Here is a 56,913-nt window from a genome sequence, read left to right as displayed (position 1 = left end):
TGGATCAAGCTGTTCAGTTTCCTGGGTCTGGCCAAAGTCCAGCGGGTCGCGCCCATCGCCCATCGGGTCGAAGGCAAGGGCCACATGGACATGGACACTGCCATGGCGATCCTCAACAACCGTTTCCAGATCATGGCGCAGTATCGCAAGCTGGTAATTGCGCCGCTGGTTACCCAGGAACTGGCCAAGGCCGACGAATCGGTGCGTCATCAGTTCAGTCGTGCCAAACGGCTGCTGTCACGTGAGACCAGTCTGCTCGATGACAAGCACCACTTGCGCATCCAGACCATGCTGGAACACAGCCATGCGTTGAAAGTGATCTACGAAAAGCGTCTGGCGTTGCAGCAGATCTGGGTCAAGACCAGCAGCAATGGCCATGACATGCTTTCAGCCATCAAAGAGTGGATTCACGAGGCCGAAGCCAGTGGTATTCACTCGCTGCGCGAGTTCGCCGACCAGCTGAAAACCTACTCGCTACGCCCCGCCCACGCCTGATACCGTTGATCGGCGCGCCTCCCGCAGGTGCGCCGGTCCCGGAACTTATCCCCTGCCAATCTATCTCATCAACTTTCCCGCCAAACGGGATAGGGCACGGCACTGGCCGTAACGCTTGAGATGGATCTTATGGAAAAGCAGCCTCCTACCTCCCTACCCGGCACGCCGATCACTGATATGCCCGCAGCCGCAGAAACCCTGTTAGCCCTGATGCACGCCCAGGCAGAAGTTGCCCGCCTGAGCGAGCGCGAACAACTGTTCAGCTCATTGTTGGTGAGCGTGAATGCTGTTCTGTGGGCGTTTGACTGGGAAACCCAGCACATGATTTACGTCAGCCCGGCGTACGAGCGTATCTTCGGCCGCTCGGCGGGCTTGCTGCTGGCCGATTACAGCGAGTGGCGCGACAGTATCTACCCGGATGACCTGAACTACGCCGAGCGCAGCCTCAACGAGGTGATCGAGAAAGGCTCGATCGAGGATCGCGAGTACCGAATCATCCGTGCCGACGGTGAAGTACGCTGGCTCAGCGACAAATGCTTCGTCAGCCATCGCGCCGACGCCAGCCAGCGTCTGATCGTGGTGGGCATCGCCGAAGACATCACCGACAAGAAACACCTCGAGGATGAGCTGCAACGCCTGGCAACCACCGACGTGCTGACCCAGAGCAGCAACCGTCGGCACTTTTTCGAATGCGCCCAGCGCGAGTTCGAACTGGCTCGCCTCAACGGCACGCCGCTGGCCTTTCTGCTGCTGGATATCGATGACTTCAAGCTGGTCAACGATACCTACGGCCATCAGGAAGGCGATACCGTGCTGCAACGCATTGCTGAAAGCGGCCGCTCGGCATTGAGACGTGGTGATTTGTTCGGGCGTATCGGTGGCGAAGAGTTCGCCGCGGTATTCCCAGGCTGCGCGCCGGATATGGCCATGCAGATCGCCGAGCGCCTGCAACGCGAGATCCAGCGCCAGAACTTCCAGTCAGGCGGCACCACCTTCAGCATCACCGCCAGCCAGGGCCTGACTAATCTGGGCCCGGAAGACCCAAGCCTGGAAACCCTCTACGGCCGTGCCGACGCTGCCATGTATCAAGCCAAGCGCCAGGGCAAGAATCAGATCGTACTGGTCTGAAATGCCTTTTCGACTGTAGAAAGCACGACTGGCCCCTTCGCGGGCAAAGCGGATCGCCGCCCCGGTCGCTCCCACAGGAGTTTGCGGTGCTTTGTGGGAGCGAGCTTGCTCGCGAAGAGGGCGGGGCTGTCGCTGGATTTTCTGCGTCAGGAATATAGCCTTCGCGAGCAAGCTCGCTCCCACGAGTGTGCACACGGCATGACGCCCTGAGGGAACGACTGGGCGGCGGTCCGCCTGGCTCGCGAAGGCCTCAGTCAGGTTCTACTTTTCGAGCGGGCCCTGAACGGCGCTGGCCGGGTCCTCGATTACAGCAGGCTCTTCGGCAGGTGGCTCAGGTGTCAGGTCCAGCAAATCAGGCTCGTCTTCCCCCTCAACCGTCTCGGCAGCCACTTCAGGTTCGGTCGGCAAGGGTTTCAACAGGCTAGGGTCAGTCACGCCGGTCAGTTTCTTGCGCAAACGCTGCAAGTCACCGACGCTCAGCTTCAACAACTTGGCCGACTTGGTCTTGATCAGCGTGTTAACACTCTCTTCCTCGCCCAGACGTGCCATCTGCCCCGCCAGGTTCATTGCCAGCACTTCGCGAGTGAAGATGCCGGTGTTGTACTGATACACCGCAGCGATCAGCTCACGCAGTTCCAGCGGCAAACGCCAGCGGGTGCGCAGAGCGGAACCGAAGGCAGCGGAATATTGCTCCAGCGATTGCTTGATCACGTCTTCATTCAGCTCGCCACCGGCCAGCAGCCACTCCTGCAAACAACCCAGCACAGCAAGATCGCCCAGCGACTGCAGCAGACCGGCGCAGAAGCAACGCTCTACATCCAGCTCCAGCATGCCGCCCAGAATGCGCGCGTAATCAGCCGTGCGCTGCGACATCGTCCAAAGCTCACTGGCCTGGGCCAGCAACGCGTCGCTGGTCAGCACGGCCATACGTTTCTTGGCCAGGCCTGATGCGATATTTGCGCCCTGCACCGGCCCGAGAATGGCCAGCGCCCCGCCCATGGTCTGCACCGGCTTGCCCAAATGTTGCGCGGCACTGTTGGCGGCGGCGATCAACACGGCGGTGATGTGCGGATCGTTGCGCAGCTCCTGCTCCAGCAAGGCAGCGTCGATGCCATTGGCGGTCTGGCTGAGTTTTATCGCCGTCGCGACATCGACGAACAGCGGCGCGCCGTCAGCCACGTCACGGCGCTTGTCGAGAAACTTGGTCAGCGTCAAACCCGGCGTCAGCGCGGGCACTGCGCCCGCAACCGGGGCCTGACGTTCCAGCAGCAGACTTTCCAGACGCTGGCGTAGCCCTTCGGTATTCAGGGGTTTGGTCAGATAGGCAGTCGGTGCCAGTGGCAAGACCTCACGCACGCTGGCGCTGTCGTTGCGATTGCTGATCAGGATGAACGGGATGGCGGGCTGACGACGCAGATTGCGTACGCCACGCAACAGGCTCAACCCGTCGATCCCCGGCAGCTCGCGTGCGGCGATGATCAGATCAGGCAGTTGTTTCTTCATCCACTCGACGGCCTGCTTGCCATCGGTACACATTTCCAGGTCGACGTCCGCTCGCACACCCAGTACCAGATCGCTGAGTGTTTCGCGAACCCACGGATCAGACTCAGCAATCAATACGCGAGGTACCGCGGGCAAATCTACAGCAGTCATCATGACTCTCCGACATCGATGCGTTCACCTTAGCCAAAGCCTTCGTCCGGATATAGCAAAAAGAGCGAAATACCCTGCTCCAGACCAAAAAAAACCCGTCGAAACGGGCTTTTTTTGTCTGTTTGGTCATAAATTAATCAATTTACGACTTCACACTTTTTACGCGATTTCAGCGAAGCATTCTTCCAGAATGGCCAGCCCACGGGTCAGCAATTCGTCTTCGGCGGTCAACGGTACCAGTACGCGCAACACGTTGCCGTAAGTACCGCACGACAGCAGGATCAGACCCTTGTCACGCGCCTTGGCAACCACCTGCGCCACTGCCGCAGCGTTAGGCTTGTGCGAATCGCCGTCTTCGAACAGCTCGACGGCAATCATCGCGCCCAGCGCACGCACTTCGCCGATGACCGGGTACTTGGCCTGAATGCCCTTGAGCGCAGTCACCAGACGCTCGCCGACTGCCTTGCAACGGTCCAGCAGGTGCTCTTCTTCGAAGATATCCAGAACCGCCAGCGCCGCAGCGCAAGCAACCGGGCTACCGGCATAAGTGCCGCCCAGACCGCCCGGTGCGATGGCATCCATGTATTCAGCCTTGCCGCACACGCCCGCCAGCGGGAAGCCACCGGCGATGGACTTGGCGAAGGTGGTCAGGTCAGCCGCAACGCCCATCTGCTCCATCGCGAAGAACGTGCCGGTACGGCCAGCGCCAGTCTGCACTTCGTCTGCGATCAGCAGAATGCCGTGCTTGTCGCACAGCTCGCGCAGACGCAGCATGAACGCTTTCGGTGCCACGTAGAAACCACCTTCGCCCTGAACCGGCTCGATGATGATCGCAGCGATGTCCTTGGGCTCGGCGTCGTTCTTGAAGATGCGCTCGATGCTGGCGATGGAGTCGTCAACGCTCACGCCATGCAACTCGCAAGGGTACAACGCGCGGAAGATACCGCCCGGCATCAGGCCCATGCCCGCCGAGTAAGGCACAACCTTGCCGGTCAGGCCCAGGGTCATCATGGTGCGCCCGTGGTAAGCGCCGGTGAAGGCAATCACGCCCGCACGGCCAGTGGCAGCACGCGCGATCTTCACGGCGTTTTCAACCGCTTCGGAACCGGTGGTGACCAGCAGGGTTTTCTTCTCGAAATCACCCGGCACTTTGGCGTTGATTTTCTCGCACAGCTCGACGTAAGGCTCGTAGGCCAGCACCTGGAAGCAGGTATGGCTCAGCTTGGTCAGTTGCTCTTGCACCGCAGCAATAATCTTCGGGTGCAGGTGACCGGTATTCAGAACGGCAATGCCGCCCGCGAAGTCGATGAATTCACGACCTTCCACGTCGGTAACGGTCGCGTTCTTCGCCGAAGCTGCGAAGATCGGGTGGATCTGACCAACGCCACGCGGGACGGCTGCATGGCGGCGTTGCATCAGGGATTCGTTAGTCTTGCTCATGTATTCCTCATTCGCCGCTCATCGGTCGGCGTGGGTCAAGGATCAAGCGGACCGGATCAACTGCGGCAGCATACGATGATCGACTGCTGCAGCCTTCAGGCCACCAGGAAACTACGGTGCAACAAAAGCCGATGACACGTCGCTCTCGCGCATCATCGGCTGCAATACCTCAACGTCAGTCAGACCGACAGGCAGAGGTATTTGATTTCCAGATAATCTTCGATGCCGTACTTGGAGCCTTCACGGCCCAGGCCGGACGACTTGATACCACCAAACGGTGCCAATTCGTTGGAGATCAGGCCGGTGTTGATACCTACCATGCCATATTCCAGCGCTTCGGCAACACGGAACACGCGGCTCATGTTCTGAGCATAGAAGTACGACGCCAGACCGAACTCGGTGTCGTTGGCCATCGCGATCACTTCGGCCTCGTCCTTGAAGCGGAACAGCGGGGCCAGCGGACCAAAGGTTTCTTCCCTGGCCACGGCGGCATCTTTCGACACGTTGACCAGAATAGTCGGTTCGAAGAACGAGCCTTCCAGGCTGTTGCCGCCAGTCAGGACGGTTGCGCCTTTGCTGACCGCGTCAGCGATGTGTTCCTTGACCTTGGCCACGGCCTTGTCGTCGATCAACGGGCCGGTAGTAACGCCGTCTTCCAGACCGTTACCGATCTTCAGCTTGCCGACCGCCACCTTGAGCTTCTCGGCGAACGCGTCGTACACCGCGTCCTGCACATAGATACGGTTGGCGCAGACGCAGGTCTGACCGTTGTTGCGGTACTTGGAGATCATCGCGCCTTCGACCGCCTTGTCGAGGTCGGCATCGTCGAACACGATGAAAGGCGCGTTGCCGCCCAGCTCCAGGGAAACCTTCTTGATGTCCTTGGCGCACTCGGCCATCAGCTGGCGACCAATGTCGGTCGAGCCGGTGAAGGACAGTTTGCGCACGATCGGGTTGCCGGTCAGCTCGGCACCGATATCGCCTGCGCTGCCGGTCACCACGCTGAACACACCAGCCGGGATACCCGCACGCTCGGCCAGTTCAGCCAGGGCCAGTGCCGAGAACGGCGTTTGCGACGCAGGCTTGAGCACCATGGTGCAGCCCGCCGCCAGTGCCGGACCGGCCTTGCGGGTGATCATTGCCGCCGGGAAGTTCCACGGGGTAATCGCCGCCGTCACACCAATCGGCTGCTTGAGCACGATCAGGCGCTTGTCCGGCTGGTGACCAGGGATCACATCGCCATAGACGCGCTTGGCTTCTTCTGCGAACCACTCGATGAACGACGCGGCGTAGGTGATCTCGCCCTTGGCTTCAGCCAGTGGCTTGCCCTGCTCCAGCGTCATCAGCAGACCCAGATCGTCCTGGTTCTCGACCATCAGCTCGAACCAGCGGCGCAGCTTGTTGCCGCGCTCTTTGGCGGTCAGTGCACGCCAGGCCGGCAGCGCCTTGTCAGCCGCCTCAATCGCCCGACGCGTCTCGGCTGCGCCCATTTTTGGCACAGTGCCGAGGATCTCGTTGTTGGCAGGGTTGTTGACCTTGATCGACTGACCACCGTCCGCGTCCAGCCACTGGCCATTGATGTAGGCTTGCTGGCGGAACAGTGTGGAATCTTTGAGCTGCATGTCGGCCTCCTAAACAGCATCGCCCGAGAGGCGACGCGAACAATTGATATCGATGCACCCCATTTGGAAGCCATCGTCAGGAAAACATTCCATCGGGTTCCAGCGCTGCGCAACGCATGAAGGCAGGAAGACCGAACAAGAGCGTTTGAAATCTCAAACGAATCCTAGGCATTGCGGGGGCAAAGGACAATAGCCCGTTCGAAAAAAAGAACGGGCGTAGGGAGGTGTGTGGTTTTCTGATCAGCGCCGAACCTGAACGTAAGGCAGCCGCAGTGTGATCAGGCGGCGCATAAAAGCCGTGAGCGACCACGGAGCAACCGGCGAAGGTCACGATCAACCTCAAGGCATTGCCGAACGACCCGATCATCGTCCTGGCCGGGCCGTGGCTGATCGAGTTCGACAGCGCCATGACCACCGCAGGGCCCGGCGCAGCTTTTAACGCACGCCTGTAGCGCTATCGATATTCCGGAAGCGTGAAGGACTGCACCGCCGGGGTCAGCGCCTTGGCAGCACGCTTGCTGATGAAGGGTGTTGCGACCAATCGCTGCACGGCGCGAAGGATCTTCACCCCCGTGTGACTGCGAGGATGAACCAGACGCGGCACAAGCTTCGGCACATTCTGCGACTTTTTCACCACAGGGCGCAGCACATATTCGTACGCAGCAAGGGCCCCAGCAATCGTGTCGGTTCTGGTGAGTTCGCCCGCCAGCACATACGCACCAATCAGCGCCAGCGAAGCTCCTACCCCACCCAACGGCGTGACACACCAGGCCGCATCGCCCAGCAACACCACAGGGCCATTCGACCAGCGATCCATCTTCACCTGGCGCAGATCATCAAACCAAAAGTCCTCCGCCGCCTCCATCCCCTCCAGCAGACGAGGCACCTCCCATCCCGCGCCTGCAAACGACGCCCGGAGAAACGCCTTCTGCTCGGCAACACTGTTGCCTACCGTCAGGTGGCTTCGGCCATGTACATTAAAGAACGCACGCGTCGTACCGCGATTGTCCGGACGGACACCCGCACTGCGCCCGCCCACCGCGTTATACCAGCGTGCGGTCTGGCTATCAGTCGGCGCGGAGGGCACAGTGAAGAACGCGCTGGCCAAATCCATCCGGCGCGGGTGATTCTCGCCGGGGAACACCAGCTCCCGCGTACGCGAGCCGACACCTTCAGCAATGATCAACAGATCAAAACGCTCCTCGCCACCGCCCTCGAACGTGACCGACACGCCCTCATCATCATGCTCGACCGAGACAATACGGTCTCCAAAGCGATAGAACGCATCAGCAGATGACGCCTCATACAGCAGACGCGCAAGATCCCCGCGCAACACCTCAAGCTCAGCCGTCGGACCATCGCCCTCCAGACCGGACAGATCAATTTGCGCCGCCGTGCGGTTGTCCTCATCGACCCACGCAAGCCCGGTCTCACCGGTATTGAGGTCCTTCACCGCCTGCTCAAGCCCCATCAGACGCAAGACTTGCCGAGCCGCGCCCCGCACATCCACATTCTGCCCGCCATCACGAAAGGCAGACGCCTGCTCGACCACCGTGACATCACAGTCACGCTGCGTCAGCCACCAGGCCGCGGCACACCCCGCGATACTGGCCCCGGTAATAAGAACGCGGCACGGGCTGCGCTCGATGCTTTTGAACTGATTGATAAGATGCCCTCGGTGAGAACGATCTGGCTGAGTGATTGCGATGCATCATGCACCAGCTGGCGGTTGTGCCGGTAGCGGTGGGCTGTTCCTTTGTGGGTGGAGGTGGGTATGGGGTGATGGAAGGCTTGCTGGCGTCCGTCTGCCGGGTGCGCGGGATGATTTGCGTTGCAGGCCGCCCGCAACTGGACGCCCCGTACCCATGTGAGTATCATGGCGCCCGCGTCGCACCAGTAGCTCAGCTGGATAGAGTACTGCCCTCCGAAGGCAGGGGTCGTGGGTTCGAATCCCGCCTGGTGCACCACCTTCTATCCCTTGTATTACAAGGGGTTAGCTCTACTACCAGAAACCTGTCCTAGTCCTGAAAGTCGTTTTTGCCACAAATTTGCCACACTCAAGTGTGGCGGGAATGGTCGAAATGGCAACAATCAGGAATCGCGGCGAGTATCAGTGGGAAGCGCAAATTCGCCGTAAGGGCTATCCAGCCCAGCGAAAAACCTTCGAAACCAAATCCGATGCCCAAGTCTGGGCACGCATGATCGAAAGCGAAATCGACCGAGGCATCTTTGTCTCTCGCGTCGAGGCTGAACGCACCGCCTTTCATCAACTCATCGATCGCTATATCTCCGAGATCGCTCCGAAGCACAAAGGCGCTTATTCGGAAATCAAACGCTTGGAAGCACTCAAGCGTCATCCGCTCGCGACGCGCATCGTTGCCACCCTGACCTCTTCAGATTTTGCACGCTACCGTGACGAGCGCCTGAAAATCCGCAAGGGCAATACGGTGAAGCGTGAGCTGGCTTTGTTTCAGTGCGTGATCGAAGTCGCTCGCCGCGAATGGGGTATTCATCTTGCTGAAAACCCAGTCAGGATGGTCAGCCGCCCTAGCTATAACGATGAGCGCTCGCGACGGCTCGATCCAATTGAAGAGCAATACATGCTCGGCGCGTTAGAGCTTCGTGAGCGACGTGCTGACGGCACCTACGCCGATGCATCACACAATCCCTGGATACGGCCCATCGTCCAACTGGCGATTGAGACAGCGATGCGCCGAGGCGAGATTTTTGAGCTGCGCTGGAAGCATGTGAACCTGGAACGTAGAACCGCGCACCTACCAGCGACGAAGAACGGACTGCCCAGAACCGTCCCGCTTTCACCGAAGGCTATTCAGTTGCTTAAGGATTTGCCGCGCTCGCTGTGCGGGCGAGTCTTCCCCACCACTGCAGATGCCCTCAAGAAGGCATTTGTGAGAGGTCTGGAGCGTGCGAGGCTGAAATACTTGGGAGATTGCGGAGCGGCGCAGGTGACGCCCCAGGAAGACTTTCTGATCAATCTGCGCTTTCACGACCTGCGGCATGAAGCGACTTGTAGGCTTGCGACCAAGCTGCCGAATTTGATTGAGCTTGCGAGCGTGACGGGGCATCGAGAGGTGAATATGCTTAAGCGGTACTACAACATTACTGCGGAGGAGCTGGCAGCAAAGCTCGAATAGCTGGAAATCAATCACCTAGGAGGTGCCTAGCCTCCTAGTGATTGACCACCTCGAGTAAAACTCACTCTCACGCTACCGTATTAGAAAAGTAGCATGCTGACCTTCAACGCAGGGTGCATTAAAAGCTGTGCGTTTATTCACAAAAAATTTCTGCTTCTCGCCGACTTACCATTTCATACCCACCGTAAAAACTATTAATGCTTATGCGAGATAACGCTGCTGTATCAAAAACTCATCGGCAGCGCTGATAAAGTCTTCTAGCACAAGATTGACTGCTTTAGATATCTCTCGTAAATCATTATTTTTTATACCCTTGCCTGCATCAGAAAGAGAGAGTTCTCCATGAGCAATCTTATTCCTTTTATGTTTCACAACCAATACGTGATCAGTTCTTCCTCGAAACCGGGGAACCGTCATACCATACTCATCAGCAATCTCGCCTAATCGCCTCGCATCAAGATTTCCGGAGAATATAGTTTTCCGTTTGAGGAAATCATTAATTGACGGAAAACGAATATCTTCAGCAAGAATCTTCTGCCTTACAGCCTGCACTTTAGATCCATCATTTAAGTCACCAGACCTCCCTTTCCCAAAGCTATACTCCAACATGCGACTCTGAAGCTTTCCCGTAAGCTCACTGTACTTACGCTGCCCTAGCCGGTAGTGCACCTGCTCAAGCGTGGCATATGCCGTAGCTTCTATATTATTATATAAAGCAATAAAGAAACTTGCTTTCAGTACAACTACCACCTCAATTTTTCCTCGCTGCTCGGAAACCTCCTCAATATGGTTGAATAATCGATTGATAGAGGCATTGCGCTCAAGAAGGTCTGACTTTGTACCATTCATGAGCTTAGGCCTTAACTGAAAGGCTGAGAATGCGATCCCTGACGTAGCTAATGCGCTTATTAAGGTTTTCGGACGAGTGCGTACGGTATTGACCTGTCACAGACTTGTTAAACTCTCGATCCGAGAGAAAGAATCGCACATCAACTTTTTTGGGCAGCTTGAGATCAGGCACTTCCTCAAGCGCAAGATGACAGCCAACGGAAACGGCTTCAAAAAATATCCGGGACACCTCTTTTCCAGCACTTTTCGAAAACCCAAACTCAAAATTCTCCGTCACAAAATCAATCATTCGATTAAAGACAAATAGCTTATGCAGCTCTTCCTCTTTAGTGAACGACTCGCGCTTACCATCCATGTAGTTATCTAGAGCCTTGCTCACACTCCTTGAAAACTCATTATACTTAGGACGCATATCAATCAGCGCAAAAAACCTTAAGACCAGCTCCTCATGCTCCTGGCGATTAGTTACAGTCCTAGAAAGCACGATAGATGTACGAAACTTCTGATTAGTCGCACATTTATCATAAATAAAGTCCGTAAAGGCTCCGCGATAGATACCCTTGCGCGTTTCCATATTTCGAAGAATGTCGCTACCTTTGTTTATACGCTCAAACAGGTCGTTCTTAACTTCTTCAGTTGCATTCTCAGAAAGAACTATAACTGTAATGGTCATATTGTTGAATTTGCGCTTTCTGGAAACGTCAAAGTCAGAGTAGGACATTCCGTTAAGCTTAGTAACCTTTTCCAAACTTTCAAGCGTCAGTTCGCTTCTAAGAAAGGCGCTTAGAGTCCTAACTCGCTGCGAACCGTCTACAATTTCAAGGCGACCATCTTTATTCTCAGCTACAAAGATAGGTGGAATTGGTAAGCCCAAGACAATAGATTCAATAAGCCTAGATTGGCGCGAAGTGTCCCAAACAAAGTCTCTTTGATAATCGGGCACAAAGACTTCGTTTTCATTCTCATCAATTTTGTCTAGATATTTGCTAACAAGAAGCTCGATAGTGAAGTCTTTGCTATCGTATGCCACAGCTTTTTTGAGCTCGATTATCTGGTCTTCAACGTCGTTCATCACGCATCCTTGGCTTTAGAGAGTCGGACATACCAGAACGAACGATATCAAATAGCCATCCATCCGTCGAGCATACCAACGCCGGTGGTTCCCTGCCGGAAGGGTTTATACGCAAGACCTGTATAACGTTGTTAGCTCGGGCATTGGTCCGCACCGAGTCTAACAACATCCAAATTCTCCCAGACCTAGCAGCGCCGGGTCTCTTGGCAAACAATGCCTACAGCCTCTCTTACTCCCGAATCAGTTCGCAATCGAGTAGCCGCAGCCTGATCGCGCTCCTGCTGCCTAAGCTGAAAGACCTCATAGAAGCACACGACAACCTGCTCCTTGGTCAAATCAGGGAGCGTCGTCCGACGCTTCAGGGTGTTCACTATTTTCCGTGCGCAAAGCTGAGCAGCTTCTCGCTCATACGACCGGAAAGCCAAATCGCGGAAAACCCAGGTGCTGATCCAGCCGCTTGATAACGCCCACAGCATCAAACGCTGGTAGTTCGACCACGCCATACGTGTATGGCCGCTCAAATACCGCCGCAGAATCCGACCATCTTCTTCTTTGAATCCGTAAACCCCCAACTTCGTCAGCTGCAGCTCAAGCGAAACCCGCGACATCCCAGACTTGCGCAGAATTGCTGAGAAGAGGTGCTCAAGCAGATCCACAGGAGCGCGAATAACAAAGTTTCTCCGGCCCGTTTCCTCATGACGTTTCAGTTCACGAAAAACAAGCTGGAAGGCTTCATCCGGGTCGACATCTACATCAGGAATGTGTGGCTGCATGGGACTATTCTTTGGCTTATTCGCGCATATGTCAAAAAGGTGTCCTAGTAAATCCGTAGTCGCATGGAGAAAGCTGGAGGCATTCCATAGCAGCCGAGCGACAGTCACGATGAGCATCGATTACGAAACCATTCAAAAGATTCAGAAGCTAGCAGATGACGTACTGATTGGCGTTGCCGAGGTCGCTGCATTGACAGGCTTCAGCGCTCTGACCGTGCGTCAGCGCAAATTGCCGGGGCTTGAGCCCGTACCCGGCCTGTCACGCTTGCGATGGCGGCTAGGTGATCTCAGACAGTGGATGCGTACCGGGGCAATCACATCGGCTTCTCTCCTCAAGCAAGCCTCGACCGAAGGACCACATAAAGTCGGGCGCCCTACCAAGAAGGCTCAGGTGGAGGCTCGGAAATGAGTGAGCTGGAATTATCGGTTGATGCCGCCACCGGTCAGGAACCACAGGATCAACTGAAATCCAACACCTATTGGTTTCACATTTTCCAGGCCATGGTGGATCACGAACTCGCAAAGCTAGGACCGTATGCATTCGCGGTTTACTGCCTGATCAAATCCCACTGCGATCTCAGAACGGGACTGTCGATTCCTTCAATCCCAACCATTGCTCGCAAAGCTGGGATCAGTCCACGCCAGGCTATGCGCGAGATCAAAACGCTTGAAACCCGAGGCTACATCAGCAGGACGCGATCCCGTAAACATAACGAATATAAGCTCACGGAAAAAATAGCGATCAGCGACTCGCAAGGCAGACCCAGAGGCCAAGCACAGTGGGAGTACCGCCCAGCCCAGATCAAAAGCACGGTTGAGGAGCTGAAACGTATGCTCTTCAACAGGGAGGCAGTCGGCCAAGGTATTCACATCGAAAACCTACAGATCATCGAGAACCAGACCAACATTGGCTTCCAGATTAGCCAAGCTGACTTGGACCATTTGGCCGAGAGCAATCCGGACATCTACACCAAGCTGCTGTCTATCCGGAACTCGATCCGGGAGCGCAAGGCGACCAAAACATGAGTTATACACAGGACCGCCAGTCACGTGACAGGGTGGCATGCATGCGCTCACTTCAGGTGACTGTGTGACATGTGTAACCTGATTTGAGGTGACACAGAGTCACTCATACAAGAAGAGAGAAAACCATATCAGTTGGAACGCCATTACCGCTCGCGACCCGACAAGATCTAGGAACGCTGCAAGCCATGATAACGATCAGCAGGAGGTCTCAACGATGATCCAACAATCAGATGCTCATAGACTGGAAATCGCCCAGGACCTCTTGGGTTGTTTGATAGCGCTCCGTTCCGAGTCGATTTTCTACGAGCGGAAGAAAGCCCAACCGAATGTTGAAATCATCGGCCAGTGGAAAGCAGAGCGGAACACCCTCTTCGACCTGACCCGCAGTTTGAACTGTAACGACCGGGATACCATCGAGAATGTCATCGCGACCTATGGCCCCACTGCCAGAGCTCTGTTTGATCAGGAAGGTAGTCTCAGCAGCTAGCCCTGCGCACCGGCGACCCAAAGTGCTTATCAGCCAAGGCGTTTCACTTTTACTGACATGCGTTCAGCCGCCCTGAGATGCTGGACTCAATCTGAATCGAGCGGCGTGGAGCGTTTGGCAGGTTTTGAATCGGGAATGAGCTCAGGTATGAGCTTGAGCTCTCCCGTATAGACCATGAGGGTTCCGCACCTGGTAAACGGCTTACCAGCATTCATCGCGTCTACAGATTTCCGTCGCAGTGCAAGCGACCACATTTTCTTCAGCCAGCTTTCACTCATAGCGTTTACTCCAGTTGTGGATGACGTGCCCAAATTTGCCTACCGCATGCCTCCCTCAGCATCACCAGATCTACCTTTCTCTGTGCTGCCAGATGTTTTTCTCTTCTTATCCGAGCGATGCACGCACAGTCACCAACGGCAAACGCGCGCACTTCAAAATACTGACACCATCACAGAAAACGCCCTGCTTCGTACGGCGTCGTGTTGCGGTGCTTTTTGAAAGTTACCGTACTCGCTTCGCAAAATATTTCGATGATCAATTTTGTTTAGCTGATGGCGTCTGAGTCTCGTGTTGATCGAGTCACTGGACGATTCCCCTGCCCCATCCCCAACGATGCTTTTATTCATCAAGGAACAAGAAATCCAGCACCTACGTACGGACAACTTTTCTAACCAAAATCGTTCACAACGGCTGCAACCATTGGGTGGATAAGAACTGGGACAGGGTAGGGTTTGTACTCCCGCCATGAATGGCGTACGTACAACCGGCAACGCGGCATTCGTTTCACTCTCTTGCTTTGCCTACCGTCCCTGCTCAGGGCAAGCCCCGAGACCCCACTGCGGCCAATGGCCGGAGAGTTTTGGTGGAGCCCGGTGCCGCCGATGGCTCACAACTCGGTAGAGATGCCTGACAGCGCAAGAACCTCATGCTCTGCAAGCCCTTGCCTCCGCTGCGCCAATCCGAGGGGCGAAATAAGCGCCTCATGCTCGACGACTTGCTGTTCTAGCAACCGCCCTAAAAGCAGCAGCTCTCCCTGCGCTTCGAGTGCGCGAAGCTGCTCGGGAGAATTAAAAGCCCAGCGGTCAAGAATCTGCCAGCCGCAGGCATGATACGAAGTCGATCGGCGGACAGAGTCGATGGTAGTAGCCGCCAGGACGCCGGACGCGATTCTTAATGGCGTGTGGTTAATCAGCATGGGCAGATTCCATTTGTTTTAGGCAATTGATCATTCGTGTGTTCTGCGCAATGGAAGAGGTTCTGAAGCCGCCTTTGCGCCTTAGCTCTCGGATGTGAGCGAGCGAAAAACCGAGAGCGGATAGGACGGCAACATCGTCAGAGGCCAGCGCTTGATTGGCCAAACGCATAGTGGCGTTGGCTTGCTTCAGTTGAGCGATATCTACCTGCCAAACACTTCCTGCGGTTACGTCGGTCATCGGGCCACTCCGAATAGCTAAGTGAAGGGTCCATCATCCAGCTAAGTGCTGAAGATTGAATGCAGCCGTGCCTCAGTATTGGTCACGTCCGCCGTTTTAAGCGCGAGGCTGAACGTCGGAATAACCAAATCGCTGGTCAACAGCTCCAATCGATGGTTGCTCTTGCCGACTGGAAGGATGCGCCAGGACCGTATCTCATCCAAACGGAAGAGGTGGCCGTCCTGACCTACGGGGTACGCCAGCAACCTTTTCGATTGCAGGTCGACACCAATGTAAGCGTCATTGATCTTAGCGAACACCTCTACCTGCGGGTGGAACCCTTCAGCCTGATAGCCGACGACCATTCTTCTCAGCTTTTCGCCATAGCTCTGGTTGATTCTCGAAAACAGCCATCCACCTCCCACCATGTAGAGGATCAAGACCCAGAACAGCCACCGAATCGCCGGGTCTTCACTATTGGTCAAACCCAGAAAAAATGTCAGGTTGAAGCCAGAAAGAACCACCACAACTAGCAAAAGCGCACCGACCGGCAAACACCCGACGGCCCATACCACCCGAAATAACTCCCAGATCAGCCTCATGCATCCTCCTAAAGCAAACGAGCACAGATAAAATAACTGAAAATCAGATATCCCAAAAGCAGATATAGCGTGATCGGCCGAACCTTGCCCGGACACGGCTATGACAAAGGCTATTTATCGACGCGAACACGTGATCTTTCTGCAGGAGCTAAAGCGCATGCGTGTTGAGTCAGGGATGACCCAGGCCCAGTGCTCTACCGCGCTGGGGAGACCGCAATCGTTCATGAGCGATGTGGAGCGGGGGGTAAGGCGGCTGGATACTGTGCAATTGCGGGATTTGTGTGAGGTCTTGGGTCGTGACCTCATCAGCTTTACCAAATCCTTCGAGCAAGCTCTCAGCGATGAGAATGGGAAGACCATTCGTACGGCGGAGAAGGAGCGCCATTGATCGACGATCATTATCAGGCACTGATACAATTCGCGATTAGTCGTCACTAGGAACTATATGCCATGGAGAGCTGTATCGTCGGAATCCGACGCTCCGAGGGTTCGCTACCAAAGCTAAAAGAGACACCGAGCATCTGGTTCCCTTCTCTAGCCTCATTGGCCGCCGTACTGTCGGACGACAACCGGCGCTTGCTGCGACTGATCCATGAAAAGCAACCCAAATCTCTCACTGAACTAGCTGAGCTCAGCGGTCGAAAGGTGCCGAATCTGTCGCGCACCCTTCGCTTAATGGCGGATTACGGTTTGGTTTCGTTGCAGCGCAACGTCCGGGATGTCCAGCCGACAGCCTTGGCGACCGAGTTTTTGGTCGTGCTGGATTGAAGATCGCGGATGAGGGAAGTCTACTTATGAGCCAAAATGGGCAAATGCAAAATAAGAAACTGCAGCACTCCGGGCTGTGCAAAACGGCCGAGTGGGGCGGACTGGTCAAGAGTTCCGTAACACTCGAAAGACTGCGCCAAGCAAATGAACAAAATTTAGCCGCAAGCATTACAGGTCAGAAGTCCTTTTACCTCTCATGTGGATGGTAGGCATGTCGAAATCCGAAGCACAGACACGGGCCGACATGATCGACCAGCAGCTCGCCCAGTCGGGATGGAACGTCAAGGATCTCACGCAGGTGCTCGAAGAGTTCGACATTTTGACCGCCTTACCTGAAGGCATGACCAAACCGCGCACCCCATACGAAGGCCACCAATTCAGTGACTACGTCCTACTGGGTAAAAACCGCAAACCCTTAGCTGTGATTGAAGCAAAAAAAACTAGTAAGGAAGCGGCCATAGGCCGCGAACAAGCCAAACAATATTGCTACCACATCCAGCAACAGTTGGGTTGTGAGCTGCCGTTCTGCTTCTATACCAATGGCTACGAAACCTACTTCTGGGACCTAGGGAACGCGCCGCCGCGTAAGGTCGTTGGTTATCCCACTCGGGACGATCTTGAGCGATTCGCTTATATCCGCCGCAACCGTAAACAATTGACACATGAGTTCATCAACACCTCGATTGCCGGCCGTGATTATCAGATCCGTGCAATTCGCGCGGTACTCGAAGGCATCGAACAGAAAAAACGCGACTTCCTACTGGTGATGGCCACCGGCACTGGCAAAACCCGAACCTGCATTGCCATGGTCGATGCGCTGATGCGCGCAGGCCATGCCGAGAGGGTTTTATTTCTAGTCGATCGCATCGCACTGCGCGAGCAAGCATTAGCTGCCTTCAAAGAGCACCTTCCCAACGAGCCACGTTGGCCCAACGTGGGCGAAAAGCTCATCGCTAAAGACCGTCGTATCTATGTGGCCACCTATCCGACAATGCTCAACATTATTCGGGATAGCGCACAGCACCTGTCACCGCACTTCTTCGACTTCATTGTCGTCGATGAGAGCCACCGCTCGATCTACAACACCTACGGCGAGGTGCTCGACTACTTCAAAACCATCACGCTGGGTTTGACGGCAACACCGACTAACGTCATTGACCACAATACCTTCCAGCTATTCCATTGTGAAGACGGCATGCCGACCTTTGCCTACACCTTCGAGGAGGCCGTTAACAACGTGCCACCTTATCTATGCAACTTCCAAGTCATGAAGATTCAGACCAAGTTTCAGATGGAAGGCATCAGCAAGCGTACCATTTCGCTGGAGGACCAAAAAAAGCTGATCCTTCAAGGCAAAGAGATTGAAGAAATTAACTTTGAAGGCTCGCAGCTCGAAAAGCAGGTGATCAATAAGGGCACCAATACCCTGATCGTCCGAGAGTTTATGGAAGAGGCCATCAAGGATGCCAACGGCGTTCTCCCGGGCAAGACCATTTTCTTCTGCGCCACAAAGGCCCATGCCCGGCGCCTGGAGGAAATTTTCGACAGGCTCTATCCACAATACCGCGGTGAACTGGCCAAGGTGCTTGTATCGGACGATCCCCGCGTCTATGGCAAAGGCGGCTTGCTCGACCAATTCACCAACAACGATATGCCGCGTATTGCTATCAGCGTCGACATGCTCGATACCGGCATCGACGTGCGCGAAGTCGTAAACCTCGTCTTCGCAAAACCGGTATATTCCTATACCAAGTTCTGGCAAATGGTCGGCCGCGGAACGAGGCTATTGGAAACCAGAAAACCCAAGCCTTGGTGCACCGAGAAAGAAGCGTTCCTAATTCTCGATTGCTGGGACAACTTCGAATACTTCAAGCTCAACCCCAAGGGCAAAGAACTCAATCCCCAGTTGCCACTCCCTATACGGCTAGTTGGTCTGCGGCTCGACAAGATAGAGAAAGCCACCAACTGTGATTATATCGATATCGCTGCGCGAGAAATCACCAAGCTTCGTCTGCAGATTGCAGAGTTACCCATGGAGTCCGTCGTCATCAAAGAAGCTGCAGCTGCGTTGGCGCAGCTGAAAGAAGAAACATTTTGGATCAGCCTCAATCACAACCAGCTGGAATTCCTACGCGCCGAAATAAAACCGCTGTTCCGTACGGTCTCTGAGGCTGACTTCAAGGCCATGCGCTTCGAGCGCGACCTTTTGGAGTACTCGCTAGCCGTGCTCAATGAGAACAAGGAGCAAGCCGAAACCGTCAAAGAAAAAATCATCGAACAGATTAGCGAACTGCCGCTCTCGGTTAGCTTTGTGAAGCAGGAAGAAGCGCTGATCCGTGCCGCTCAAACCAGCCACTACTGGGTAAAGGCCGACGAAGATGCCTTCGATGGCATGGTGACCAAACTCGGGTCACTGATGAAATTCCGCGAGCAAAAACGCGGCGGGGAGCAAACGCATCTTGATTTGATTGACGAGCTACACAAGAAAGAATGGGTGGAGTTCGGCCCCCAGCACGAGGCCGTCAGCATCACCCGCTACCGGGAGATGGTTGAGGCCTGTGTTGCCGAGCTGACAGAGCACAACCAAGCGCTGCAGAAAATCAGAGACGGTGAATCAGTCAGCATAGATGAAGCCAACGAACTCGCTCAGCTTCTCCACGAAGAATACCCACATATCACCGAAGACCTGCTACGCCAAGTCTACAAGAACCGAAAGGCCCGCCTCATCCAGTTCATCCGCCACATTCTCGGCATTGAGATACTTCAGAGCTTCTCAGACGAAGTCAGCGCCGCGTTTGACCAGTTCATGCGTGCCCACACAACCCTCAGCAGCCGCCAATTAGAGTTCCTCAATCTACTGGAGAGCTTCATCGTCGAGCGCGAACGAGTGGAGAAGAAAGACCTGATCAACGCCCCCTTCACAGTCATTCACCCACAAGGTATTCGCGGCGTGTTCAGCCCGGTTGAAATCAACGAAATCCTGCAGCTGACCGAACGGTTGGCCGCCTAAAGCACAGGCAATCTCATGCTGCAAAACAACCCCGGACTCAAAAGCAAGATCGACCAGCTCTGGAACAAATTCTGGAGCGGCGGCATCAGCAATCCGCTCACTGCTATTGAACAGATCACCTATCTTCTATTCATGAAACGGTTGGATGAACAGGATCTCAAACGCCAGTCGGACGCTGAGTTCACCGGCGAAAAATACAACTCGAAGTTTGAAGGAAGCTGGATTCCACCGGAGTATCGCGCACGGTGGGACGAAAAAGACTCCGCTCACGAATGGGCAAAGAAACTGTTAGATGAGAAGCGATTTGCCATAGAAAAGCACACTTTGCGCTGGAGTGAATTCAAACGCTTACAAGCCCAAAATATGCTTCAACATGTGCAAGGGAAAGTGTTTCCGTTCCTGAAGGATTTAAACGGCGCCGAGTCAAATTTCACTCATCATATGAAAAACGCCGTGTTCGTGATCTCCAAACCAGCGCTGCTGGTGGAGGCAGTGAAAACTATCGACGAAATCTTCGAGATAATGGAGATGGATTCCCGGGAAAACGGTCAGGCATTTCAAGATATTCAGGGTGACGTCTATGAAATGCTGCTTTCTGAGATCGCCACTGCGGGCAAAAACGGACAATTCCGCACTCCCCGCCACATTATTAAACTGATGGCTGAGCTGGTACAACCGCAGCTGGGGCACAAGATCGCCGACCCCGCCTGTGGGTCCGGTGGCTTCCTTCTTGGCGCTTATCAATACATTGTCACCCAGCTCGCCCTTTCTAACATGAAAAAAGGGACAGGGACGAAAGAACTTTCTGCCGATGAGGACGGCTTCTTGCGTACCTCGGTCGCTGCCGCACTCACCGAAAAAGCTCAGGCTATCCTGCAGGAATCTCTTTGGGGTTACGACATAGATAGCACTATGGTGCGTCTTGGGCTGATGAACCTGATGATGCACGGCCTCGACGAGCCGCACGTCGACTACAAAGATACACTGAGTAAGAGCTACAACGAAGAAGCTGAATACGACATCGTGATGGCCAACCCACCATTTACCGGCAGTATCGACAAGAGCGACATCAACGAATGCCTTCAATTGGCTACGACTAAAACCGAACTTCTATTTGTAGAGAACATCTACCGCCTACTCAAGAAAGGCGGCACCGCCTGCGTGATTGTTCCACAAGGCGTTTTATTCGGCTCTGGTAGTGCTTTCAAGACCTTACGTCAGTTGCTCGTCGTTCGTTGCGACCTGAAAGCCGTAATTACCCTCCCCAGCGGCGTGTTCAAACCCTACGCTGGGGTTAGCACCGCCATGCTATTGTTCACCAAAGTATGGGGGCCTCAGGACAAAGTCACCCAACCAGCCACCGAACACGTGTGGTTTTATGAAATGGCCACCGACGGCTACTCGATGGATGACAAGCGAAGCAAACAGGAGGGCTACGGTGACTTACAGGACATCGTAGCCAAGTACCATGCCCGCAACCCGGCCACCGATACCGACCGCACCGCAAAATACTTTACTGTTCCCCGCACAAGTATCGAAACTGAAGGTTATGACCTCTCTTTCAGTCGCTACAAAAAGGATGTATTCGAGGAAGTGCACTACGACTCGCCGAGTGTGATTCTGGATCGACTCATTCAGGCCGAAATCGGTGAGTTGGAGGAAATGGAAATGGCCAAGGTACCAGGCGGCATTGTGCGCCAGTTGCTGGAGCTTAAGGGGATAGTGGGATGATTATGATCCCGCTCGCTCAGGTCACGCAGATAAATCCCCGTCCACCGAAAGGGCTTGATGACTCACAAGAGACTTCGTTTCTTGCAATGGCGTCCATTTCTGAAGATGGAGAGATAATTCATCAGGAAACTAGATCACTGAAAGATGTAAAAAAAGGATTTACATACTTCCAGCGTGGCGATGTATTGTTGGCGAAAATAACCCCGTGTTTTGAAAACGGAAAGTCCGCGCTTACTGAAAAACTTGAACATCCGTTAGGTTTCGGATCTACCGAGTTCCACGTACTGCGCGCGATTCCTGAAAAACTCGACCCAAGATTTCTTTTTCATCTTGTCCGGAGCAGTCGGCTCCGGTTCCTTGGCAAAAAATCGATGAAAGGAGCAGCGGGACACAAACGTGTTCCAGCTGACTTTCTAGAAAACTTCACAATTCCAGCTTGGCCCCTTAATGACCAAATTCGTATTGCCAACCTACTTGGGAAAGTAGATGGTTTGATTACCCAACGAAAAAAACACCTGAAACAGTTTGATGAATTGCTCAAAAGCGTATTTTTGAAAATGTTTGGCGACCCAGTCCGAAACGAAAAAAACTGGGGGAAAAAACCACTCGAAAAACTCGGAACCTTAAACAGGGGCGTATCCAAGCACCGTCCTAGAAATGCCCCTCAGCTTCTGGGGGGGAAATACCCATTGATTCAAACTGGCGAGGTCTCTAACTCAGGCACTTACATAACATCTTACAAACAGACTTATTCGGACATTGGCTTTTCTCAGAGCAAAATATGGCCATCGGGAACGTTGTGCATAACGATAGCTGCTAACATCGCACAAACGGGCGTTCTGACTTTTGATTCCTGTTTTCCAGACAGCATTGTAGCGTTTTCCGCCTTCGAGAATGAAGCACACGTACTCTATGTACATGGCCTATTCTGGTTTTTTCAAAAAATTCTCGAGAAAAACGCACCAGCAGCTGCACAGAAAAATATTAACCTTGAGATTTTAAGAGGATTGGAGGTTCCGAAACCGCCCATTGAGTTACAGGCGAAATTTGCAGTTGTCGTTGAGAAGATCGAGCGTCTCAAATCCCGCTATCAGCAAAGCCTCTCCGATCTTGAAGCACTCTACAGCGCACTAAGCCAGAAAATGCTTAAGGGTGATCTTGATTTGTCGGGCATGCCGTTGCCTGGAATGGAGTCGGAGGAAGAGAACGCCGAGCTTACTAACACCGTGCACTTCCAAACCGAGGAAAACATTACGCTAAGCCTGCCCGACACCGATAATCTACTAGACGCTCTAGAGAATTCCGGTGCGCGGAATACGTTGATCGCCCAATGGCTTGAGGCTTATCGTAGCCAACTGGGCACCAAGCCATTTTCGGTCCAACTCTTTATGTCTGCGGCGCAAACTCGACTTAGCGATAAGTTACAGGCACTGTTGGAAAATAAGACTCTCGAAGAAGACCATAAGAATCGACTAATCAAGCTTCACCCGAACAATGACATCGAATTTGGCGCTGAGGAGTATGAGGCTATTAAATGCTGGGTCTTTAAAGCAATAGACTCGGGAACACTTACCCAGGCACATGATGATGCGGGCAACCGTGTTCAGCTTAAGGCTGCGCAGATATGAAACTTTTGCGTCTCAAGATCACTGACCCGTCAGGCTTCCGCAGTCTACCATGTGGTTTCGAGCACTACTTCCGCACTGAACGAGCAGTGCAAGAGGAGCTTGCCCGCGCTGATGAGTTCGCGCCCTTTGTTTGCGCAGGCTCCAACGGTAGTGGCAAGTCCAATATGCTAGAAGCGTTAGCGGCGATCTTCTATCAATTAGAAATCCAACGGGTAAGGCGAAATTTCCTCCCGAAAATTTTCGACTACAATCCGGTAAGTAATCCGAAAGGCATAAAGGAGAGTGAAGGCGAACCCAACGCCTATGAATTGGAATATTTAATAGAGGTTCCACTCTCCTACAAAAAGCAGCAAGGATATGCACATGCACATGTTCGTATTTTAAAAGAGCCAGAAAAGTCACCGTGGTTAGCTTGGGTTAATGCGGAAAAATTCATCACTGATGGATTCACCACTATTACTGATGAGGAAAGGGATTTTCTTCTACCTCAATATGTTTTGGGGTATTCGTCGGGCGAAAACCAAATTCTAAATTTGCCGTTCTTTAAGATGCGCTTTGTGCAATTTGACGAATACTGGAACGCGCTGGCTCAGCAGTTAAGTTATTCTGGGCACCCAGAAGCGAGACTAGCTTACCTAGATAACGGATTCAGCCAGGCCATCCTGCTATGCAACCTGCTGTTTCAAGATGATGCCACCCTACAACCTTTCCGCGAAGATGTGGGTATCGAGGCATTGAGTCAGTTCCGTATCATCCTCAAACAAAGCATAGAGATATCTGCCAAACAGGCAACCGAATTAACCTCTGGCGATTACGTCGAACCTGGGTACTCACAGGAAAGTTACTTTTCAGATAACCCAGCTATTTCATTAAACGAAGAGCGCGACTCCTACACCGTAAATTTGATGTATCTTCTACAAGGCGATGAAAGGTCATCGATCATCGAAAAACTCAAACGCTGTGCCACTCTATCTTATCAAGATGATGCCACCGATACACTTGTCCTCGATTATTTGGTGAATGAAGCGACTAAAGAGTCATTTCGAGACAACTTCGACGCCTCCCCTTTGGAGTTATTTCAGGCCCTGCAGGTGCTACTGGTGCTGAACCTGTATACGGTAAGTGACACACTCAAGAGTGATATTTATCGATCAAAAAGCCACTACGTTAGCGAGACAATACCTACACTTGCGTCTGACGAACGCATTATGCGTTTTAAAAACTTCTACTTCACAAAGCAGGGTGTGACCAAACCAATGCTGCTCAAGGAGTTGTCGGACGGCGAACATCAACTGCTGCACAGCCTCGGCCTTTGCCTGCTGTTCCGCAACACCAACAGCCTATTTCTACTGGATGAACCGGAAACCCATTTCAACCCAGCATGGCGTGCGAACTTCATTAGCCGTCTACGCAGCTGCCTGAAAGAACACGCAGGTACTAGCCAGGAGATGCTGATCACCACGCACTCACCGTTCCTAATCTCGGACAGCAAACCGGAGAAAGTACTGGTGTTCGATAAGAATTCAAATACTGGCGTTGTAAGCATCTCCCATCCCGAATACAACACGCTGGGTGCGTCAATAAATAAGATCACCATGACAACTTTTGGCAAACGCGAAACCATTGGTGGCCGCGCCCAGGCCTTGCTTGAGAAGCTAAGGAAGCGCTTTGAACAGGGTGAAGATATTTCAATACTAATTACCCAGTTGGATCGCGAACTTGGCGACTCAGTGGAAAAGGTAATGCTTATCAAGGCAATGCACGATAGTGTTCTGAAAGGCCAAGGAAGGGAGCACAGCTGATGTTGTTCCCCTATACCTATGTGCCTCACCAGATGGAGAATATGCAGGCCTTTATTGACTTCATTTTCTTTGAAGTATGGTGCAAAGCGCCGGTGGGCCTTGTATTTCACCCGGACCTTTTCAAGGCAAAACCAGATCTAAAGGAGGTCATGGTAGAGTTTGGTTTTTCTGCACAAGCGGCCGAACGCGGGAAGGTGTTCTACAAAGACGTAAAATCGATTTACGAGCTTTTTGAATCCTTATCACCATCACAGATTAAACAGCTCAAAAAATGGTACTGGGGCAACAATGACCTGAAAAAAATATGCAACAACCACCCCGCAGCACAGCTTGCTCGCTATACGGATATTGCAAAGCTTCATCCGGTACTAAGCGAACATCTCGCATCTTTTTTTAAGAACCTCTACTCACAAGCGTTGCTGGGGCTGGCCGCACTCAAAGACAAGATCGGCATTATTGACGAGCACTACACAAAGTTCACTGGCACCAATAACCGAGGTAAATGTCCATTTTGTGGGATCAGTGACTTACTGGGCCCAGATCACAGCTATCGCGATGCTTACGACCACTATCTACCCAAGGCAATCTACCCGTTCAATTCAATCAATTTTAGAAACTTAGTACCTGCCTGCCATCACTGCAACAGCAGCTATAAGGGTAGCAAGGATACTGCATTAACTCCTAAAGACCCCTGCCATCATCAGACCCGCCGCAAAATGTTCTATCCTTTCTCAATTCTGCCCTACCGCATCACAGTGCAAGTAACGCTGCAGCATGCTGATCCAGAAAAGCTGACTCGCGCAGATATCGGCATTAGCTTTGGCCCTCTTGAATTAGAAGAGCAGATCGCTACCTGGAAAGATGTGTACGGAATTGAAGAGCGCTATCGCGCAAAGTTCTGCGGTCCAGATGCAAAAGCATGGGTTGTGGAAGTGCTGGACGAATGGCGCTGGCACGAAGAGTCCGCCAAAACGCAAGGAAAATCCCCAGAAGCGTACTTGCAAGCTGTAGACTACCACACAGAAAAGTCACCTTACACCAACGGAAATTTCTTGAAGAACAGCTTTCTTCAAGCCTGCAAGGCCGTCGGCGTTTTTGATAAAGCAGTAAAGCCAAACAACGTGTAAACAATGCGGGGAAAATAAAAGAAATCTGCGGATGTATATGGTTATTTACCACTAAAATTTCGTATTTTCGCCCGTCGATTCGGAGAATAGATCGAATGATGCCGTTAGGCTGTCACGTACGTGATGACTGAGCAGGCCGGATCACGCATCGCCAGTAAACACTGGAAGAAGTTTTTGCTCAGTCTAAGTCGATCGGTAACGGCCTACCCGCCACGATTAAGCTGCCACAAATTTGCCACACTCACCCCGCTAATCGGGGCGAAAACCCGCTAACCCCAGCTAACACAACTCGTTGATTTTCCAGCTAATCCCCGCTAACGTATTGATTCTAAACGTCGACTTTTAGGACTCCGAAGGCAGGGGTCGTGGGTTCGAATCCCGCCTGGTGCGCCATCTTTTGCAGTCTGGATGTGTCTTGAGTTGTGGACAGTCTATGAAATGCCCGAAGCCCGCCTTGTGCGGGCTTTTTTGTTTTTGGTGCCTTGGCAAAACGGGTCTGAACATGTAGCGGACGCGCTCTATTTCAGTGACACGCGCACCGATTTGTAAGGGAAATACCGCCCCCAGCTCCGCAGAATGTCCTCAGCTTGAAAACCTCTCGTCGAGCTACTCCAGGCGCTGCTACCTGAACATATGGAGTCGAGATCAGCCCTGCTGTGCTTCGGGAATTTTTCTGTGGATAGATAGTCCCAAGCCCGGAAGCAAACGATCCTTGCTCAATCAGTGCGTGGGGCGCTGGCCTGATCTGGTTAAGCAAAACAGCAAGTGCTAAAGCGGGCGTGCCTGTACGCCAGCTAAAATTTAATCAAGCTCCAAGGAGGGGGAATGGCATTCGACGCCTTTTTACAGATCGAGGGTCTCCAAGGGGATTCCACTGACGCCAATCATAAGCACTCAATTGAGATAACTGGATATAATTTAGCAGCTACTCAGTCAATCTCCCGTACGGCTAGCTCAGCTGGCGGCGCAACCGCTGGCCGTATTTACTTAAGCGATTTTAGCATTACAAAACTCGTAGACTCTGCAACCCCAAAACTATTGGCCGCATGCTGTTCGGGGCAACACTTCAAGAAAGCAACGTTGAGTGTTTATCGTGCAGGAGGCGACAAGCAAAAGTACATGGAAGTAACGTTTGAGAACTTTATTGTAAGCGGGTTTTATAGCGGGAATATATTTGACGCATTGCCCAGCGCTTTTCCAGAAGACGTTGTTTGGTTTAGTTACTCAAAAATCAAGATGACATATTCACAGCAGAGTAGAGCCAATGGTCAAATGATAGGTCAAGTCGTTGCCGGATGGGACCAAGAACGAAACACCACTTATGCATAAGGATATTTAAGTGCCAAGAATTTACTGCTGCGACGGTGACTGTGGGCTTACAGCAGATCAACTGCTGTGGACAATTGCAATCGAAACCACAATGGAAGAGTTTGGAATTGACGACATAGCTGCGGCCTTGTCCATCGTTTCGGGGGCAAATATAATTCCAACGCGCCGTAAGCCCGGTGGAACTATAAAAAATACCTCCGTAGCCTCTATCGTTTCAAGGCGGATATTTAGAAAGCGTAAATTTCCCGGGGGTTACAGGGCTCCGACTATCGTCGGCTGGAGACCTCCGACTGTGCGGGTTACACCTTACATTGGCGCATTTGTAGGTCGAGCCATTCCAGTGGTCGGTTGGGCGTACACAGCTGCAGAGCTAGGACTCATCGGCTATAAAACCGTCGTCGCATACAATGCCATTGTAAGCGCTGAAGATCAGGTGTTCTGAATGAATAAAGATAGCGTGGACTATGAGCTGCTGAACGACATAGTCAGGTGTATTCAAGAAGTGTTTGAATTCAGCAAGGATGCATTTGAAACTCTCAGCCTGGCCACTGATATTAACCGTGAGCTGGGCATCGAAGGGGATGATGCCAATGAGCTGATGCCCGAGTTCTTTGAGCGTTTTTCCATAAACATAGATAACTATGATCCCTACAGGTATTTCGTACCTGAGGGATATGATTTTTTCTCCTTCAGGCGAAGCAAGGACAGGCGCGGCAAGATTCCTATAACTTTGGGCATGCTTTATTTGGCGGCTAGAGCAAAAGTCTGGAACACACAAGAATTAGAAAGCGTAGAGTTTAGTCCTGCTCCGCTTTATAACTGTACGTCTGAGATTCCTCTGCCAGGTTATAAAATAAATAATAGGTAGAAGCTCAACCGCACGCACACCGAGCACGTCGGACTACGCTAATCAATGTGGCAGAAGTGAGTCTCGGCTACTCGCTTATTCCAAGGTAGCAGACGTAATGCGCGCGCTGTGATTTTTAGCATAACGCAAATGCGTCGTCCATATCTACGATGCTCAGGCCGTTTATAGGGAGGAGGTGCTTGTAAAATTCGGCCATCTTCACTTCAAGTGCTACTAGTGCCATATCAAACTAAACGTCTCCGCCGGGTAGTTATGTCTATATGATTTTTATAAGAAAATCATACATATAGAAGTTATGTTGCTCGGATACTGCACGCTAGGAGTACATCTATTTCTGGAAGCTCCACGACTGCTCTTGTTTTGCGTCCAGTAAGAATGGGATAATTTCAATAGTAAAGGGGATGCATGGCTTGTCAGTATTCCCAATTTTCTATCAGCCAGCAAAGATAGCTAAACGGTTTAAATTGCCCATGCTTTCTGAATTGCCGAATGACGGTCTCTGGCCGAAAGCATCAGCTCCTGAACGACCGCTTTCGACTGATTCTGTTGAAAAAATCGGTTTTCTCGAATTGCCAGAAACCTGACGAGTGAAAGAGTATATTTTTCGCGCTGCTACGTGAAGTCTGTGCTCGAAAGCCTATACGGCTATTCAAGATTTCAATCTCATGTGCTTATTTTTCTGCCGTGAAAACCTCGTCCGACTGTTTTCAAAAGAATAGTCTGATAGCGGCCATTGTACACGGTTGCTCGAACATATGGACGAAGGCACTATTGCGCAGTTCCTCATTGTTGAATTACATGTGCATCACTCTAGTTACGACTATTTTATTATTTATTTTCAAAAGGTCAGGTGAGCTTGCTCCTATTCCTTACGAAATGAGCTCCATCAGCGAATGGAGACCGGCATACACCGAGGGCTTTGAGCGCCTCTGCTGCATACCGGCAGAGAATCTCGGATCTTCAGTAGCCGACGTTTCCCAGCTTAGTGAACCTACCCAGACTTATGGAGAAGCGATCCCTGTTACTGAGGCCTTTGCCTCGATACGTCCGACAATGCCAACTATACGAAACCTCAGACACTCAGACCCACAACGGCTGCATTCCCGGTCTGGTGTAACCCCAAACACGTGGTACCCCATCCTCTAGAGAAAAGGGCAGATTGTGCTTTCTTAGGATAGAGAGTAGCCATTCGATTGAATCAGCTCTGAGTTCGATCCACTCAATCTCTGCCACCGGATGGATGTGGTAATGCCATTCTCCATCCCAGTCTGTGCAGTAATCGCTTGGGGCCAAGACGCTGTGCAATCTGAATTCTGACTTCATGTGCGGGGCGTTAGTCATGGCGTTGATCAGCTCAGCCCATTTGGTGTTGTTCATTACGGGAAAAATGGCGCCCGTAGTCAGCAGTCGTCGAGTTTTCGCTTTTGTAATCTCGTCGAGGTCAGGTAACTGATGCATAAGATTCGCGCGATGGTGTGAGGTGAGTGCAGTCTAACCCAACATACATTGCGTGATTGAATGGGTACGGACGCTGGGCATCGTTTAGAACGAGCGGTATTGTTTCAACTCAATCTCAGGCGCAGGAAGCACCATGTTTTGGAAAAGAGACAACATCCTCAAGGTAGAGCTACTCACTCCGGTTGCTCTGAGCATACCGCCAGCTCCACCGCCACCTGACACGCCAGAACAGTCGGTCGACAAGCGTGCGACCACCAACGCGGAACTGGCCTTCAAACTGATCACCTATGGAACTCTGGCATCGCAGGCAGCGTTGCTGGTCCTCGGGTATTCAATTCTGGTAGGACGTTACGAGCAATTCGGAATCGATACGAACGAGCTAGCGCTAGGAACCCCTTCTCTCCTGCTCAATGGTTATGTTGACCTTTTCTCCAGAGCAATCGACATGGCGAGTCAATCGCCGACCATTGGACCAGGGCTATTGGCTTTCATATTTGTTGCGGTTGCGGCGGTTTTTGTCAGCCTGGTAACGAAGCGTCTCACAATGGCCATTATTGTGGGGCTCTCAGCCTGGATAGGAATGTTCCTATTTGTGGCATTCTTTGTACCGGCACTCGGGGTTCAAAACGGAGTAAATAAAGGCTTAGCGGACTTCAACAAATATACGCATCTGGAAGCTCCATTAGGGCTGGATAAAATCCATACGGTCATAACGGACAAAAACGAACGACTCACCGGCTACCTGATCCTTGCGGATGGTAAAAGCACATTTTTACTTGTTGGAATGAAGGTCTTTAAGCTTGATGGCAGCTCTGGCCGGGTGATCCGGGAAACAGAGCTGAGCGTCAAACAGCCATCTAATGAGCCCAAAAAGTAGGCCGCGAGCATGACCAGTAGCCGGGGCTCTGTATGCCCACATGTATGCCCGCAAAAACCGAAGACTGGTAGACCCAAAAAATACGGGCCTGCCGACCTCCAGTTCAAAAGACGTCTGGGCATGTGAGAGCGCCTTCTTGCCACTATAAAAAAATACCTAAACCACAACCCCGACGAGTAAAGTACCGCCGCCCGAGACGTGGATCCGGGTTTTCCCATGGAGTTTCACCTTGAAGTCATTTAGCAAAGTCGTAGCCGCAGCAGTATGTGGTCTGGTTCTGGCGGGTTGCACCGGCACCCCTATGAAAACCCCGCAATACGACAGCAGCCAATACACCGTCGTAGGTCACAGTGAAGCAAGCGCCACCGGCCTGATGCTGTTCGGTCTGATCCCGATTCGTCAGAACGACCGTTTCGTTCGTGCGCAGAACAGCGCCATTCAGGCCAAGGGTGGCGATGCGCTGATCAATACCCAAGTGCAGGAGAAGTGGTTCTGGGCCTGGGTCCTGAACGGCTACACCACTACCGTTTCTGGTGACGTGATCAAGCTGAAAACCGCTAAATAAGCACCGCTCGTTTTCAGAAAGCCCGGTTCGCCGGGCTTTTCTGTTTCTGGCGATTGGCGGATGCGCTATCGAGCGATTGAGTAAGCGCTGACATGCATCGTTACCCACCGCCAAAAGGTTTAGCATTCAGCCCACTTTCGGATGTGAAGTTTTCTGCATGACGGCCTTCTACCTCAAGTTACTCATCACCCCCGCGCTGATGCTGGCTATTTCATTGGCGGCAAAGCGCTGGGGTACCGGCGTGGCAGGGCTGCTTTCCGGACTGCCGATGACCTCGGCGCTGGTCATGCTGTTTCTCAGCCTTGAGCAAGGCACCCAGTTCGCCTCGATGGCGGTGCCCGGCGCACTGGCCGGGCTGGCGGCGATTCAGGCGACTTACCTGTTTTATTTCCTGGTCACTGGACGCGTTTCAGCGGTGACTGGATGCACCTTGGCCTTGGCTGTGTATGGCGCAACGGCCTTTGCGATTAACCTGTCGGGCTCACTGGCGCTGTCGATCATCTTCACGCTGCTGATGGTTGCGTTGATCGTTGTTGCCACCTCGAGACAGGCACCACCGGATGTAGCGTCATACGTTGCAATGCCGCGCTGGGTCATCCCGATGCGAATGCTGACGGCCACCCTTCTGCTGCTGGCGATTACCGCAAGCGCTACCTGGCTCGGGCCGGTGGTCAGTGGGCTGCTGGCGCCGATCCCGGTGATCGCCTGGCCGCTTGCAGTGTTTGTCCACGTTCAAGGCGGGCGTTACGAACTGGCGGCAATAGTCCGAGGCAATGCCATTGGCGCTGTCGGGGTGGTGAGTTTCTACCTGACCCTCAGGTATTCCATATTGCAATGGGGCGCGCTTGTGTCTATCGCGGCTGCCGTTTTGCTGGCTGTGGTGGTGACGGCTGTGTTGGCGCGGTTGTTGGCGAGGCGGTAGGGCTTATAGTTGCTCCGCTGAATTCGTGCATGCAGCACATCAGTGTGGTGTTTCAGAAGCACCACACCCGGGATTTTCCTGCTCGTGGCCTTCTTGGCTGCTGCATCCGGGCCTTCAGGAGGCGCTGACGCCTGATGAAATCAAAAATTAGCCACCAAGACGATAATCTGCAACGTGCAGCATCTGCTCTATCGACGCAATTTTTAATGGGCTAATATGCAATTACTTGCATCCTGCCCAACTAAAATATTTAGCAAAAAAAGATTTCTTTTTCTTTTCAATATGCGAGTCTATTGACTTGAGTATTCCGCTAAAAAAAACATGCTCTTCAACACCAAATCTTTCAGGGATGAAGCAAAGGTCATACCATGACAGTATCTCATCAACTGAAAAATCGCCGGACTTCTGGAGTCTTATATAAGTAACTATATCTTTTCGCAGTGAGAGACTAGAGTAATAAGATTTGCTTGACATCCATTGCCCGATTACCTCTTCGACGGTAAGCTGTCCAGCTCTTTGATCTTCAGGCAGATAATCGAGCAATCCATCACTCAACGCCTTCATAAAGCTTATCAACTCCATATATCCGCGCATTGCAAAAACCTCAAGGAATTGGAAAGGCAGTAAGGATGTATCTGGGCATGTGATTAAACTCAACAAACTCTATAATTACCCTCAACCTTGTCATGGTTACGGGGGTATTTGGCGCTGAACGGTATATGCCCCACCCTACCTCCTGTTGAGCATCGAAATCTAAGACTAGTCGGTTGCTCTTACGAATAAATTGAGTTTTGGAATACATTAGAATTCTGAGGCGATTTGCTTTCAGTGTTTGGCTCACCGCCCACTCTGCAATATCTACTCTTTCAAACGTAGACATTACAGTCGCCGATCTTACCTTTTTCAGGCGTTGCTGTAATCCGGGAATATCTTTTTGAAAGTGATCCTTCCATGTATGACCACCCGGATCTTTTCTTGGCACATTTTTTGGCTTTTCACTAACATCAACTGTCATTCTACCAGCGCGTACCGAGGAAACTCGAAATGCGTTGTACATAGAAGCAGTAGTCAGGGGAACCACGAACTCAGTAGCTAGACCAATAACCTGACCGGTTTCTCGAGACGCCCCCAATGCCTCAGCCGCAGTCATCCCTGCTTTAAATGCATAAGAATCGGTTTGCTTTCCTGTAACAATCTGCGTTGACGCGGCTGAAAGCTGGTCAGATGCATGCACTCCCATTGCCACACAACCGACTTTTGAAATCATCGTTGGATCAGGTAACGCACACAAAACGCCTGAACCAGCAAGCTCAATGATGCCGCCGACAAGTCGAAGGCTGCCAAATATACGGTTAGACATAATTTCAGCAGGCGTAAGAGACTCATGAGAGAGTACCGCTGCCATTTGTGTAAAATTGAGGATGACGCGAAAGCTTCCATCATCAGACATAATGCGTTTCCTTACGCAAATGGCTTGTTGGCGGTCCTGTCCCAACCACCAGAAACGATACCCGCACTTCCACCATCAGCACGTCGCTGTTGTGAGTATTCAAATTTGATTCGACCGTAGTTTAAGGTCACAACTTCAACGGGAAAGCCAGACTGTTCTGCACCTTGCCCACTGACTAATGCAATCAGCACCTCTTCAAGCACTATGTCCAGATACTTGAATTTTTCAGTTCCCGCCCTATGGATTCGGATGGTCACATTTTTGATGTGTGAGCCCCTGCAGCAAAGCTCAAATAATTTCGGGGTGGCTCTGTCTATATATTTGCTGATCTGAAAATCCCCGAGGGAAACGCCTCCAGCGGTCGCTCCGCCACTGGAACTGGCAGTCTGACTGATCGACTGCATGGCGTCGTAGTGATAAGAAAGCAGCTCTATCCAACCTTTGTGTCCATCGTCAAGAGACTCGCCTTCAACACCATCAACTTTCATAAAAGCATCAAAAGACATAATCTTAGCTCCCTGCTTTTCAACATATCAAAAAGAAAATATTAGCCGAATTCTCTCTCAGATTACCAGCCTAGGGTGTGCCTGGTCTGATTGCACGTTACGAGCTGTCTACGTACCTAATGTGCAGGCCCCAAAATATCCGCCGACCAATACCGTTGCCTTGGTAAGCCGGCTCGCGAAAAACGTCGCATAACATCACCATCACAGCTTGCAGTGCCGCACACAAAAAAGTCGTGCAACCGAGTAGACACCTGCCACCGCAGCCCGTTAACGTCCCATTCGCAACACAATCCAATCCAACCCAACCCTGTCCTCTCGGAGATCCCCACATGGAAGTCATGTACAGCACAATCGAAGAAGTCCGCACGCACATCGACAATATCGACCGCGACGTTGTCGCCCTGCTGGCCAAGCGGGGCAAACTGGTCAACCAGGCTGCCGCTTTCAAGAAGACAACCGATGACGTCCGCGCGCCCAACCGGGTGGAACAGGTCATTGCAAAGGTGCGAGCGATGGCAAGCGAGACCGGCGCTTCGCCCGAGGTAGTGGAGCAGGTCTATCGTGCGATGATTGCTGCTTTCATCAATGAAGAATTGAAGACCCATGCTGCGCTGGCGAACGCTTGATCTGTCGGGTCTGATACCCAACTCATGGATTGATTTAAAAGCCCCCGCCTTCGTCGAACTCATCTGCGGCGGCAGTCTGGCAACTGCCGCAGAACGCTTCGGCCATTCACCGCAGGCCGAATAGAAACGCTTCGAACTCGGCTGCATGGCGAAAGCTGTTTAAACGAGCACTCAACTTATCCGCAAGATTGCATAAGCCCCCTTTCGTTGAGCTCCGTATTGGTAAGCAACTGTCCGCCTGAACGCAATGTCTTGCCCCGAAGTCAAAAACACTTCAACCATGCTCCTCAAGGTGCCTTATGAGTTTGATACCCGAACTGAACAGCGAGGCTAACGTGCTGATATGCGGGGCCAGCCGAGGTATTGGCTTGGCACTGTGCGCGGCGTTGCTTGCTCGCGATGATGTGGCTCAGGTATGGGCGGTCGCGCGACAAGCCAGCACTTCCACAGAGCTGGCAACGCTTGCAGAGCAATATGGCCAACGCATCAAACGAGTCGACTGCGACGCGCGTGATGAGCAATCCCTTGAGGCACTCGTGAGCGAGACGCTTGATGGATGTGAGCATCTGCACCTCGTCATCAGTACGCTCGGCATTCTTCATCAGGACGGCGCAAAAGCAGAAAAGGGCCTGGCACAACTGACACTTGCGAGCCTGCAAGCCAGTTTCGCGACCAACACCTTTGCACCGATCCTGCTGCTCAAACACCTACTCCCACTACTGCGCAAACAACCTTCTACCTTCGCGGCGCTCTCCGCGAGGGTTGGCTCCATTGGCGATAACCGACTGGGTGGCTGGTACAGCTACAGAGCCAGCAAAGCAGCGCTGAACCAGTTGCTGCACACGGCCAGTATCGAATTGAAACGCCTTAACCCGGCCTCTACTGTCCTGGCAATACACCCAGGCACGACGGACACGGAGCTGTCTCAGCCATTCCAGGCGAACGTGCCCGAAGGCCAACTGTTCGAACCGGCGTTCTCGGCGGATCGCATTATTGAGGTGGTAGGCGCACATGGACCGGCCGACAGCGGGACCTTCTGGGCCTGGGATGATAAGCCTATTGTCTGGTGACTTGTTTCACTTGTGAGAATGAGCTCGCTATCCGTCCTCACTAACGGGCTGTTTTGGTCGGAAAGCCCCCGCCGCTTATAACCCCTTCGTCGGATAAGGCCCATCGCTATCAACGAGACGGCATTACTGGCGTCATACCCCATTCCCAGTGGACCAACTGCAAGTAAGGAGCACGGCATGACCCAGGTATTCAACATCAAGGACGCCACCAACCCTACGGCGCTTGGGAATTTGCAGGTCAAAAGCGCCAGTAGCCAGGTCAGTAATAACCCGATTGAACTCATCGTGCAGGGCACTCCTGGCAACGACTACATACGTGGTGGGCTGGCCAATGAACTGCTGATGGGTGGGGGCGGCAACGACCAGCTAGTCAGCGGGGGTGGCAACGATGTGATGGTCTCCAGTGCCGGATACGACGGTATGGACGGCGGCGCCGGTAATGATGTATTCCGCTTCGACCGCATCGGCGACAGCTATATCAATAGCGGAGGCGAGCACACCGATTCCATCAGCCATTTTGACCCCGCCCACGATACCCTCGACGTGTCGGCCCTTGGCTATAGCCATTTAGGTGATGGCTATGGCGATACCTTGCACATCCGTAGCGAGCCTCTGCGCGGCATTTACTTTTTGGAAAGCTACGAGCGAGACGGTAATGGCAAACATTTTGCCGTGCAGTTCCTGGCCAATAGCGGCCTTATTACCGATGCCAACTTCCAGCCGCTGATCAACGGCACTTCGCACAACGATCTGCTCGAAGGCACAGACGCCAGCGAATCCCTGAAAGCCGGCGCTGGCCGCGACAACGTCGAAGCGGGTGCGGGCAATGATCGGCTGTTCGGTGGCTCCGGCGGCGACACTCTGAGCGGCGGCGCGGGTGCCGACAGCTTCGTGTATACCCGGCTCAGCGACAGCTACCGCAACGATGCCAGTGGCAGCTATAGCAGCCGCGACCTGATCACCGACTTCAGTGGCAACGGCCATGACATGATCGACGTGTCCGCCTTGGGCTTCACCGGGCTGGGTAACGGCTACAACGGTACGCTGAAGGTGGTCCTCAACCTGGCCGGCGATGCCACCGCGCTTAAATCATTAGAGGCTGATGCCAACGGTAACCGCTTTGAAATTCTGCTCAGTGGCAACCATGTCAATGAACTCAACGCCAGCACTGTGCTGTTCGCCCCGCCCAGTGATGCGACGGTTGTGACCACTCCGGAGCCGATCACCTCGGTGAGTCTGGTAGGTGGTGACAAGTCCGACATCCTTTATGGTTACTGGGGCAACGATACCCTCGTCGGTGGCGCCGGAAACGACACCCTCGAGGGTAACGCCGGTGACGATGTGCTGACCGGTGGGTTGGGCGCGGACAAGCTCACCGGCGGCACAGGCAACGACCGTTTCGTGTTCACTAGCAGCGCCGACAGCCATGCGGGCAGCAGCGATCTGATCACTGATTTCATCTGGGGCCAGGACAAGCTCGACGTCTCTGCGCTCGGCGTAACCGGTTTTGGCAACGGACGCGACGGCACCTTGAGCATGACCTACGATGAAAACACCGACCGTACCTACCTGCGCAGTAGCGAGCCAGGCGCCGATGGGCATGCGTTCCAGGTCACGCTAGCAGGGTTTGACTATACGCGAGAGCTCACCAACGCCGACCTGGTGGTTGCCGATACGGCAGACGTGGCGCTCGTGGGTCAAACCGCGGTCGACCTCGCGAGCTGATATCACCTGAACAGCTAGCGTGTGGGCTCCCTTCCCACCTTTAGTTGCCTGGACGCCTACAAGGCAGGAACAGTGAGCGGTATTGATGCTCACTGCTCCTGCATTTTCAACGCGACCAGGCCTGGTTCGCTGTCAAAGCGCTCGCCTTCCGCTCTTGCTTTTCGCTGGCGCGCAGTCAATAGATGGAGTCGCCGTTTTATTGCGTCAGGAAATAGGCCAATCAAAACTTTCCAGTGGCTTGCAGAACAGATGGGCAAAAACCGCTGTTAATTCTGTGCGCGAAAAACCGCATTTTTGAAAATAACCGGAAGCCCGGGCAATCCGGCTTATGACGTTACTCCGACTTGTTAAAGGCCAACCGACCTGCGGAAAATAGGCTGAACTTGTAACGGGCACTATCTCTCTCAATAACTACGCACACCTGTTTATGAGGAAAATACCATGTCCAAACTCGCAGAATACCGTCAGCTGGAAAAACACCTCGCCGAGCAACTTCAGGCACTGGAGACCATGAAAGGCAACGAGGGCCTGAAGAAAGAGATCGAGTTCGAAACCAAGCTGCGCAAGCTGCTTGAGCACTATGGCTTCAGCCTCAAGCACATCGTCAATCTGCTGGAACCACAGAACTCGTCGCGTCGCCAGGTCGCGGATAAACCTGCGGGCACGCGCAAACCACGTGAGCTGAAGGTGTACAAGAATCCGAAGACCGGTGAAGTGATCGAAACCAAAGGTGGGAATCACAGAGCCTTGAAGGAGTGGAAAGCAGAACACGGTTCTGATGTCGTCGAGAGTTGGCTGAAGAAATAAAGCCTTGCGCCATGCAACGGTTGATTGACCGGGGTCGGTCTGGAGCATCGGTTAATCACCGTTCGTGCAGTCGAACTGCCGATGTCGGGAACGACCCGCTGCGCCAGTACGTCAGACCTGCATCGACTCACTGAAAAGGTACAGCGCAATGGAAAAGACAATCACCGTGGACCAACTGGCTAAAACTGACCTCAGATCAGTTAAAGAGATATGGCTTGGTGATACCCATACTCAGCTATGTCTGTGGCGTGGCGAACAAGTCGTCACACACGACATGCTCAGCGAGGGTACCCACGATCAGAACAATAGTCGCCTGCACTTGCAACTGGTCAACCCTGACGACCGGGCTGCAGTGGCCAGCGTCGAGGCGCTCGTTCGTGAGCGGCTGGAAAGGATGGGAAGCAAGGGTGAGTTTTATCCGGCTGAGAATGCGGACACTCACCAGTAATCACGCTGATTACACGCGATTCTGTAGGGTCCTTGGGCTGCGTTGCCAGACTGTAGATGTGTGACGCAGAGCGTCACGAACGGCATGCCAACGCAGAGCATTGGCACGATAGTCACCTCAACATCTCATTCAGGCCCCGGTTGCCGAACCGGCCATAAAGCGAGCACGCACCTTCGCCCACACCTCGCCAACCGGCATAAAAAACACCGAAATCAGCTTCAGCACTCCAGGCACATCTCTGCGAATGGTCATAACAGGCTCACTCGCATCATGGACGGCAAGCAAATACCGATACACCCGACGGCTACTCATCGGCAGCAGCCCGATCTGCTCAAGTATAGAAGGGCCCACCTCGCGGACCATGCTGGTGACCATGATCCAGAGCAATATGATTTCGCCACACAGGAAAGTGACAATCAAAACAGTGGCACCTATCGTTCGCCAGTCTTGCAAGGCTTCGAAGATGGCGTCGATGCTGCTGCCCAAGGTCACCATCGTTGTAAAGATCGCGGCGATAGTGAAGAGTGCTGCAATGAATCTGCCAGGGTCAGGTAGCCGGAAGAACGCAGCAATACGTGGCCCCATTGTGTCGTGACTGGCCAGTTGCTTGAGCTCCTGACGCTCCTCCCACAGATGTCTAAGCGCCCTCGCTTTATCGACAAGCTCGCCGGGTCCGCAGTTATAGCGTGTGCATAGCCAGTCCTGTTTCAGCTTTAACCTTTCGGAAGGCGTAGTAATTGAAGCGGCGCCCATCCGCTCTGCTCTGATCCGCGCGTACACCTCTCCCAGATGTACTGTGCATATCAGGGAAGTCAGCAGGACTGGCAGCAAAGCGGGAACGTAGTCAGTCAGGGTAGGCGCAGGTAAAAATATCAGCGCACCTGAAAATGCCAATATCAACGCAGCCATCCAGATCAGACAGATACGGGCATCACGCCGACGCCAAGCCTCTTTGAAAGGTGCCCGCTCAAATAGCTGAAAGTGTTCTTCTACATCTTTACGCAGCTGGTTGATGCTCATCGTTTGCTTCCCTTGCATGGCAAACGCACGAGTTTAAGCCGCCTGTTGGCTAACGTAATTAAACGAATTGTAAAAAGCAGCGTGCCTGCGGGCGTTCTGTCGATGATTGTTTATAACCCGGTTATCCATGATGAGGCGGCGCGGATAGGCGCTGGTGAAAGATTACTTAAAGCGTTAACGCGGCTGGAGAGTCTTCAACGCGGCTGAAAAGCCATCAGGATTTTCTGCTACCAAGCTGCCCCCCGCGCGAAAGATCGAACCGCCACTCCCACGCACACTCGAAAGTGTGTGACCTCAAAAACCGGCCCTTTCCCTCCATCTGGCAATTCCGTGTTCGAAGCCCCGGTACAGCCCTCGCTTCATTGATGAACGCCACATCCCGATACCGCCGATCAGGTGTCGACCACAGCGCTCCGGACCTCGCCAGATGGTCAATCCGAATTCAAAAAGAGTAACCCTATGAGACCGCAAACCTCCTTCATCTTCGACCTGGACGGCACGCTGACCGACAGCGTTTATCAAAACGTCGCCGCCTGGAAAGAAGCGCTGGATGCAGAAGAGATCCCGCTTGCGATGTGGCGTATTCACCGCAAGATCGGCATGAGCGGCGGGCTGATGTTGAAATCACTGTCGCGTGAAACCGGCTTGAACATCAGCGAAGAACAAGCCGAACGGCTTAGCGAAAAACACGCTCAGGCGTATGAGCGGCTACAGGGGCAGATCATCGCGTTGCCCGGCGCCGTCGAGTTGCTGGAGACGCTCGACAAGGAAAACCTCAAGTGGTGCATCGCCACCAGCGGCGGGATTGATACGGCGACGATCAACCTGAAAGCGCTGAAACTGGACATCAAAAAGATCAACATTGTTACGCGCGATGACGTGAGCTATGGCAAGCCTGACCCCGACCTGTTTCTGGCGGCTGCAAAGAAGATAAACGCTCCGATTGACGAGTGTCTGGTGATAGGGGATGCGATCTGGGACATGCTGGCGGCACGTCGCTGCAAGGCAACCGGCGTCGGCCTGCTGTCGGGTGGCTATGACATAGGCGAGCTTGAGCGCGCAGGTGCCTTGAGGGTCTATGAAGACCCGCTGGATCTGCTGAATCATCTGGACGAGATCGCTTCTCGCCCTTGAATGATCGGCTGGCGTGGCAAATGAGGTAATTATTTACCTACATGCCCGCGAAAATCGGGTTCATCATCTCCATCTCACTAGCTGCCGTCATTGACCGTAGCGTTGCGAGCCCATAGTGTACGTGCACGCGCTGTATTCTGCGGTGCTCGTCATAGCCAAGGAAAAGGCAATGCACAGTAGCCCGCGCTTGCACTGGCCCGACACACTCCTCTCTGATATTCCAAATTTGCCATGAGCCAAGCCGCGTTCGTTAACCCAAGCATCCTCACGTGGTCCCGCGAGCGGGCAGGCCTGTCTGCCGCCCAGGTCGCCAGAAAGCTGCCTGTGAAACCTGAGCGTATCAAGGAGTGGGAAGCAGGAGAAGCGAGGCCAACCTTTTTGCAAGCCCAGAAGTGGGCGAGCGTTGCGCATGTTCCCTTTGGGTTTTTGTTCTTGCCTCAGCCTCCTGTCGAACAGCTGCCGCTACCAGACCTGCGCACAGTTGGTAACTCGGCACCCTTGCGGCCAAGTCTGGAGCTTGTGGACACAGTAAAAGACGCAATTCGCAAACAGGACTGGTATCTGGAATACCTTCACGTACAAGAGCACCAGCCTCTTCCGTTCGTCGGTCGCTTCGACAGCCGGACGCCGGTGAAGACGGTTGTGAGTGATATTCGGCAAACCCTCTGTGTCGATCCGGAAAAGTCCCGCCTTGATTACGATAAATACAGCCGCGCGCTGATTGATGCTGCTGAAGTGGCTGGTGTGCTTGTCATGCGCAGTGGTATCGCGCTGGGCAATACCCATCGCAAACTGGAGGTCAGTGAGTTTCGAGGCTTCGCCATCAGTAATTCGCTGGCTCCAGTGGTGTTTATCAACAGTTCGGATACTCCGACAGCTCGCCTATTTACGTTAATGCACGAACTCGCTCATCTCTGGATTGGCAGCAGCGGCGTTTCTGACGCGGGTACTGCAAATGGTCGAGAGGAAGAGCGATTCTGCAACGCCGTGGCGGGTGAGTTTCTTGTACCCGAAGAGCTTTTTCGAGCTGTATGGAACGCTGGTATTGAATGGGAAAGTAATCTGGCCCCTCTCGCTACGAGGTTTCATGTCAGCAAGCTTGTTATTGGCCGACGCGCGATGGACCTGGGCTACGTTACGCAAGAGCAGTACGGCGTGTATTACCAGAAGGTCCTAAAGGCATTCCGGGACGAGAAAGGCGGTGCCGGGGACTACTACCGCAATGCAACGGCCAAAAACAGTACGCGGCTGAGTAAGGCTGTACTGACCGAAACCCTGAGTGGGCGGATGCTGTTGCGTGAGGCTGGTAGTCTGCTCGGTGTACAGCCAGCCAAGTTAAGAACGCTGGCGGAGACACTGGCCCGGTGATGTTTCTGATGGACTCCAACACCCTGATTGAAGCCAAGAATCGCTATTACGGCATGACGATTTGTCCGGCTTATTGGCAGTGGTTGCTGCTCCAAAACCAGACATTTTTCTTGGCCAGTATCGGTCCTGTTAAAGACGAACTTACCAAAGGCCATGATGAACTGGCTGACTGGGCAAAAAATAATTCGGCTTTTTTCCAAAGCATTTCGGATCAAAAGACTCAGGCCGAATTCGTGAAAGTCGCTACGTTGGTAGCACAAGCGCAAGGCATGAAGACGGGAGCAATGGAGGAGTTTCTAAAGGGGGCCGATCCATGGCTGATTGCCAAGGCGCTGACATCCGGAGCAACCGTAGTTACGCATGAGGTGCGTAATCTGGACGCAAAGCGAAAGTTCATCATCCCCAACCTGTGTGAGCAGCTCAACGTCCCTTACATGAACACGTTTGAGCTGTTACACCACCTCAACGCCAGGTTTGTACTTCCTTAACCCGGCGAAACACCACCACCTTCATCTGCCACGATATCCGGGTCATCCGAATAGACTTCCGGCTCATCGTCTTCGTAAGCCTCGTCGCCTTCCGTGCGTTTCTTGACCTCATCGCCTCTGGCAGAACCGACGCCGGGCTTGTTTGAGTTCATGGCGAGGACCGGGTCCGCTTCACGGTCGTATTGGCCGAGTTCCGGGCTGGCGGGGTCTTCTTTGGGCACGCTGTTTGTGAGTATGTGATCGGTTGTCATGTCAGCCACCTTTTTCGTTTGCCAAAGAAAGTGGACGTGGCATTGGGCTGAGGGTTCGATTCAATCGATGAGCGTGGCGGGCTTTACCCGCCAAACGACGCATATTGCAGCGGCAGGCCGGTGGTGAACTTGATCTGTTCCATGGCGAAGCTGGAGCTTACGTCGCTGATCCCGGGGATGCTGATCAGTTGTTTGTACACCGCGTCGTACCCTGCGATGTCGGCTACGACGATGCGCAGCATGTAGTCGGTGTCGCCCGCCATGCGGTAGCACTCGACCACTTCAGGCAGTTCGCCGACGGCGGCGTGGAACTGTTCAAGCCAGGCGGCGTTGTGCTGGTTGGTGCGGATGGCGGCGAATACGCTGACCGACACGTTCAGACGTTGCGGGTTGAGCAGGGCTACCCGGCGGTCGATGATGCCGGCTTCTTCCAGCTTCTGAATGCGTCGCCAGCACGCTGTGCTGCCCAGGCCAATACGCTCGGCGATGTCCGCCACCGAGCGGGTGCAGTCGGTTTGCAGAATGTCGAGAATTGCCCGGTCGAATTTGTCCATTAGCGGTTTCCTGCGTTAGTCGCTCTACACTTATCGTGAGGAACGATGGGTGTCTGACTCCAATTCTGCGCCTCACACAGCATGACTATCGTGCCAATGCTCCGCGTTGGCATGCATTTCGTGACGCTCTGCGTCACCCAACGGTGCAGCCCCTTGCATCCCCGGATTGGACGCGGAGCGTCCAGAACTGCATTCCCACGCGGAGCGTGAGGAACGATGGTGTATGACTGCGATTCTGCGCCTGAAGCAGCATCCTAGAATTTTTAATCGTAAAAATCCAAACCAAAGCGAATAATTTTTCGATTTGGCTGCTGGTATACGTGCAAATATCAAAAAAATTTCGCGTGCGGATCAGTAATCTTTCAAGCAGTCGGTCTGGTAATGCCAGCCCTTGATTCTGACTCGATTACCAAGTGAATTGCCCATGACCACCTCTGCGCTCTACCTGGATTACGCAGCTACCACGCCTGTCGATGAACAGGTGATTGAAGCCATGGTTGCCTGTATGGGCCGCGAAGGTCATTTCGGTAATCCGGCATCCAGCGGGCACGGTTACGGGCAGGTTGCGCGGCAGGCTGTAGAGCAGGCTCGGCGTCAGGTGGCCGATGCGGTGGGTGCGTCTGCCGACACCATCGTCTGGACCTCCGGTGCCACGGAGTCCAACAACCTGGCGATCAAGGGCATCGCTCACGACAGCAGCGCGCAACGTCGGCATATCATCACCAGCGTGCTGGAACACAAAGCAGTGCTCGATACCGTCAGCACGCTGGAGCGTCAGGGCTTTCCCGTCACCTGGCTGAAACCGGACGCCCAGGGCCTGATCCAGCCGCAGGCGGTTCAGGCTGCCCTGCGCGAAGACACGCTGCTGGTATCACTGATGCTGGTGAACAACGAGCTGGGCACGCTGACTGATATCGCCAGCATCGGCGCCTTGGTGCGCGAGCACGGCGCGCTGTTTCATGTGGACGCTGCGCAGGGAGTCGGCAAGGTGAAGGTCGACTTGGCGAGTCTGGCCGTCGACCTGATGTCGTTCTCGGCGCACAAGGCCTACGGCCCCAAGGGCATTGGCGCACTGTACGTGGGCCCGCGTGCTCATTCGCTGCTGAAAGCGCAGATTCACGGCGGCGGACACGAAGGCGGCTTTCGGTCGGGCACACTGGCTACGCATCAGATCGTCGGCATGGGTACAGCCTTTGCGTTGGCGATCAGCCAGGCCGAAACTGAAAACCGCCGTATCGAAGAGCTGAGTCGCCACCTGCGCGAAGGCTTGTTGAGCCTGCCGGATGTGCAGCTCAACGGCTGTCCGCAACAACGCATCCCGCACACCCTGAACCTGTGCATCACCCGCAGTGGCTTCACCAGCTCGCAGCTATCCCACAGTTTGGCGTTGTCCTCGACGTCCGCTTGCAACTCGGCCAGCAATGCACCTTCGCATGTGCTGCTCGCTCTGGGTATGGATTCAGCCAAGGCCCTGGCCAGCGTGCGTGTCAGCCTTGGCCGCTACACCACGCAGGCAGACGTCGAGCGTGCCATTGAGGTGTTCAGCAAGGCGCTCAGCGCACCTGCTGCGTTCTGGTGACCAGTATTTTCGAGATCAGAAAAAGCAACAACAGAGCGATGTCGTTATAATGGCACAACCCGGCGGCTGCCAAGTGATGCTCACGGATCAGGTTTTAACCCTAAAGGAATAAGTCATGACCTTTGCTCTGCCAATCAGGTGTATTTTCCTGGCGTTTGTGACGACCGCCATCAGCCCCCTGGTTTTTGCCAAGATGTATACCGACTCCGACAAAAATGACGCCTACTCTCCCTACACCCTCTACATGGAGCACTGCAACAAAACGCAAGAGCAAGTGGATTCTCTGGAGGCTCAACAAGGCCCGCTGGACCCAAAAGAAGTGATCAACTCGCTCACTATTACTTCCTACTCCCTCAGCGCTGACAACTACACCCCCAGCGAAATGGGTGTGAGCGCAGAGGAGCTTGCGCGATGCAATGCCACTTACGCTAAAGCGGGTAAGTTGCGCAAGCAGGCCGAAGCTACTCTGGCGGCCGCTCAGGCCATTGAAGACAAGAAGCAAAAGAAAGCCGACTTGATCGCTCACCAGAATTTACCTGAATACAAACAGGCGAGATCGTTGGGGTTCAAGGACGTAGGCAATATCACGTTTCTGAAAATGTATGACGACATGGTCGGTGACGCTGAGCTGAAGTCAACACTGATTAACGTTGACCAGCAATGCGGAAAGTATCTGCGGGCCACGCAGTACGTGGAGCCGTACGTCATTTATACGACTGACCCCAGATTCAATGGCCCATGTGGGTCAGTAAAAAGATTCGCGATCAGAGGAACCCGCGGCGTGAACAGCGGTGACTGGATCAACCCCGACGCCCAATTCAGATACGTCGGCTGGCAGAAAATCCTCGCACCCAACGGGTTCAAGATCCGGATACAAGCGCTGGAGCAGCTCTGAGTATCGAAGCGGTCCCTGACGCTCTGAAAAGTAATGCCCTTCCCCAGAGCCAGCCATCGCTGGCTTTCATCTTCTCCCATGTCTTCAAGTCAAGGCCCCGAACATCACCCGGCGGGGGCCTTTAGCGTCGATTACATGAAAATGTACCCCTTCAGATACAAAAAGACACAAACTGGCACAGTTCTTTCAAGTGGAACGGTCGTGCCATAAACCATTGGTGCACGCTGCATTCAAGGGGTGCCTACACGCACCAAAGTGCAGTTAACGGACGCCAGAGCGTCCACAAACAGTGCAGGAGGGCAGACCACAAGTCTTTCTCCTCACCAGGAAAGGAATCTAGCCGTGCTCTATCAGTCTTGTGTCAGACCACCGTTACGCTGGCTGCCTACCCTTGAGGCATTGCCTGCCTTGGGCGGTGCCTGCGCGTTATCCAGATCTGCTTGTTGTTTTTCGACGGCCCTGCACGTCTGGACGTAAGTCATTTTGCGTGTGCCCTTGAATGTTCTGACGATTAATCAGGGCCTTGCAGAACTGTGCGCGCAATAAGGATAAACCCCCTGCTTTTTAATTAACGGGCAACCCACATATAAAGATTGTCCGACACTTTATTTTGAGTGGTTTCATTTGGCCATCATTTGTGCGATGGCTTTTGTTTCTTTAGCGGTGACTGATCATATAAACACGGACGCACACGGAGCAGCCCTTTATGAAGTGTTGAGTAACTAACGCACCAAGTTGATCCTCGTTACACAGTATTGGTGCATCCAGGAAAGTGACTAGTAGGTCACGAGTTTTGAACGCGTCTGGCACAGCAGAGGGTACGAATTTGTCTGCTGTTTTGTTTAAGGAGTCCTTCATTTGAATGCCTTCGAAGTCCATGAAATCGGGATTCGATAAATAGTTACATGAATGCGACACTGGCTCTGAATCAACGGTTCCTGCATGGGCTTTCTGGCACAGCGGTTGCAATGTAAGCATTCAGGAACATCGCTGTACGTCCCCGTACATGACGATAAGAAGCAAGGATCAGCAATGCCAGCGCCCTGATGTGACCCGCTTTTCCCTGTTTAAGCCTGCCGTGCGCAGGCACCGCGGTGCGCTGCATATAAACAGTGTGCAAGCCGCCCTCAGTCGAATATTCACAAAAATATTCGGACGGATTTTTATTGCCCTTTAACTACCCGAGGGAGCGTTAATGAATGATGCGGTAATAATGAAAGCGGTTCCCTCTCCTTCGCCCGATGACACTTCGACGGCGTGGCAGGGCATTCCTTTCAGCGCCAATACGTCACGACCGGGTGGCCTTAACAAGCCACAAGTAATGGTGTTGATTGCTGCGTCGGTCCTTATTCATGGGGTGATCTGGTGGTACATGCAAACTGCCCAGCCAGACGTCCCGGAAGTTGCACCACAAGTTCCGGAAATGACCATTGAACTGACCAGCCCTACGCCACCTGCCCCGGAACCGCCGCCGCCCGAGCCACCACCTCCGCCACCCCCGCCGCCGCCACCCGAGCCGGAACAACCGGTCGAGGACCCGGACGCGGTAGAGCCGCCGCCAAAACCGGTGGAGAAGCCTAAGGTCGAGAAGCCCAAGCCGGTCAAGAAAGTCGAGCCGGTGAAAAAGCCGACGCCACCTGCGCCAACGCCTGCTGCCGCGCCCAGCCCGCCTGCGCCGCCAGCACCTGCGCCTGCACCTCCGGCACCTGCCGCGCCACCGGCGCCAGCCAAGGAAAGCGCTGCCGTATCCGGGCTCGCCAGTCTGGGCAACCCGCCGCCGGAATACCCGGGGCTGGCCTTGCGCCGCAGTTGGGAAGGTCGCGTGATTTTGCGTATCAAGGTGCTGCCAAACGGCCGCGCTGGCGCTGTCGAGGTGACCAAATCCAGCGGCAAACCGGTATTGGACGAAGCAGCCGTTGAGGCCGTGCGCAACTGGAAGTTCATACCGGCCAAACGGGGTGACACGCCGATAGAAGGCTTCGCGACGCAGACCATCGACTTCAAGTTGCCGGAATGATCCGGCACCTGACAACCGACACTTCAATTATTAAAGCTGGTGAGGTTTAAACCATGAACGCATCGCTCTCTTCCATGATTGTCCCGGCCGTGCTCTGGGCATTGATTCTGTTTTCCGTATTGAGTTGGGCACTGTTGCTGATCAAGTCGGCGCAGTACGTGCGTCAGAAATCGCAGAACAAACAGTTCACCAAGGCGTTCTGGAGCGCGCCGGACCTGCTGACCGCCGCCGAGCACTCTGCACAATACCCTGGAGCGCTGGCGCGTATCGCCAATAGTGGCTTCGAAGCCATGGCGGTCGATGAGTCGCCGCGCACCACGCAACAACTGGCGCACACCATCAACCGCTCGGACCGTCTGGAGCGCAACCTGCGTCAGCAGATACAAAAAGAGCGTCGCGCACTGGAAAGTGGTCAGGCAATTCTCGCCAGTATCGGCAGCACCGCGCCCTTCATCGGCCTGTTCGGTACGGTCTGGGGGATCATGGAAGCACTGCAAAGCATCGGTGTGACCGGCTCGGCCAGCCTGGAAGCGGTCGCCGGTCCTATCGGCCATGCGCTGGTCGCCACCGGTGTGGGTATCGCCGTCGCGGTGCCTGCGGTGCTGATCTACAACTTCTTCCTGCGCCGCCTCAAGCTCGCTGTGGCCGACATGGATGACTTCGCCCACGACTTCGACGCCCTCGCCCAGCGCAGCGCCTTCGCGGTCACCCGTCAGCCCATCGCCAGCAAGAATGGCCATGCCGTTCGGGAGGCCAGCTAATGTCTTTCTCCACTCAGGACAGCGATGAAGTACTCAGCGAAATGAACGTCACGCCGCTGGTGGACGTGATGCTCGTACTGCTGGTGGTGTTCATCGTCACCACGCCGCTGATGACCAACGCGATCAAGGTCAACCTGCCCAAGACCGACGCGGTCGCCCCTGCCGAGAAGAAAAACCCGGTGGTGGTCAGCGTCGATCAGGACGGCAAGTTCTACCTCGCCAAATCGGAAATCGCCCCGGAACTGCTGGAAAAAAGCCTGCAGGACGAAAAGGCCAAGGACCCGGAGATCCGCGTCCAGTTGCAGGCCGATACCGCCGTGAATTATGGCCAGGTGGCCAAGGCCATGGCGTCCATCGAGCGTTCGGGCATTACGAAGATATCCGTCATGACGGCGAAATGACCCTCAGGTGATTTGACGGCTTCGCCGCGCGAAGCCGTTTGACCCGACCCCCGTAAATGCGGTTGTCCGTGGGCTGAAAAGCCTCTGGAGGGGAGCGGCTTGCTGGAAAAAGAAGAAGTGGAACTCCCGCTCGGCACAACCGCGTCGGGAACAGAGGGCTCACAAGGCCATTTCAATAACGTCTGGACCAAGTCGGAACTAACCATGCTGATGAATCTTCCCGGTTGCACCCTCAAACCACTGGCCCTCGCGGTCCGGCGTCATCCACGTGCCCTGCTTTGTGCATTGGCCATGGGCATGAGCGGTGCTCAGGCGGCAGACGCCGTCGACGCGGACACAAGCGGCTCGGCCGTGTCCACCAGCGCAGCGGTTGTGCCTGCCACGACCCAATTGCAACGTGTAGAAGTGACCGGTTCGGCGATCCGCCGGGTCGATGCCGAAACCGCAGTGCCAATTACCATCCTGCGCGCTGACGACCTTAAGAAACAGGGCGTGACCACCACCCAGGAAATGGTCCAGCGCATCACTGGCAGCCAGTCGATCAACAACAGTGCAGGCTCGGTCGGCGCCGGAACAGGTGGTGCCTCGTTTGCCGATATGCGCGGCATCGGCGCCAACAAGACGCTGGTGCTGCTCAACGGCCGCCGTCTGGCCAATAACGCACTGTCGGGTGTGGGCACGCCCAACGGCAGCGCCATCGACCTGAACATGATCCCGTTTGCCGCCATCGACCGTGTGGAAGTATTGCGTGACGGCGCCTCGGCGCTATACGGGACTGACGCCATTGGCGGTGTGATCAACTTCATCACCAAAAAATCCCTGACCGACGGCAGCCTGACCCTGGGTGGAGAAACCCCGACCGCCAGCGGCGGCGGTGCCACCAAGGACATGAGCGCCAGTTGGGGCTTTGGCGATCTGGAGCAAGACCGCTTCAACGTCATGGGTGTCTTCAACTACAACAAGCAGCAAAACCTGGACGCCAACGACCGCTCGTTTGCCAGAGATTACGTGCCAGGACGCGGGCTCAATCAGACCTCCGGTACGGCCTATCCCGGCAATTACTTCCAGGGTGACAACTCTGCCAACCCGCTGGGCAGAAACTGCGGCGGCCCTAACCTGATCGCCAGCAACGGCATCTGCCGGTTCAGCACCCGTGAATACATCGACCTGATCCCGCAAACCGAAAAGACCTCGTTTTTTGGCAAGGCCACCGGCAAGCTGGCAGACGATCATAACGTCAGCCTCGAATACTTCTGGGCTCGTAACAACAACCATACCGATATCGGGCCTGCGCCCCTTACCGGCCTGTCTCTGGACTCATCGTCGCCTTTTTATCCCGGCAACGGCATCACTCCGGCACCGACCGACTTTACTCTCGACCCGACCCAACCGATCAGCACAGCCTGGCGAGAAACCGCAGCCGGGCCACGCGGGTCCAGCGACCAGAACACCAGCCAGCGTTTTCTGCTGAACTTCGACGGCCTGGTGGGCGGCTGGGACTACAACGTAGGTGCTTCTTACAACCAGAACAAAGTCCTGTCATCGCTCACCAACGGTTATGTCAGTGACGCTGCAATGCTCAACGGCCTGGCCAATGGCACCCTTAACCCGTTCGGCCCGCAAACCGCTGCCGGTCAGGCACTGATCGATGCCAACGAATATCACGGCCAGTACTCCAGTGCTGTGGGCCGGGTGGCCGGGCTCGATGCGCGCATCAGCCGGGAAATCGGTGACTGGTTCGGTGCAGGCCCTGCGGGTCTGGCGTTGGGCGGCGAATACCGCAAAGAGAAAATGCATCAGCAGTACGAAGCCTACGTCAACGACATCAGCAGCCTGGGCGCAGATGCCGCCGGTAGCGTCGAAGGCGACAGGAGCGTCAAGGCGGAATACGCCGAACTGAACGTGCCCGTGCTGGACAGCCTTGAACTGACCGCCGCCGTCCGTCACGACAAATACAGCGACTTCGGCAGCACCACCAACCCGAAATACTCGTTCCGCTACCAGCCGTTCAAGCAACTGGTGGTGCGTGGTGCCTACAGCGAAGGTTTCCGCGCGCCGTCGCTTTACGAGCTGTATGCCCCGCGCAGTACGACTTTCACCCAGGGCTATTACAACGACCCGGTTCTATGTGCCGGTGGCGTCGTCCAGCCGGGTGGTAACGCCGGTCGTGATTGCCAGCAGCAGTTCCTCAACAATGGTGGAGGCAACACCGAGCTGGCCCCGGAAAAAGCCCGCAACATGACGCTGGGCTTCGTCTATCAGCCGGTCAACAACCTGTCGATGGGCCTGGATTTCTGGTGGATTCACATTTCCAACCAGATCCAGGCGTTCCCCGAGTCGACCGTGTTCGATGACCCCAACACCTACGCCGACCGCTACGTGCGCGCTGCCGACGGTTCGATCGCCAATATCGTCACCGGCAACGCCAACCTGGGCATCGTCAAGACCAGCGGTGTCGACGTAACCCTCGACTATCGCTTCCCGAACACGCCTTATGGTCAGTTCGGTCTGGGCATGACCGGCACCTATGTGACGCGTTATGACTTCCAGAACATCATCGACGGCCCGTACACCGACAAGGTCGGCGACTTCCAGGGCGACGGCGTGATCTCGCGCTGGAAACACGTTCTGACCGGCACCTGGGCACTGGGCGATACCCGCGCTTCCATCACCAACCGCTTCACCAGCGGCTACAACGACTACGACCGCACCACCAATGCGCGCGTCGCGTCGTATGCGCTGTGGGACATGTCGGTGGGTCATACCTTCGACAAGGTGCTGGATATCGACGCCGGGGTGCGCAACATGTTTGACCGCAACCCGCCGTTCTCCAACCAGGCCTACAACTTCCAGTCCGGCTACGACCCGCGTTACGCCGACCCGCTGGGCCGCACCCTGTTCGCACGCGCGACTTACCACTTCTGAGTGTGACGACGTGGCCCAAACACGCTCCTTGGGCCACGTCAGATTGCGAGCTCGCCCCCTCCGGCCCAGGTTTCATCCACCTTCCCCGGCCGGGGGCTTTTTCGCGACTCATCGTCATTCAGTGCGTACGAGGAAAGCCCCATCATGTTGCGTCATACCCGTTTTCTGCGGCGCCTGATTCTGGGTGTTGCGCTGTGCAGTTGCTGGCAGGTCGCTCAGGCCGCCCCGACTCACGCCTTGACCGTCTATGGCGAGGCACCGAAATACCCGGCTGGCTTCCAGCACTTTGACTACGTCAACCCGAACGCCCCCAAAGGCGGTTCACTAAGCCGCTCAGCGGAAGAAATCGGCCAGTTCAATTACCTCAATCCCTACGTCGATCAGGGCATCAATGTGCGCGAGGTCGACAGCTGGGTGTACTCGCCGCTGGCCTATCGCTCGCTGGATGAGCCGTACACGGTGTATGGCCTGATCGCGGAAAAGATGGAGATGGACCCGAACGGTCTGTGGATTCGTTTTTTCCTCAACCCCAAGGCGCGCTTCGAGGACGGCAAGCCCGTCACCGCCGAAGACGTGCGCTACACCTTCGAGCTGATGACCACCAAGGCCAGCTTCAGCTATCGCCCCATGTTCGCCGACGTCAAACAGGTGACCATCGAGGGGCCGCTACAGATTCGCTTCGACTTCAAGAACAACCTCAACCGCATGCTGGCGCTGGATATTGCCAGCCTGCACATTCTGCCCGAGCACTGGTGGAAGACCCGCGACTTCGCCAACGGCGGCGGTTTCGAGCCGCCGCTGGGCAACGGGCCCTACCGGGTCGCCAAGGTCGATGCCGGACGCAGCGTGGTCTTTGAACGGGTCAAGGACTGGTGGGGCAAGGACCTGCCGGTCAGCCGTGGCCTGTACAACTTCGACACGCTCACCGTGAACTACTACGGCGACATCGAAATCGCCCGCCAACTGCTGCAAGCCGGGATGTTCGACTACAACCGCGAGTTCTCCTCTTCAGGCTTCGTGGTCGGCTACAGCGGCCCGGCGATTGACGACGGGCGCCTGCAAAAGCGCATCCTCGCACCGCAACGTCCGGTCGCCGCGCAGGGCTTTGTGTTCAATCTGGACAAACCCATGTTCAAGGACCGCCGCGTGCGCGAGGCGCTGTCGTTGCTGTGGGATTTCGACTGGATCAATCGTCGAGTCATGCGCAATTTCTACGTGCGCGAACAAAGCTATTTCCCGAAAAGCGACATGGCCGCCACCGAGCTGCTGACCCCGGCCGAGCTGAAAATTCTTGAACCCTTGCGCGGCCAGGTGCCGGACGAGGTGTTCACCACGGTGTATCAGCCGCCGAAAACCGACGGCAGCGGTTACATCCGTGACAAGCAGCTGCAGGCCCTCAAGCTACTCGCTGAAGCGGGCTGGCACCCGAAGGACAACAAGCTGGTGAACGCCGCTGGCGAGCCGATGGTGTTCAGCTTTCTCGATGGTCAGGGCGGTTTCGATCGCCTGATTCTGCCCTTCAAACGCACCTTGGCGCAGATCGGTATCACCCTGGATTTTTTGCGCATCGATTCGGCGCAGTACATCAACCGGCTCAATGCGCGGGACTACGACATGATCGTGGTCAGCCTGCCGAAAAACGGTAACCCGATCATTTCCCCTGGCCGTGAGCTGTACAACCTGTATGGCTCGCAAAGCGCCACCGAAGTGGGCAGCTCCAACGCCATGGTGCTGCGCAATCCTGCGGTGGACACGCTGATCGACGGGCTGGTGAGCGCCAATACGCGTAACGATATGGTGCTCTACGCGCGGGCGCTGGACCGGGTCCTGCAATGGGGCTACTACATGATTCCCAACTACTACTCCAAGGGCACGCCACTGGTGTTCGCCAACCGTTTCGGCATGCCGGATGTGGCACCGACCTATGACGTTGGTCTGGAAACCTGGTGGCAGATCAGTCCGACCCCGCTGACCAACGCTCAGGCTGCTGCATTGACCGGCAAGCCCGCCGCTGCCAAGGAGTACTGAAATGCTGGCTTATGTGATTCGACGCCTGCTGCTGATCATTCCCACGCTGCTGGCCATTTTGATTGTCAACTTCCTGATCGTGCAGGCCGCCCCCGGTGGCCCGGTCGAGCAGGCCATCGCGCGCATTCAGGGTTTCAGCCCCAATGGCGTTGGTGGCGGCGGTGGCGAAGTAGCCGCAAGCGGCACCGCCAGCCGCAGCACGCGCGGGCTGGACCCGGCGCTGATCGAGCAGATCAAGGAACATTACGGTTTCGACAAACCGATGCACGAACGACTCTGGCTGATGCTCAAGAATTACGCACAGCTGGACTTCGGCACCAGCTTCTTCCGCGGCGCGCCGGTCACCGAACTGATTGCCCAGAAGCTTCCGGTGTCGCTGTCACTCGGGCTTTGGGCGACGCTGATCACCTACCTGATTTCCATCCCGCTGGGCATTCGCAAAGCGGTGCGGCATGGCAGTGCGTTTGACGTCTGGAGCAGCACGCTGGTGATCATCGGCTACGCCACGCCCGCGTTTCTGTTCGCCATTCTGCTGATCGTGGTGTTCGCCGGGGGCAGTTACCTGAGCTGGTTTCCGGCGCAAGGGTTGTTCTCGGAGAACTTCGACAGCCTGAGCACTTGGGGCAAGATCAAGGACTATCTGTGGCACCTGGTGTTGCCGGTCAGCTCGCTGGTGATCGGCGGGTTCGCCACGTTGACCATCCTCACCAAGAACAGCTTCCTCAACGAAATCAGCCGCCAGTACGTGGTCACGGCACGCGCCAAGGGCCTGACCGAGCATCGCGTGCTGTACGGCCATGTGTTTCGCAACGCCATGCTGCTGGTCATCGCGGGCATTCCGCAGGCGTTGATCGAAGTGTTTTTCGCCGGCTCGCTGCTGATCGAAACCATCTTCGGTCTCGATGGGCTGGGGCGCATGAGTTACGAGGCGGCGGTCTCGCGGGACTACCCCATCGTGTTCGGCACGCTGTTCCTGTTCACGCTGTTCGGCCTGCTGATCAAACTGATCGGTGACCTGTGTTACACGCTGGTCGACCCACGCATCGACTTTTCCGCGAGGAGCGCCTGATGTTCGAGTTCTCTCCCCAGACCCGGCGCCGCTTCGACCTGTTCAAGGCCAACCGGCGTGGTTGGTGGTCGCTGTGGATCTTCATCGGCCTGATGCTGGTCTGCCTGTGCGGCGAGCTGATCGCCAACGACAAGCCGCTGCTGGTCAGCTACGACGGGCAGATGTATTACCCGGTGTTGCGCACCTACATGGAAACCGATTTCGGCGGCGAACTGCCCTTCGAACCGGACTATTCAAGCGACTACGTGCGCAAGCTGATCGCCGCCAAAGACGGCTGGATGCTGTTCGCACCGATCCCGTTCAGCTACGACACCATCAACTATGACCTGGACGCGCCATCGCCCAGCCCGCCGGACCACATCAACTGGCTGGGCACGGACGAACAGGCCCGTGATGTGCTGGCGCGGGTGCTGTTCGGCGCGCGGATTTCCATTCTGTTCGCGCTACTGCTGACCGCGATCAGCACGGTGATCGGCGTGTGTGCCGGGGCGATTCAGGGGTACTACGGCGGCATGACCGACCTGATCGGCCAGCGCATTCAGGAGATCTGGTCGGGGCTGCCGGTGCTGTACCTGCTGATCATTCTGTCCGGCTTTGTGTCACCGAGTTTCTGGTGGTTGCTGGGCATCATGGCGCTGTTCTCCTGGCTGTCGCTGGTTGACGTGGTGCGTGCCGAGTTCCTGCGCGGGCGTAATCTGGAATACGTCAAAGCCGCCCGCGCACTGGGCCTGACCGACGCTGCGCTGATGTGGCGGCACATCCTGCCTAACGCGATGACCAGCACCCTGACCTACCTGCCGTTCATCATCACCGGCGCCATTGCCACGCTCACTGCGCTGGACTTTCTCGGCTTCGGCATGCCCGCAGGCAGCGCTTCGCTGGGCGAACTGATCGGCGAAGCCAAGCGCAACCTGCAAGCGCCGTGGCTGGGGCTGACCGCGTTCGTCGCGCTGGCGCTGATCCTTTCTCTGTTGGTGTTCATCGGCGAAGCCTGCCGCGACGCGTTTGATCCTCGGAGCTGACATGCAAGACAACCTGATTGAAATTCGCGACCTGCGAGTCGCCTTCAACGGCCATGAAGTGGTGCATGGCGTCAGCCTCGACATCCGCCGTGGCGAGTGCCTGGCGCTGGTCGGCGAATCCGGCTCTGGCAAGTCGGTCACTGCGCATTCGATTCTGCGTCTGTTGCCGGCCAAAACCGTCAGCACCCAAGGCTCGATTCGCTATGACGGGCTCGACTTGGTTACTGCCAGCGACAAGCAATTGCGCAGCCTGCGTGGCAACCGTGTGGCGATGATTTTTCAGGAGCCCATGAGCTCGCTGAACCCGCTGCACACGGTCGAAAAGCAGATCGGCGAAATTCTCGTCACTCACAAGGGCCTGAAAGGCAAGGCCGCGCTGAGCCGCACGCTGGAGTTGCTGGAACTGGTCGGCATTCGCGATCCACTGTCACGTCTCAAGGCATATCCGCATCAACTGTCGGGTGGGCAGCGCCAGCGCATCATGATTGCTATGGCACTGGCTAACGAGCCCGACTTGCTGATCGCCGACGAGCCGACCACCGCGCTGGACGTGACCGTGCAGGTGAAGATTCTGGAGTTGCTCAAGTCCCTGCAACAGCGGCTCAACATGTCGTTGTTGCTGATCAGCCACGACCTCAATCTGGTGCGGCGCATCGCTCAGCGGGTCTGCGTGATGCGTGAGGGCGAGATCGTCGAGCAGGCCGATTGCCAGACGCTGTTCGACAATCCGCAGCATCCTTACAGCCGCTTGCTGATCAACGCAGAACCAGACGGCGAGCCGGTGCCGTCCACGCACAGCAACACGCTGTTGTCGGTGCAGGACCTGAAGGTCTGGTTCCCGCTGGGCAAAGCCTGGTTCAAGCGCGAGCCGCAGTATGTGAAGGCGGTGGATGGGGTGAGTTTCGAGCTGCTCAAGGGCAAGACACTCGGGATTGTCGGCGAGTCGGGTTCGGGTAAATCGACTTTGGGC

At 54.7% G+C, this 56,913-nt stretch carries 55 protein-coding genes, 1 tRNA gene and 1 pseudogene (2 of these 57 only partly in view); 38 read left to right on the top strand and 19 right to left on the bottom strand.

The window, feature by feature from the left end:
* Together desA and AO068_RS25735 are read left to right on the top strand one after the other, a co-directional pair.
* On the top strand, positions 1-495 hold the 3' portion of the coding sequence (gene desA, locus AO068_RS25740) for a delta-9 fatty acid desaturase DesA (RefSeq protein WP_058409825.1). 690 nt of this gene lie to the left of the window's left edge; 495 of the gene's 1,185 nt are visible here — the last part of the coding sequence; its start codon lies off the left edge, out of view; its stop codon occupies positions 493-495.
* A gap of 129 nt (positions 496-624) precedes the next feature.
* Positions 625-1,623, top strand: a complete 999-nt coding sequence (locus AO068_RS25735) for a GGDEF domain-containing protein (RefSeq protein ID WP_044324137.1) — start codon at positions 625-627, stop codon at positions 1,621-1,623.
* 261 nt (positions 1,624-1,884) lie between these two features.
* Here AO068_RS25735 and AO068_RS25730 read toward each other — a convergent pair whose 3' ends face one another.
* The 5 genes and pseudogenes from AO068_RS25730 to AO068_RS25715 form a co-directional block, all read right to left on the bottom strand.
* On the bottom strand, positions 1,885-3,279 hold the full coding sequence (locus AO068_RS25730; RefSeq protein WP_058409824.1) for a response regulator: 1,395 nt from the start codon (positions 3,277-3,279) through the stop codon (positions 1,885-1,887).
* A 156-nt stretch (positions 3,280-3,435) separates the two neighbouring features.
* Positions 3,436-4,716: a 4-aminobutyrate--2-oxoglutarate transaminase gene (gene gabT, locus AO068_RS25725; RefSeq protein WP_005782423.1), complete on the bottom strand. Its 1,281-nt coding sequence runs from the start codon at positions 4,714-4,716 to the stop codon at positions 3,436-3,438.
* A 179-nt stretch (positions 4,717-4,895) separates the two neighbouring features.
* Positions 4,896-6,338 carry an NADP-dependent succinate-semialdehyde dehydrogenase gene (gene gabD / locus AO068_RS25720; RefSeq protein WP_058409823.1) on the bottom strand — a complete coding sequence of 481 codons (1,443 nt, stop codon included), beginning with the start codon at positions 6,336-6,338 and terminating at the stop codon, positions 4,896-4,898.
* A gap of 328 nt (positions 6,339-6,666) precedes the next feature.
* A pseudogene (locus AO068_RS28660) lies at positions 6,667-6,747 on the bottom strand (LysE family translocator); the annotation flags it as partial.
* A gap of 45 nt (positions 6,748-6,792) precedes the next feature.
* Positions 6,793-8,046 carry an FAD-dependent monooxygenase gene (locus tag AO068_RS25715; protein ID WP_404944500.1) on the bottom strand — a complete coding sequence of 418 codons (1,254 nt, stop codon included), beginning with the start codon at positions 8,044-8,046 and terminating at the stop codon, positions 6,793-6,795.
* A gap of 182 nt (positions 8,047-8,228) precedes the next feature.
* Here AO068_RS25715 and AO068_RS25710 point away from each other — a divergent pair.
* Together AO068_RS25710 and AO068_RS25705 are read left to right on the top strand one after the other, a co-directional pair.
* Positions 8,229-8,305: transfer RNA gene (locus AO068_RS25710), tRNA-Arg, on the top strand.
* Positions 8,306-8,410: 105 nt separating this feature from the next.
* On the top strand, positions 8,411-9,493 hold the full coding sequence (locus AO068_RS25705) for a site-specific integrase (RefSeq protein ID WP_236717216.1): 1,083 nt from the start codon (positions 8,411-8,413) through the stop codon (positions 9,491-9,493).
* 201 nt (positions 9,494-9,694) lie between these two features.
* Here AO068_RS25705 and AO068_RS25700 read toward each other — a convergent pair whose 3' ends face one another.
* From AO068_RS25700 to AO068_RS25690, 3 genes are all read right to left on the bottom strand, one after another.
* A complete protein-coding gene (locus AO068_RS25700; protein WP_058409821.1) occupies positions 9,695-10,342 on the bottom strand; it encodes an MAE_28990/MAE_18760 family HEPN-like nuclease in 648 nt (215 codons plus the stop codon).
* 4 nt (positions 10,343-10,346) lie between these two features.
* Positions 10,347-11,414, bottom strand: a complete 1,068-nt coding sequence (locus AO068_RS25695; RefSeq protein WP_058409820.1) for a DUF262 domain-containing protein — start codon at positions 11,412-11,414, stop codon at positions 10,347-10,349.
* Positions 11,415-11,599: 185 nt separating this feature from the next.
* On the bottom strand, positions 11,600-12,187 hold the full coding sequence (locus AO068_RS25690) for a hypothetical protein (protein ID WP_058409819.1): 588 nt from the start codon (positions 12,185-12,187) through the stop codon (positions 11,600-11,602).
* Positions 12,188-12,296: 109 nt separating this feature from the next.
* On the opposite strand from AO068_RS25690, the gene AO068_RS25685 reads away from it, so the two are divergent.
* From AO068_RS25685 to AO068_RS25675, 3 genes are all read left to right on the top strand, one after another.
* Positions 12,297-12,596: a helix-turn-helix transcriptional regulator gene (locus AO068_RS25685; RefSeq protein ID WP_058409854.1), complete on the top strand. Its 300-nt coding sequence runs from the start codon at positions 12,297-12,299 to the stop codon at positions 12,594-12,596.
* Positions 12,593-13,213: a helix-turn-helix domain-containing protein gene (locus tag AO068_RS25680; RefSeq protein WP_058409818.1), complete on the top strand. Its 621-nt coding sequence runs from the start codon at positions 12,593-12,595 to the stop codon at positions 13,211-13,213. The genes AO068_RS25685 and AO068_RS25680 overlap by 4 nt, the downstream gene beginning before the upstream one ends.
* Before the next feature lie 214 nt (positions 13,214-13,427).
* The gene (locus AO068_RS25675) at positions 13,428-13,700 is read left to right on the top strand and encodes a hypothetical protein (RefSeq protein ID WP_058409817.1); all 273 of its coding nucleotides are present in this window, start codon (positions 13,428-13,430) and stop codon (positions 13,698-13,700) included.
* 86 nt (positions 13,701-13,786) lie between these two features.
* Here AO068_RS25675 and AO068_RS25670 read toward each other — a convergent pair whose 3' ends face one another.
* The 4 genes from AO068_RS25670 to AO068_RS25655 all read right to left on the bottom strand — a co-directional run bounded on the left by AO068_RS25670 (position 13,787) and on the right by AO068_RS25655 (position 15,714).
* Complete coding sequence (locus AO068_RS25670) at positions 13,787-13,978, bottom strand: hypothetical protein (RefSeq protein WP_058409816.1); 192 nt, start codon at positions 13,976-13,978, stop codon at positions 13,787-13,789.
* 608 nt (positions 13,979-14,586) lie between these two features.
* Positions 14,587-14,895 (bottom strand): hypothetical protein, encoded by a 309-nt coding sequence (locus tag AO068_RS25665; RefSeq protein WP_031596133.1) that lies wholly within the window; start codon positions 14,893-14,895, stop codon positions 14,587-14,589.
* Positions 14,885-15,133, bottom strand: a complete 249-nt coding sequence (locus AO068_RS25660; RefSeq protein ID WP_083509095.1) for a hypothetical protein — start codon at positions 15,131-15,133, stop codon at positions 14,885-14,887. The genes AO068_RS25665 and AO068_RS25660 overlap by 11 nt, the downstream gene beginning before the upstream one ends.
* A 41-nt stretch (positions 15,134-15,174) precedes the next feature.
* Positions 15,175-15,714 carry a hypothetical protein gene (locus AO068_RS25655; RefSeq protein ID WP_058409815.1) on the bottom strand — a complete coding sequence of 180 codons (540 nt, stop codon included), beginning with the start codon at positions 15,712-15,714 and terminating at the stop codon, positions 15,175-15,177.
* A 100-nt stretch (positions 15,715-15,814) separates the two neighbouring features.
* Between AO068_RS25655 and AO068_RS25650 the strand changes: the two genes are divergently transcribed.
* From AO068_RS25650 to AO068_RS25605, 10 genes are all read left to right on the top strand, one after another.
* Positions 15,815-16,102 carry a helix-turn-helix domain-containing protein gene (locus AO068_RS25650; protein ID WP_058409814.1) on the top strand — a complete coding sequence of 96 codons (288 nt, stop codon included), beginning with the start codon at positions 15,815-15,817 and terminating at the stop codon, positions 16,100-16,102.
* 62 nt (positions 16,103-16,164) lie between these two features.
* A complete protein-coding gene (locus AO068_RS25645) occupies positions 16,165-16,482 on the top strand; it encodes an HVO_A0114 family putative DNA-binding protein (protein ID WP_058409813.1) in 318 nt (105 codons plus the stop codon).
* Between the two features lie 211 nt (positions 16,483-16,693).
* Positions 16,694-19,492 carry a type I restriction endonuclease subunit R gene (locus AO068_RS25640; protein WP_058409812.1) on the top strand — a complete coding sequence of 933 codons (2,799 nt, stop codon included), beginning with the start codon at positions 16,694-16,696 and terminating at the stop codon, positions 19,490-19,492.
* A gap of 15 nt (positions 19,493-19,507) precedes the next feature.
* Positions 19,508-21,223: a type I restriction-modification system subunit M gene (locus AO068_RS25635; protein WP_058409811.1), complete on the top strand. Its 1,716-nt coding sequence runs from the start codon at positions 19,508-19,510 to the stop codon at positions 21,221-21,223.
* Positions 21,220-22,851, top strand: a complete 1,632-nt coding sequence (locus tag AO068_RS25630; RefSeq protein WP_058409810.1) for a restriction endonuclease subunit S — start codon at positions 21,220-21,222, stop codon at positions 22,849-22,851. Before AO068_RS25635 ends, AO068_RS25630 begins: the two co-directional genes overlap by 4 nt.
* Positions 22,848-24,653, top strand: coding sequence for a restriction system-associated AAA family ATPase (locus AO068_RS25625; RefSeq protein WP_058409809.1), 1,806 nt, complete (start codon positions 22,848-22,850; stop codon positions 24,651-24,653). The genes AO068_RS25630 and AO068_RS25625 overlap by 4 nt, the downstream gene beginning before the upstream one ends.
* Complete coding sequence (locus AO068_RS25620) at positions 24,653-25,780, top strand: HNH endonuclease (protein WP_058409808.1); 1,128 nt, start codon at positions 24,653-24,655, stop codon at positions 25,778-25,780. The genes AO068_RS25625 and AO068_RS25620 overlap by 1 nt, the downstream gene beginning before the upstream one ends.
* 825 nt (positions 25,781-26,605) lie before the next feature.
* Complete coding sequence (locus AO068_RS25615; RefSeq protein WP_057403957.1) at positions 26,606-27,109, top strand: Hcp family type VI secretion system effector; 504 nt, start codon at positions 26,606-26,608, stop codon at positions 27,107-27,109.
* 10 nt (positions 27,110-27,119) lie between these two features.
* Positions 27,120-27,551, top strand: a complete 432-nt coding sequence (locus AO068_RS29900; protein WP_058409807.1) for an STM2901 family protein — start codon at positions 27,120-27,122, stop codon at positions 27,549-27,551.
* A complete protein-coding gene (locus AO068_RS25605; RefSeq protein ID WP_057440765.1) occupies positions 27,552-27,977 on the top strand; it encodes a DUF1493 family protein in 426 nt (141 codons plus the stop codon).
* Positions 27,978-29,057: 1,080 nt separating this feature from the next.
* Here the strand turns inward: AO068_RS25605 and AO068_RS29895 are convergent.
* Positions 29,058-29,435 carry a DUF6678 family protein gene (locus AO068_RS29895; RefSeq protein ID WP_058409806.1) on the bottom strand — a complete coding sequence of 126 codons (378 nt, stop codon included), beginning with the start codon at positions 29,433-29,435 and terminating at the stop codon, positions 29,058-29,060.
* 133 nt (positions 29,436-29,568) lie between these two features.
* Between AO068_RS29895 and AO068_RS25595 the strand changes: the two genes are divergently transcribed.
* The 3 genes from AO068_RS25595 (at position 29,569) to AO068_RS25585 (ending at position 31,799) form a co-directional block, all read left to right on the top strand.
* Entirely contained in the window at positions 29,569-30,312 is a 744-nt protein-coding gene (locus AO068_RS25595) for a hypothetical protein (protein ID WP_058409805.1), read from the top strand.
* A 229-nt stretch (positions 30,313-30,541) separates the two neighbouring features.
* Positions 30,542-30,877, top strand: a complete 336-nt coding sequence (locus AO068_RS25590) for a hypothetical protein (protein ID WP_005745763.1) — start codon at positions 30,542-30,544, stop codon at positions 30,875-30,877.
* A gap of 157 nt (positions 30,878-31,034) precedes the next feature.
* A complete protein-coding gene (locus AO068_RS25585; RefSeq protein WP_058409804.1) occupies positions 31,035-31,799 on the top strand; it encodes a hypothetical protein in 765 nt (254 codons plus the stop codon).
* A 222-nt stretch (positions 31,800-32,021) separates the two neighbouring features.
* On the opposite strand, the gene AO068_RS25580 is transcribed toward AO068_RS25585, so the two are convergent.
* From AO068_RS25580 to AO068_RS25570, 3 genes are read right to left on the bottom strand one after another with little or no spacing between them, the layout of a single operon-like run.
* Positions 32,022-32,363: a hypothetical protein gene (locus AO068_RS25580; protein ID WP_234778834.1), complete on the bottom strand. Its 342-nt coding sequence runs from the start codon at positions 32,361-32,363 to the stop codon at positions 32,022-32,024.
* Between the two features lie 40 nt (positions 32,364-32,403).
* Positions 32,404-33,249 carry an RNase A-like domain-containing protein gene (locus tag AO068_RS25575; protein WP_058409803.1) on the bottom strand — a complete coding sequence of 282 codons (846 nt, stop codon included), beginning with the start codon at positions 33,247-33,249 and terminating at the stop codon, positions 32,404-32,406.
* 11 nt (positions 33,250-33,260) lie between these two features.
* Positions 33,261-33,755, bottom strand: coding sequence for an Hcp family type VI secretion system effector (locus AO068_RS25570; protein WP_010408113.1), 495 nt, complete (start codon positions 33,753-33,755; stop codon positions 33,261-33,263).
* A gap of 329 nt (positions 33,756-34,084) precedes the next feature.
* On the opposite strand from AO068_RS25570, the gene AO068_RS25565 reads away from it, so the two are divergent.
* From AO068_RS25565 to AO068_RS25545, 5 genes are all read left to right on the top strand, one after another.
* On the top strand, positions 34,085-34,381 hold the full coding sequence (locus AO068_RS25565) for a chorismate mutase (RefSeq protein ID WP_058409802.1): 297 nt from the start codon (positions 34,085-34,087) through the stop codon (positions 34,379-34,381).
* A gap of 299 nt (positions 34,382-34,680) precedes the next feature.
* The gene (locus AO068_RS25560; RefSeq protein WP_058409801.1) at positions 34,681-35,451 is read left to right on the top strand and encodes an SDR family NAD(P)-dependent oxidoreductase; all 771 of its coding nucleotides are present in this window, start codon (positions 34,681-34,683) and stop codon (positions 35,449-35,451) included.
* A 177-nt stretch (positions 35,452-35,628) separates the two neighbouring features.
* Complete coding sequence (locus tag AO068_RS25555; protein WP_058409800.1) at positions 35,629-37,176, top strand: M10 family metallopeptidase C-terminal domain-containing protein; 1,548 nt, start codon at positions 35,629-35,631, stop codon at positions 37,174-37,176.
* A 441-nt stretch (positions 37,177-37,617) separates the two neighbouring features.
* Positions 37,618-37,983 (top strand): histone-like nucleoid-structuring protein, MvaT/MvaU family, encoded by a 366-nt coding sequence (locus tag AO068_RS25550; protein WP_058401809.1) that lies wholly within the window; start codon positions 37,618-37,620, stop codon positions 37,981-37,983.
* A gap of 148 nt (positions 37,984-38,131) precedes the next feature.
* On the top strand, positions 38,132-38,431 hold the full coding sequence (locus tag AO068_RS25545) for a hypothetical protein (RefSeq protein WP_002555839.1): 300 nt from the start codon (positions 38,132-38,134) through the stop codon (positions 38,429-38,431).
* A gap of 129 nt (positions 38,432-38,560) precedes the next feature.
* Here the strand turns inward: AO068_RS25545 and AO068_RS25540 are convergent, their stop codons facing one another.
* A complete protein-coding gene (locus AO068_RS25540; RefSeq protein ID WP_058409852.1) occupies positions 38,561-39,451 on the bottom strand; it encodes a hypothetical protein in 891 nt (296 codons plus the stop codon).
* A 459-nt stretch (positions 39,452-39,910) separates the two neighbouring features.
* Here AO068_RS25540 and AO068_RS25535 point away from each other — a divergent pair, with 459 nt between their 5' ends.
* From AO068_RS25535 to AO068_RS25525, 3 genes are all read left to right on the top strand, one after another.
* A complete protein-coding gene (locus AO068_RS25535; protein ID WP_003435091.1) occupies positions 39,911-40,585 on the top strand; it encodes an HAD family hydrolase in 675 nt (224 codons plus the stop codon).
* Between the two features lie 231 nt (positions 40,586-40,816).
* Complete coding sequence (locus tag AO068_RS25530; protein ID WP_058409799.1) at positions 40,817-41,953, top strand: ImmA/IrrE family metallo-endopeptidase; 1,137 nt, start codon at positions 40,817-40,819, stop codon at positions 41,951-41,953.
* Positions 41,953-42,441, top strand: a complete 489-nt coding sequence (locus AO068_RS25525) for a DUF4411 family protein (protein ID WP_058401813.1) — start codon at positions 41,953-41,955, stop codon at positions 42,439-42,441. Before AO068_RS25530 ends, AO068_RS25525 begins: the two co-directional genes overlap by 1 nt.
* Here AO068_RS25525 and AO068_RS25520 read toward each other — a convergent pair.
* Both AO068_RS25520 and AO068_RS25515 read right to left on the bottom strand, forming a co-directional pair.
* Positions 42,438-42,692, bottom strand: a complete 255-nt coding sequence (locus AO068_RS25520) for a hypothetical protein (RefSeq protein ID WP_057460536.1) — start codon at positions 42,690-42,692, stop codon at positions 42,438-42,440. The genes AO068_RS25525 and AO068_RS25520 overlap by 4 nt on opposite strands.
* Before the next feature lie 83 nt (positions 42,693-42,775).
* Positions 42,776-43,246: an Lrp/AsnC family transcriptional regulator gene (locus AO068_RS25515; RefSeq protein WP_002555835.1), complete on the bottom strand. Its 471-nt coding sequence runs from the start codon at positions 43,244-43,246 to the stop codon at positions 42,776-42,778.
* Between the two features lie 424 nt (positions 43,247-43,670).
* On the opposite strand from AO068_RS25515, the gene AO068_RS25510 reads away from it, so the two are divergent.
* The 10 genes from AO068_RS25510 to AO068_RS25460 form a co-directional block, all read left to right on the top strand.
* On the top strand, positions 43,671-44,825 hold the full coding sequence (locus AO068_RS25510; protein WP_058409798.1) for a cysteine desulfurase family protein: 1,155 nt from the start codon (positions 43,671-43,673) through the stop codon (positions 44,823-44,825).
* A gap of 115 nt (positions 44,826-44,940) precedes the next feature.
* The gene (locus AO068_RS25505; RefSeq protein WP_002555833.1) at positions 44,941-45,720 is read left to right on the top strand and encodes a hypothetical protein; all 780 of its coding nucleotides are present in this window, start codon (positions 44,941-44,943) and stop codon (positions 45,718-45,720) included.
* A gap of 1,195 nt (positions 45,721-46,915) precedes the next feature.
* The gene (locus AO068_RS25495) at positions 46,916-47,737 is read left to right on the top strand and encodes an energy transducer TonB (protein WP_080394871.1); all 822 of its coding nucleotides are present in this window, start codon (positions 46,916-46,918) and stop codon (positions 47,735-47,737) included.
* A gap of 74 nt (positions 47,738-47,811) precedes the next feature.
* Positions 47,812-48,498, top strand: a complete 687-nt coding sequence (locus tag AO068_RS25490) for a MotA/TolQ/ExbB proton channel family protein (RefSeq protein WP_003435083.1) — start codon at positions 47,812-47,814, stop codon at positions 48,496-48,498.
* Positions 48,498-48,899 carry an ExbD/TolR family protein gene (locus tag AO068_RS25485; RefSeq protein WP_002555939.1) on the top strand — a complete coding sequence of 134 codons (402 nt, stop codon included), beginning with the start codon at positions 48,498-48,500 and terminating at the stop codon, positions 48,897-48,899. Before AO068_RS25490 ends, AO068_RS25485 begins: the two co-directional genes overlap by 1 nt.
* A gap of 99 nt (positions 48,900-48,998) precedes the next feature.
* Entirely contained in the window at positions 48,999-51,824 is a 2,826-nt protein-coding gene (locus AO068_RS25480) for a TonB-dependent receptor (protein WP_058401817.1), read from the top strand.
* A gap of 144 nt (positions 51,825-51,968) precedes the next feature.
* A complete protein-coding gene (locus AO068_RS25475) occupies positions 51,969-53,852 on the top strand; it encodes an extracellular solute-binding protein (protein WP_058409796.1) in 1,884 nt (627 codons plus the stop codon).
* A 1-nt stretch (position 53,853) separates the two neighbouring features.
* Positions 53,854-54,921: a microcin C ABC transporter permease YejB gene (locus AO068_RS25470; RefSeq protein ID WP_058409795.1), complete on the top strand. Its 1,068-nt coding sequence runs from the start codon at positions 53,854-53,856 to the stop codon at positions 54,919-54,921.
* Complete coding sequence (locus AO068_RS25465; protein ID WP_058409794.1) at positions 54,921-55,943, top strand: ABC transporter permease; 1,023 nt, start codon at positions 54,921-54,923, stop codon at positions 55,941-55,943. Before AO068_RS25470 ends, AO068_RS25465 begins: the two co-directional genes overlap by 1 nt.
* A gap of 1 nt (position 55,944) precedes the next feature.
* On the top strand, positions 55,945-56,913 hold the 5' portion of the coding sequence (locus AO068_RS25460; RefSeq protein ID WP_058409793.1) for an ABC transporter ATP-binding protein. It continues 615 nt past the right edge of the window; the window shows 969 of its 1,584 coding nt (coding positions 1-969); the start codon lies at positions 55,945-55,947; the stop codon falls past the right edge of the window.

Origin of the sequence: Pseudomonas sp. ICMP 3272 (assembly GCF_001466905.1) — a bacterium.
In the GTDB taxonomy this organism is placed as follows: Bacteria; Pseudomonadota; Gammaproteobacteria; order Pseudomonadales; family Pseudomonadaceae; genus Aquipseudomonas; species Aquipseudomonas amygdali.
The sequence above is the reverse complement of the archived record's forward strand: the minus strand, read 5'-3'. Positions and strand labels throughout refer to the sequence as shown.

What these genes read in the sequence shown, in the direction of transcription:
- AO068_RS25730 (WP_058409824.1), bottom strand. Translation starts at nt 3,279, where the DNA reads ATGATGACTGCTGTAGATTTGCCCGCGGTACCTCGCGTATTGATTGCT.
- AO068_RS25705 (WP_236717216.1), top strand. Translation starts at nt 8,411, where the DNA reads ATGGTCGAAATGGCAACAATCAGGAATCGCGGCGAGTATCAGTGGGAA.
- AO068_RS25540 (WP_058409852.1), bottom strand. Translation starts at nt 39,451, where the DNA reads ATGAGCATCAACCAGCTGCGTAAAGATGTAGAAGAACACTTTCAGCTA.
- AO068_RS25625 (WP_058409809.1), top strand. Translation starts at nt 22,848, where the DNA reads ATGAAACTTTTGCGTCTCAAGATCACTGACCCGTCAGGCTTCCGCAGT.
- AO068_RS25690 (WP_058409819.1), bottom strand. Translation starts at nt 12,187, where the DNA reads ATGCAGCCACACATTCCTGATGTAGATGTCGACCCGGATGAAGCCTTC.
- gabT (WP_005782423.1), bottom strand. Translation starts at nt 4,716, where the DNA reads ATGAGCAAGACTAACGAATCCCTGATGCAACGCCGCCATGCAGCCGTC.
- AO068_RS25490 (WP_003435083.1), top strand. Translation starts at nt 47,812, where the DNA reads ATGATTGTCCCGGCCGTGCTCTGGGCATTGATTCTGTTTTCCGTATTG.
- AO068_RS25575 (WP_058409803.1), bottom strand. Translation starts at nt 33,249, where the DNA reads ATGTCTGATGATGGAAGCTTTCGCGTCATCCTCAATTTTACACAAATG.
- AO068_RS25465 (WP_058409794.1), top strand. Translation starts at nt 54,921, where the DNA reads ATGTTCGAGTTCTCTCCCCAGACCCGGCGCCGCTTCGACCTGTTCAAG.
- AO068_RS25515 (WP_002555835.1), bottom strand. Translation starts at nt 43,246, where the DNA reads ATGGACAAATTCGACCGGGCAATTCTCGACATTCTGCAAACCGACTGC.
- AO068_RS25685 (WP_058409854.1), top strand. Translation starts at nt 12,297, where the DNA reads ATGAGCATCGATTACGAAACCATTCAAAAGATTCAGAAGCTAGCAGAT.
- AO068_RS25495 (WP_080394871.1), top strand. Translation starts at nt 46,916, where the DNA reads ATGAATGATGCGGTAATAATGAAAGCGGTTCCCTCTCCTTCGCCCGAT.
- AO068_RS25485 (WP_002555939.1), top strand. Translation starts at nt 48,498, where the DNA reads ATGTCTTTCTCCACTCAGGACAGCGATGAAGTACTCAGCGAAATGAAC.
- AO068_RS25505 (WP_002555833.1), top strand. Translation starts at nt 44,941, where the DNA reads ATGACCTTTGCTCTGCCAATCAGGTGTATTTTCCTGGCGTTTGTGACG.
- AO068_RS25675 (WP_058409817.1), top strand. Translation starts at nt 13,428, where the DNA reads ATGATCCAACAATCAGATGCTCATAGACTGGAAATCGCCCAGGACCTC.
- AO068_RS25555 (WP_058409800.1), top strand. Translation starts at nt 35,629, where the DNA reads ATGACCCAGGTATTCAACATCAAGGACGCCACCAACCCTACGGCGCTT.
- AO068_RS25695 (WP_058409820.1), bottom strand. Translation starts at nt 11,414, where the DNA reads ATGAACGACGTTGAAGACCAGATAATCGAGCTCAAAAAAGCTGTGGCA.
- AO068_RS25665 (WP_031596133.1), bottom strand. Translation starts at nt 14,895, where the DNA reads ATGCTGATTAACCACACGCCATTAAGAATCGCGTCCGGCGTCCTGGCG.
- AO068_RS25530 (WP_058409799.1), top strand. Translation starts at nt 40,817, where the DNA reads ATGAGCCAAGCCGCGTTCGTTAACCCAAGCATCCTCACGTGGTCCCGC.
- AO068_RS25545 (WP_002555839.1), top strand. Translation starts at nt 38,132, where the DNA reads ATGGAAAAGACAATCACCGTGGACCAACTGGCTAAAACTGACCTCAGA.
- AO068_RS25620 (WP_058409808.1), top strand. Translation starts at nt 24,653, where the DNA reads ATGTTGTTCCCCTATACCTATGTGCCTCACCAGATGGAGAATATGCAG.
- AO068_RS25595 (WP_058409805.1), top strand. Translation starts at nt 29,569, where the DNA reads ATGTTTTGGAAAAGAGACAACATCCTCAAGGTAGAGCTACTCACTCCG.
- AO068_RS25700 (WP_058409821.1), bottom strand. Translation starts at nt 10,342, where the DNA reads ATGAATGGTACAAAGTCAGACCTTCTTGAGCGCAATGCCTCTATCAAT.
- AO068_RS25510 (WP_058409798.1), top strand. Translation starts at nt 43,671, where the DNA reads ATGACCACCTCTGCGCTCTACCTGGATTACGCAGCTACCACGCCTGTC.
- AO068_RS25655 (WP_058409815.1), bottom strand. Translation starts at nt 15,714, where the DNA reads ATGAGGCTGATCTGGGAGTTATTTCGGGTGGTATGGGCCGTCGGGTGT.
- AO068_RS25615 (WP_057403957.1), top strand. Translation starts at nt 26,606, where the DNA reads ATGGCATTCGACGCCTTTTTACAGATCGAGGGTCTCCAAGGGGATTCC.
- AO068_RS29895 (WP_058409806.1), bottom strand. Translation starts at nt 29,435, where the DNA reads ATGCATCAGTTACCTGACCTCGACGAGATTACAAAAGCGAAAACTCGA.
- AO068_RS25565 (WP_058409802.1), top strand. Translation starts at nt 34,085, where the DNA reads ATGGAAGTCATGTACAGCACAATCGAAGAAGTCCGCACGCACATCGAC.
- AO068_RS25680 (WP_058409818.1), top strand. Translation starts at nt 12,593, where the DNA reads ATGAGTGAGCTGGAATTATCGGTTGATGCCGCCACCGGTCAGGAACCA.
- AO068_RS25580 (WP_234778834.1), bottom strand. Translation starts at nt 32,363, where the DNA reads ATGAAGGCGTTGAGTGATGGATTGCTCGATTATCTGCCTGAAGATCAA.
- AO068_RS25645 (WP_058409813.1), top strand. Translation starts at nt 16,165, where the DNA reads ATGGAGAGCTGTATCGTCGGAATCCGACGCTCCGAGGGTTCGCTACCA.
- AO068_RS25475 (WP_058409796.1), top strand. Translation starts at nt 51,969, where the DNA reads ATGTTGCGTCATACCCGTTTTCTGCGGCGCCTGATTCTGGGTGTTGCG.
- AO068_RS25470 (WP_058409795.1), top strand. Translation starts at nt 53,854, where the DNA reads ATGCTGGCTTATGTGATTCGACGCCTGCTGCTGATCATTCCCACGCTG.
- AO068_RS25660 (WP_083509095.1), bottom strand. Translation starts at nt 15,133, where the DNA reads ATGACCGACGTAACCGCAGGAAGTGTTTGGCAGGTAGATATCGCTCAA.
- AO068_RS25630 (WP_058409810.1), top strand. Translation starts at nt 21,220, where the DNA reads ATGATTATGATCCCGCTCGCTCAGGTCACGCAGATAAATCCCCGTCCA.
- AO068_RS25670 (WP_058409816.1), bottom strand. Translation starts at nt 13,978, where the DNA reads ATGAGTGAAAGCTGGCTGAAGAAAATGTGGTCGCTTGCACTGCGACGG.
- AO068_RS25525 (WP_058401813.1), top strand. Translation starts at nt 41,953, where the DNA reads ATGTTTCTGATGGACTCCAACACCCTGATTGAAGCCAAGAATCGCTAT.
- AO068_RS25640 (WP_058409812.1), top strand. Translation starts at nt 16,694, where the DNA reads ATGTCGAAATCCGAAGCACAGACACGGGCCGACATGATCGACCAGCAG.
- AO068_RS25550 (WP_058401809.1), top strand. Translation starts at nt 37,618, where the DNA reads ATGTCCAAACTCGCAGAATACCGTCAGCTGGAAAAACACCTCGCCGAG.
- AO068_RS25585 (WP_058409804.1), top strand. Translation starts at nt 31,035, where the DNA reads ATGACGGCCTTCTACCTCAAGTTACTCATCACCCCCGCGCTGATGCTG.
- AO068_RS25520 (WP_057460536.1), bottom strand. Translation starts at nt 42,692, where the DNA reads ATGACAACCGATCACATACTCACAAACAGCGTGCCCAAAGAAGACCCC.
- AO068_RS25635 (WP_058409811.1), top strand. Translation starts at nt 19,508, where the DNA reads ATGCTGCAAAACAACCCCGGACTCAAAAGCAAGATCGACCAGCTCTGG.
- AO068_RS25560 (WP_058409801.1), top strand. Translation starts at nt 34,681, where the DNA reads ATGAGTTTGATACCCGAACTGAACAGCGAGGCTAACGTGCTGATATGC.
- AO068_RS25535 (WP_003435091.1), top strand. Translation starts at nt 39,911, where the DNA reads ATGAGACCGCAAACCTCCTTCATCTTCGACCTGGACGGCACGCTGACC.
- AO068_RS25650 (WP_058409814.1), top strand. Translation starts at nt 15,815, where the DNA reads ATGACAAAGGCTATTTATCGACGCGAACACGTGATCTTTCTGCAGGAG.
- AO068_RS25570 (WP_010408113.1), bottom strand. Translation starts at nt 33,755, where the DNA reads ATGTCTTTTGATGCTTTTATGAAAGTTGATGGTGTTGAAGGCGAGTCT.
- AO068_RS25605 (WP_057440765.1), top strand. Translation starts at nt 27,552, where the DNA reads ATGAATAAAGATAGCGTGGACTATGAGCTGCTGAACGACATAGTCAGG.
- gabD (WP_058409823.1), bottom strand. Translation starts at nt 6,338, where the DNA reads ATGCAGCTCAAAGATTCCACACTGTTCCGCCAGCAAGCCTACATCAAT.
- AO068_RS25735 (WP_044324137.1), top strand. Translation starts at nt 625, where the DNA reads ATGGAAAAGCAGCCTCCTACCTCCCTACCCGGCACGCCGATCACTGAT.